Raw genomic sequence first — 57,671 nt, forward strand, 5'->3', positions numbered from 1 at the left:
GCGCGACGGAGCCGTCGTGGTCGAAGGACGCGGCGTACCGGGAGGTGAACCCGGCGTCGTCCAGGATCTCGTCGTCCACGGTGACGGTCACGCGGGCCCCGTCGTAGTACCGCAGCTCGACGTCGAGGCCGTCGCACGTGGCGGTGACGTCGGGGGTGTGGGCGGAGGCCGGTGCCGCGGCGACGAGCAGGCTCCCGAGAGCCAGCGTCGAGGTCGCGATGCTCGCCAGCAGTCGTCTCACGATGATGGTGGTCCCTTCGGCAGGAGGTCGAGCGCGCGCGGTGGCGCGCCCGGTGTGGTGGGGGAACGATGCTCATCCCACCACCGGACCGGCCGAAAAGGAACAAAGATGACAATCCTCTGAGGGTTTTCACCCGCTGCCACCGGTGCGGCGGGCCGCCTCTACGCTGGTCGGGGGACGACGACGAGGAGCAGCCGTGGACGAGCGTGGCCTGGCCCTGCCGTGGGCCGACGATGCCTTCCCGCCGCGCACGCTGAGCGAGCGTCGCGTCGTGTGGGACCACCTGATGGGCCTGGCCCTGCACGAGGCGACCCACGCCCTGGCGACGGACGACGTGCCCGTCGGTGCCGTCGTCGTCTCCCCGGATGGGCGGCTGCTCGGCCTCGGGCACAACCGCCGCGAGCAGACCGGGGACCCCACGGCGCACGCCGAGGTGCTGGCGCTGCGCCAGGCCGCGGCGAGCTGGGGGGAGTGGCGGCTGACCGGCTGCACGCTGGTGGTGACGCTCGAACCGTGCGTGATGTGCGCCGGGGCGCTGGTGGCGGCCCGGGTGCAGCGCCTCGTCCTCGGCGCGTGGGACCCCAAGGCGGGGGCGACCGGCTCGGTGTGGGACATGGTGCGCGACCAGCGGTCCCTGCACGAGGTCGAGGTGATCGCGGGCGTCCGTGCCGAGGAGTGCGGTGCCGTGCTGCGGGAGTTCTTCGAGGCGCGCCGCTGACCGCGCCCGATCGCTGTGGGTATGAAATCTGCAGCTCTGGAGCTCTCGAGGCTGCAGATTTCATGCCCACAGCGGGCCGCGGTGGCCGGCGGGCGGTGGACGGCGAGCCGTGGGGTCGGGACAGCCCGACCATGAGGACGTGGGTCCACCGCATTCCGCGCCGGCACGCGCCTGCCTAGTGTCGAGGACATGACCAGCACACCTGCGGCACCGCGCGACACCGCGCCGGCCGTCACGAGCCTGCCGGGGCTGCTGCGTGCACCCTGGGCGGGGGCCACCTGGCGCGGCCTCGCCCAGCTCGCGCTGGGTTACCTCTGGCTCGTCTCCGTGGGCCTGGTGGTCTTCGACCTCGTGCTCGTGGCGGCCTCCCTCGTGCCCGCGCTCGGGCTCGGCCTCCTCCTGCTGCCGCCGGCCCTGTGGGTGGCCCGGTGGTTCGCCACCGCCGAGCGCGCTCGCCTCGCCGCCCAGACCGGCGTCGTGCTGCGCGACCCGGGACGGCGGCGCCCGACCCGGCCCGGCTGGTGGGGGTGGACGACGGCGGAGCTCGCCGACCGGCGCGGCTGGCTCGCCACCGCGTACACCCTGGCCGGGCTGGTCGTGGCGACCGTGTTCCTCACGCTCGCCGTGGCCGCGGCGAGCGGTGCTGTCGCCGCCGTCGTCCTCGGGGCGCGCCGCGTGAGCGACGCCGATCCCACCGCGCTGTGGGCGGTGCCGATCGCCGTCGTGCTCGCCTGGTTCGCCGCCGTCCTGGCCCAGCTCGGCACCCTGGCCACGACCGCGTTGGCCCAGGCGATGCTCGGCGTCTCCCCGGCGGCCGAGGCACGTACCGCACAGCGCGCCGCCGAGGCCGAGGCGCGCGCTGCCGAGACCGATGCCGCCACGGCCCGGCAGCGTGCCGTCGAGCTCACCGCCACCCGTGCCGCCGCCCTGGAGGCGGCCGACGCCGAACGGCGCCGCATCGAGCGGGACCTGCACGACGGCGCCCAGCAGCGTCTCGTCGCCCTCGGTGTCGCGCTCGGCTCGGCCCGCCGCGCCGCCGACCGGGACCCGTCGGCCGCGGTGGCGGCCGTCGAGCACGCGCACCTCGAGGTCAAGGAGACCCTGGCCGAGCTGCGCGACCTCGTCCGCGGCATCCATCCGGCGGTGCTCGCGGACCGCGGCCTGGACGACGCCCTGTCGGCGCTCGCGGCACGCAGCCCCGTGCCGGTCCGGGTGGAGGCCGGCCCCGGCCTGGACGCCGTGGGCGCCGGGGTGCAGGCCGCCGCGTACTTCGTCGTCGCCGAGGCGCTGACCAACGTCGCCCGGCATGCCGCGGCCACCCGCGCCCACGTGCGTGCCGCCGTCGTCCCCGTCGCCGAGGGCACCGACCGCCTGCTGGTCGAGGTGTCCGACGACGGCCGCGGCGGCGCCGAGGCGCGTCCCGGCTCCGGTCTGGCCGGCCTGCGCGGCCGTGTCGCCGCCCTGGACGGCACGTTCGACCTGACCAGCCCGCCCGGTGCGGGCACCCGTCTGCGAGTGGAGCTGCCGTGCGTGTCGTGATCGCCGAGGACTCCGTCCTGCTGCTGGACGGCCTCACCCGGTTGCTGCAGACCGAGGGGCACGACGTCGTCGGGCACCGCACCGCCGAGGAGATGGTCGCCGCCCTCACCGCGCCGGGCTCGTCGCTGCCGGACCTGCTCGTCACCGACGTGCGGATGCCGCCCTCGCACACCGACGAGGGTCTGCGTGCCGCCGTGCACCTGCGCAGCCTGTACCCGGAGCTGCCCGTGCTCGTGCTCTCGCAGTACGTCGAGCAGCGGTACGCGGCCGAGCTGTTCACGCACGGCACCCGCTCGGTGGGCTACGTCCTCAAGGACCGCGTGGCCGACGTCGACGAGTTCCTCGACGCCGTCGAGCGGGTCGCCGCCGGTGGCACCGTCCTCGATCCCGAGGTCGTGTCGCAGGTGCTCGCCCGATCCCGCCACGACCTGGACGACCTCACCGCCCGGGAGCGCGAGGTCCTCGGGCTCATGGCCGAAGGACTGTCCAACTCCGCGATCGCGGACCGGCTCGTCGTCGGGTCCGCGGCCGTGGAGAAGCACGTGACCAACATCCTCACCAAGCTGGGGCTGCCCGTGGACGCGGACACGCACCGCCGCGTCCTGGCGGTGCTGCGCTGGCTCGACCGGAACGGAGACGCACGATGAGCCAGGACCTGTCCCCCTCGGAGCCGCGCCGCAGCGGCGCGGCCCGGGTACTCCTCACGATCGGCGTCGTCGTCGGCGTGCTGATGGTGGCCTGGGCCGCCCTGCTCCTGGTGGACCGGGCGCTGTCCGAGACGCGCACCGACCTGGAGTCCTACGACCCCGTCGGGCAGGTGGAGCTGGTCGCCGACGGCGACGTGACCGTGCGGGCCGACGACGACGTCACGGACGTGAGCGTCGAGGTCGTCTCCCGCGGCGGACTGGCCACCCCGGAGTACACGGTCGCGACCGGTGACGGGTCGCTGGTGCTGGAGAACATCTGCCCGGACCGGGTGTGGTGGTCGTGGACCTGCGCCGGGGAGCTGCACGCCGTGGTGCCGGCCGACACGGTGGTGATGGTCCACACCGCCAACGGCGAGGTGCGGGCCGAGGGGCCGACGGGCGCCGTCGAGCTGCAGACGTCCAACGGCGACGTGGTCGCGACGGACCTCGGCGGTTCGTTGGAGGCGCGGACCTCGAACGGCGAGATCGACGCGACCCGGGTCGGCGGGGACGTCGACGTGCAGTCCTCGAACGGCCGGATCGGCGTCGTGGACGCCGCCGGCGGGGTCGTCGCCCGGTCCTCCAACGGCGACGTCGAGCTGCGGGACGTCGGCGGCGACGCCGAGGCCCGGACCTCCAACGGCGAGATCGACGTCTCGGGTGCCGCCGGCGACGTCGTGGCCCGGACGAGCAACGGCGACGTCACCGTGGTCGGCGACGGCGAGCCGGTGGCGCTGACCATCGAGACGTCCAACGGGGAGCAGATCATCGAGGCCCCGACCGACCCGGGGGCGTCGCGGACCGTGGAGATCCACAGCTCGAACGGGGACGTGGCCTACCGGGCGCCGTGACGCGGCCGCCTCACAGCGCCGGGATACGGATCCCGAAGACCTCGTACGCGGCCCGGCGTGCGGCGTGCCAGCCGGACATGCCGTGCACGCCGGGCCCCGGGGGCGTCGACGCCGAGCACAGGTAGACGTGCCCCGCCTGCCGGTAGGGGTTCGCCGCGGCGGTGGGTCGCGCGATCATGCGCCACAGGCTGGTCCGTCCGCCCGCGATGTCGCCGTCGACGAGGTTCGGGTTGTGCCCGGCCAGCTCGGCCGCGGGGGTGCACCGGGAGGCGACGACGGCGTCGCGCACCCCGGGGGCGAAGCGCTCCAGCTGGTCGACGACCACGTCCGTGACGTCCCGGGTCGACCCGGCGGGCACGTGCGTGTACGCCCACACCGGCCGCAGGCCGCCGACCTCCCGCGACGGGTCCGCCACCGACGGGTCGCTGACCAGGCACACCGGCGCCGCCGCGTGGTCGCCCGCGGCGACCGCCGCCTCCGCCCACGCCATCTCCGCCCGGGTGCCGCCGACGTGCACCGTGCCCGCCCCCGCGACCTCCGGGTCCGCCCAGGGCACCGGCCCGTCGAGCACCAGGTCGACCTTGGCCGCCGCGTTGCCCGCGGGGAACCGGGAGAGCGCGCGCCGGCAGGTGGGGAACAGGGCGTCGCCGATGACGTCGAGCAGCGTGCTCGCCGGGGTGTCGAACAGGTACACGTGCGCCGAGGGCAGGTCCGTGCACACCCGCACGGGGTGGTCGGTGACGACGGTGCCGCCGTGCGCCTCCAGGTCGGCCACCAGCGCCGCCGCGATCGCGCCGGACCCCCCGCGAGGGATCGGCCAGCCGCCGTCGAACCCTGCCGAGGTCGCGCCGCCCGGGGACGTGCCGTCCGGGGACGTGCCGGCGCCGTCGGGGACGGCGTGCCCCAGCGCCCCGAGCAGCAGCGCGGTGCCCGCCGCCCCGAGCGACGGCATCGGGGCGATCGTGTGCGCCGCGACACCGGTGAGCAGCGCGGCGGCCTCCTCGGTGCGGAACCGGGCGCTCCACGCCCCGGTGCCCTGCTCGAGCATCGCCGCCCCGAACTGTGCGGCACCGAGCAGGCCACCGACGTCGGACACTCCCCGGGGCAGCGACCGCTTGTCGCTCATCCCGACGGCGACCACCGCCTCCCAGCGCGCGGCCAGCGGGCCCAGCAGGGACCGCCAGGCGCCGCCGTCGACCCCGAGCCGGTCGGCCGTGCGCTCCAGGTCGCGGTAGGCGATCCCGGCCCGGCCGTCGGGCAGCGGCTGGGCGTAGGAGATCTCGGGGGTGACCAGCTCGACGCCGTGGGCGGGCAGGTCGAAGGCACGGAAGAACGGTGACGCCCACGCCATGGGGTGCACGGCCGAGCAGACGTCGTACGTCAGCCCGGGTGCCAGGTCGAGGTCCAGCGTGCGGGCACCGCCGCCCGCCGTGGGCAACGCCTCGAGCACCGTCACGGACAGTCCGACCCGGGCGAGCGTGACGGCGGCAGCCAGGCCGTTCGGGCCCGACCCGACGACGACCACGTCCTCCATGCAGGAAGCCTAGGACTCCTGGCGCAGCCCCGCGCGCACGGCCCCCGCGACCTCGGGGGCCAGGGTCCGGGCGAACGTCGTCGTCAGGTGCCCGTGGTCGAAGTACGCCGTGACGCCGCCGACCACCGGGTGGCAGACGTCGTCGCACATGAGGTCCTCGACGCTGGTGACGCTCACCGCGCCGGTGGTGTCGGCGCTCGCGGCCGCGGCCAGGGGGTCCGGCTCCAGCGCCACCTCCGGCGGCGCGCCGCAGGCGTCCGGGTCGTCGCGGTGCTGCGTGAGGCAGTCCGGCACGTTCTCGGGCATGGCCGGGGTGTCGCGCAGCACGACGACGGGCAGCCCGGCGTCGGTGAACGCCGCCAGGGTCTCGACGTAGGCCTCCTGCGCGACGCGTTCCTGGTCCTGCGGTGCCACGTCCGCCAACGGCTGGTGGGTGCGGTTCGACATGATCACCAGGTCGTAGTCGCCGCCGACGATGCTGTCCACGGCCCACCGGTTGGTGTCCCGGCAGGCCTCGGAGACGCCCTCCCCGGGGAGCTCCAGGGGCAGGTCGACGGTGTAGCAGACGGACTGCAGGTAGGTGTCGAGGCGCCAGCCCTCGGTGGCGATCGCGTCCTCGAGCGCGGGCAGCCAGTGCCCGGCGTGGGAGTTGCCCACCAGGGCGATCCGCGCCGTCGGGTCCTCCTCCTCGCCGTAGGTGCAGGTGTTCCGCGTGGTGAAGGGTGAGTTGTTCCAGCAGCCGTCGTCGTACACGGCGGGCTTGTCGTCGGCGGCGGCCTCGGGCGGCCAGACCAGGCCCGGGTCCGCGCAGGAGTCGTCCCGCACCACGGTGGCGCCCACGCACGGGGCGGCCTCGGCGACGGCGGCCCGGGCCTCGGTGATCGCCTCGCGCTCGTCCGCGGTGGCCTGCGCGGTCACGGCCGCGGCGGTGCCGCCGACCACGACGACGGTCCCGGCGAGCAGGACGAACGTGGCGGCGAGCCGCCGGGTCAGCAGCGGCTGCCAGCGCAGGCGCTCCTCCACGTACCGGCGGGAGACCGCGGCCAGCAGCAGCGTCACCGCGAGCACCGCGAGCATGTCGGCGGCGGTCAGCTCGCGCCCGATCGCGAACGGCACGATGACCACGAGCGGCCAGTGCCACAGGTAGGCCGAGTAGGAGGTGTCGCCCAGCCACTGCACCGGCCGCACGCGCAGCAGGGCGCCGGGGCCAGTGCGGGTGTCGTCGGCGTCCGCGGCGATGACCAGCGCGGTGCCCACGGTCGGCAGCAGCGCCGTGTAGCCGGGGAACGCGGTGGCGGAGTCGTAGGTGAGGACGGCCGCGACGATCATCACCAGACCGAGCCAGGCGGTCGCGGCGCGCACCCCGTCGTGGCGCAGCAGCATGCGCGATGTGCCGGCGCGGACGGCGAGCACCGCGGCGAGCAGGCCGCCGAGCCCGAGCTCCCAGAACCGGGTCGTCGACACGAAGTAGGCGGCGGCCGGCTCGACCCGGGTGGCCCACACCGACCAGCCGAGGGACGCCACGACGACCGTGCCGGTCAGCGCGACGGCGAGCACCGCCGTCGGCCGCTCGCCGTCGACGCGGCCGACCGTGCCGGTGCGCCGGGCGAGGCGCACGCCGAGCCAGGCCACGGCGGCGAGGAGCAGGGGCCACAGCAGGTAGAACTGCTCCTCGATGGACAGCGACCAGTAGTGCTGGACGGGGGAGTGGAGCTGGTCCGCCGCCAGGTAGTCTGTCTCGCTCGCGGCCAGCACCCAGTTCTCCACGTACAGCGCCGAGGCGAGCACCTCCCGGCCGACCTGCGCCAGCGCGGTGACGGGCAGCCACACGGCAGCGGCGACCAGGGTGACGAGCAGGACGAGGCTGGCGGCCGGGATCAGGCGGCGGACGCGTCGTCCCCAGAAGTCCAGCAGGTCGCGGCCGCTGCGGATCGGGCGCCGCAGCAGGTGGCTCGTGATGAGGAACCCGGAGACGACGAAGAACACGTCCACGCCGACGTACCCGCCGGTGACCGCGGCCGGCCACAGGTGGAAGCCGAGCACCGCGGCGACGGCGACGGCACGCAGACCCTGGATGTCGGTCCGCGGGGAGGAGGGGGTGGACACGGGTCAGAGCATCTCATCCACGGCTGGGAGCGGCTGCCCGGCGGTCGGTCGCCGGCTCAGAGCAGCTCGGCCAGCGCCGCGAGCGTCTCGCTCGCCCCGGCGTCCACCTTGACGGTGGCCAGCGGGTCGCCCCGGGTCTCGCCGCGGTTGACGATGACGACGGGCTGACCGTTCTTGGCGGCGCGGCGCACGAAGCGCAGGCCGCTCATCACCGTCAGGCTCGTGCCGGCCACGAGCAGGGCGTCGGCCGACTCGACGAGCGCGAAGGCTCGCTCGACCCGCTCGCGCGGCACGTTCTCGCCGAAGTAGACGATCTCGGGCTTGAGCACCCCGCCGCAGAACTCGCAGTCGGCCGGGTTGAAGTGGGAGGTGCGGGCGATGACGGCGTCCGCGTCGGGGGCGACCTCCACGTCGGCGACGGTGGTGCCGCCGTCGAGCACGGACTCGATGAACCCCGGGTTCAGGGCGTCGAGACGCTCGGCCAGATGGGCGCGGGAGATGGTGCGGCCGCAGCTCAGGCAGACGACCGAGTCGTAGCGTCCGTGCAGGTCGATGACGGTGCGTGACCCCGCGTCCTCGTGCAGCAGGTCGACGTTCTGGGTGATGACCCCGCGCACGATGCCGCGGTCCTCGAGGTCGGCCAGCACCCGGTGGCCCTCGTTCGGGTGGGTGCGGTGCACGTGCCGCCACCCGACGTGGTTGCGAGCCCAGTAGTGCCGGCGGAAGTCCGGGTCGCCGACGAACTGCTGGTACGTCATCGGGTTGCGGGGCGGGGAGTCGGGGCTGCGGTAGTCGGGGATCCCCGAGTCGGTGGAGATGCCGGCGCCCGTCAGCGCCGTGAACGTGCCGCCCCGCAGCAGGCGCGCCGCGTCGACGACGTCCCCGTGCTGGATCACCGCGTCGGGCGGCAGCTCCCAGCGACGTTCCTGATACGTCGGCGCGAGCGGTCGGGCGGCGGGTTCCACCCGTCGAGCGTACGACGACCGGACCTCCGGAGCGGTGGCTCGGGTCACGCCCCGGCTGTCGTGCGGGTCACCCGGGCGTCGGTCCGCGGACGGGTATCCCGGGTCGTCACCGCGACGGCCGCCGTCGCGCCGAGGCTCCGACCAGGGGTGAAATCGCCGGCCGCGCCAGCGAGTGACCTGGATCACAGGAAGCGTGGTGTCTTGTACGCAGCGCGGGGGCACTGTCGAGTCCGCCCACCACCGAGGGCGGACCAGGACGCGGGAGCGGGACATGCGCAGACTGCGCGAGTCGGCCGGCATCGGGATCGTCACTGCAGCAGCCGTCACCGCGACGGTGCTCGTCGCACCACCGGCGTACGCCGATCCGGTGGACGACTTCGCCGAGGACGTCGCCGCGTGGGCCCTCGGATTCGCCGAGCAAGAGGTCTGGGCGACCCCCCTGCCGGTGGTCAACGTGTCCCCGGCGCAGGTGCTGGCCGACGCGGACACCGGGTTCGGCAACGACCTGTCCGCCCTGGGGGGCGGCCGCTACCGACTCGAGGTCAGTCAGGACGTCCCGGCCGCTTTCTCGCTCGAACCGGGATTTCCCCTGTCCTCGGGTCCGGGCGAGGTCACGGTGGCGGTGAGCGTGGGGCTCGAGTTCACGGTCGGCTCCGAGGAGATCGGCGGGACGGAGGAGTTCTTCGTCGTCGCCGACGGTCCGGACGCCCCCGAGCTCTTCGCCTCGGTCGACCTCGACGGGTTCGACGGCACCGTCACCACGTCGGTGGGCCTCTTCGGAGGAACGGTCACCAGCGACGACGTCGCGCTGCACGCGACCTACGGCGGGACCCTCGACGACCCCGACGGCGACGGGCGGCTGGCCTTCGCCGGGACGGACGGCACGCCCGGGGACGGGGAGCTGTCCGTCGACGGGTCCGCCGTCGGCCTGAGCACCGTCGAGCTGACGTCGTCTTCCGCGAGCGGGAACCTCACGGTCACCACCGAGGCCGGGTACGTCCCCGCCGTCGCGGGCGGCATCGCCTTCACCTGGACCGACCTGAGCGACGCCGCCACCCTCAGCGTCACGCCGGACGCGGACTTCGACGTCCTCGGCGACTTCCTCAACATGTCCCAGCGGGACGTCGCCGAGGGCCTCGTGCTGCTCAAGTCCACGGTCGTGGCGATGCAGCGGACCCCGGACAACGTCGACCTGCCGTTCATGCGCGGCACGGTCGCGGACGCCGTGCACCTGGCGGAGAACCTCACGACGTTCCTCACCGACCAGATCCCCCAGGAGGGCGACGACGCCGGCATCCCGGCCTGGACCAGCCTCGAGGAGCTCTTCGCCGCGATCAACGCCTCCGGCACCGGCCTCGGCGTCGCCGTCGCGGACTACGACGCCACGAACCACCGGCTGCCCTTCACCCTGACGTTCACCCGCAGCGACGAGGGCCCCGGCGACCTGTTCGTGCCCACGCCCGGCGCCGAGGAGGCCGGCGTCAAGACCGGTCTGGTCGAGCTCGGCAACCTGCTCACGGCGCCCGGGGGCCAGCAGGTCACCGGGGCGAACGAGCCGGAGCAGACCCCGGGTGCCCAGACCACCCGCGACTACAGCGTCGAGATCGAGCTCGCCCTCGACCTGCAGGACCCCGTCGTGTTCGACGAGCCGCAGCCGCAGACCGGCCCCGACGGGGAGGTCGTCGCCCATTACGACGAGGCGCCCATCGGTATCGACCGGATGCTGTTCCGCTCGGCCACGGCCTCGGCCTCCTTCCCGATCACCGCGAGCTTCACCACGGCCGGGCAGATCGGGTTCGTCGGCGTGGAGGTGGACGGCAGCCTCGCCGTCGGGCCGGAGACCGGGGGCGACCCGATGCTCACCCTGGCCCTCGGCGGCACCACGTACCGGACGCTCGGTGAGGTGATGGACGAGATCACCGCGGTGCCGTCGGGCGTGACGGCCGCCGTCGACGTGCACGTCACCGGCACCGGCCAGGTGGACGTGCCGCTCGAGGGGCGCAGCTTCAGCTCCGACGGCGGCGCCGCCACCTTCTCCGTCGACTGCGACGTGACCCAGATCCCGGACTCCTGCACGCCCACGATCGAGTCGGGGCTGACCGACCTGCTCGCCCTCGACGTCGACACCGACGACCCCCTGGCGATGCTCGGCCGGCTGCTGAGCGTCCTGACCCTGTTCGACGCCGGGCTGCGCTCCACCGACCTGCTCGGGGACACCGCGGACGTGTCGCTGCCGCTGGTCGACACGAGCATCGGCGACGTGCTCACCGGCGCCGCGGACGGGCTGGCCACGGCCACCGAGCTCTCCGCCGTGCTGGAGGAGGTCAGCACCACGCCGCCGGAGAACCTGCAGGACCTGCTGGGGCTGCTCGAGGACGCCATCGGCGCCGACCTGCCCGTCGAGCTCACCGAGGTCGACGGCACCCCGGCGCTCGTGCTCGACGTCGCGGTCGCCCGGTCGTACCAGACGTCCGCGCCGCTCTCCTTCGACCTCGGGGACGTGCCGCTGGTCAGCGCGAACGCCGACGCCGAGGTGGACCTGTCCGCCGAGGTCGACGCCAGCGCCGGGCTCGCGGTCTCCCTCGGCACCCCGTTCGAGGACGCCGGGGACGCCGCCACCCTGCGCGTCGTCGACCCGAACGTCACGGCGTCGGCCAGCGGGTCCGTCGACGGGCAGTTCGCCGTGTCCGTGGCGGGCCTGTCCGCCCAGCTCGGCGACGGCGGCACGCTCGGTGCCGTCGGGCTGACCGGCTCCTACGGGGCGTCCGGTGCCGTCGGGCTCGGGGACCTGCTCGGCGGGGACCTGTCCCTGACCGGCACCGACGACTGCTCCGGCGGGCCGCGGCTGCTCTGCGTGGACGCGCCCGTGTCCGTCGTCGGCACCTCGCTCGGCACGCTGTCGGTCACCCAGGACCTGCCCGGTGACGGGACGCTCAGCGGCGGCGAGGCGCTGCCGGCCCCCGACATCGACCTGCCCGACGACCTGGGCGACCTCACGGCGCTGCTGTACGACTCCGAGCTCGACCTGCTCGCGCTGCCGGAGTCGCTCCTGACCTACCTCGGGATCGTCTCCGAGGCGCTGCAGACGCTCAGCGGCGGCGGGAACTTCCCCCTCATCGGCCAGCAGCTCGCCGACGCCGCCACGACGCTGGAGGACGCCCGGACCGAGATCGAGCAGCTCGTCGAGGACACGGACGCGGCGCTGGAGACCGGCTACGCCGACGCCAAGGCCACCCTCGAGTCCGCGCCTGGGGTGACCTTGAGCGAGTACTGCGGCCTGCTGGAGCCCGCTACGGGTCTGTCCGTCTCCGCCGTCGACACGGTCACGGCGGACACGACCTACACGTACGCGATCGTGGCGCACAACGCCGACGGGGACCCCACCGGCTGGTCCGGCACGGACTCCGTCGACAACGACGCGGCCCTCGCCGCGGAGGGCCCGCGCAACGAGCTGACCTGGACGGAGAACCCGCGCGCCACCGGCTACTACGTGGTGCGCAGCACCGACGGCGGCACCACCTGGGAGCAGATCTCCGACGTGGCCGGCGCGAGCTACGTCGACGACGGCACCGGGACCCCGTCCGCGGCGCCCGACGACCCGGCCGAGGCCGACTACCCGCAGGCCGACTGCACCGCGAACGTGCGGGCGATCGACACGATCGTCCTGGAGTGGGCCTACGACCCGGGCAGCGGCGGCGACGCCGGCGCCCCGGAGTTCTCCGAGACCGTGCCGCTCGACCTGGGCATCCCCGGGCTGGCGCTGCGGGCGAGCGCGGCCGACGGCGCCGGCGGCGTCGGGGTCAGCCTCGACTACGGCTTCCGCGTCCGCCTCGCGCTGGACAAGGAGTCCGGCGTCGTGCTGCTCACCGACAACGGCGACGACGACGTGCCCGAGGGCTACGCCGTCGCCACGGCCCGGCTCGAGGACGCCGGGTCGGACCCCGACCTCCAGGCGGAGCTCGCGGTGCTGCAGGTCACGGCCGACAAGAAGGACGCGGCGTCCGACGAGCTGCAGGCCGAGCTCAGCATCGACCTGACCGGTACCCCGGACGCGATCACCATCGACGGCGAGGACCTCGAGGCGCTGCCCGTGGCCGACCTCGTCTCCTCGCCGCGTGACCACGTGGACCTGGCCGCCTCGTTCGACATCGACGTGTTCTGGGCGCTGGCCGCGGCCCCCGAGATGGACGGGCAGACGCTACCCGGCATCGCCACCGACTTCTGCCTGCGCTGGTCGGTGGGCTGGGAGAGCGGCGGGGGCGGCGGCTCCGGGTCCGAGTGCGAGGCACCCGACGACGCCGGGACGTACGCACCGACGTTCGGCAACGCCTCCAACGGCGTCGTGGGGACGCCGTCGATCGCCTTCACGGACATCGGGCTCGACCTCGGGCAGTTCCTCAGCGGGCAGATCAAGCCGGCGATCGACACCATCAACCAGGCGATCGACCCGCTGCGCCCGATCATCGACACCCTCTACGCGCCCATCCCGGTGCTGACGGACCTGTCGCAGGCCGCCGGCGGACCGGAGATCTCGCTCGTGACGCTTGCGGAGCTGTACAGCACGCTGGCGGGCGGCACGGACATCACCGCCGTGAAGACGATCCTGCAGATCGTCGAGACGGCGAACACGGTCGACGAGCTCCTCAGCAGCGCGGCCCCGGAGGACGGCGGCGTCATCCTGCCGATCGGCGACCTGGCGCTCGACGGTGCCGCGGCCAAGACCACGGCGGCGACCCCGGACCAGCTCGAGAAGCTCAAGGCGTCCTACGCCGCCGGGCCGGCGCCGACCGGCGGGGCCGCTCAGGTCGTCGCGGACCTCAGCCCGACCAACATCACGACGGCGGGCTTCGACTCCGAGCGCTACGGGTTCACCTTCACGTTCCTCGAGCAGCCCGAGCAGGTCGCGAACCTGCTCGTCGGCGGCGACGTCGAGATCGTGCGGTTCGATTCCGGGCCCCTGAAGCTCGGCTTCTCGATGAAGCAGTCCTTCGGCCCGGTGTACGCACCGCCGCCGGTGCTCATCACCCTGTCGGGGTCCGCGGGCGTCGAGGCGCGCATCATCGCCGGCCTGGACACCTACGGGCTGCGCAAGGCCGTCGAGGCCTGGCGCGACGGCACCGGCGTCGGCGTGCTGGACGCCCTCGACTCGCTGTACTTCGCCACCACCGACCTCGACGGCAAGCCGGTGCCGGTGCTGACGTTCTACGGCGAGCTGGCCGCGGGCGTCGCGGTGTCGCTGGTGGTCATCGAGGTCAGTCTCACCGGCGGCGTCGGGCTCACGATCTCGTTCTTCTGGAACGACCCGAACGACGACGGCAAGTTCCGCCTGTCCGAGATCGGGGAGCAGGTCAAGCGCAGTCCGATCTGCCTGTTCACGATGAGCGGGCGCGTGTACCTGTTCCTGCGGCTCGGGATCACGCTCGGCGTGAGCATCTTCTCGGTGAGCTTCACCCAGACGATCGCGGACATCACCCTGCTCGACTTCTCCGCGGAACCCGACTGCGAGCCCCCGCCGCCCACGCTGGGCGCCGTGGACGAGGTCGACGGCACCGACTACCTCGTGGTCTACGCGGGCCGGCTCGGCGTGGACGGCAAGCGCGGCGACTCCGCGTGGGACGCGCACGAGGACCCCGAGGACGACGCCGAGGTGTTCACCGTCATCGAGCGCCACGACTACTCCGCGGGGACCGAGCCCGAGGGCGGCTGGCCCGTCGTCGGCTACACCGTGCAGTGGAGCGGGTTCACCTCCAGCTTCGACGGCGAGGTCGACCGGGTGCTGCTCGACGGGCGGGGCCGGACGACGCCGCTGCAGGTCTCGTTCGTCGGGGACAGCGAGGCGCCGCCGCCCGGGGACGACCCGGGTGACGTCGGCGGCGAGGTGGCCGCCGGGTTCCGCACCGCCGTCGTCGTGCGCGGCTCCGAGGCCGACGACGTCATCCGCACCGACATCGGCCCGGCCTGGGTCGACGCCCGGGGCGGCGACGACAAGGTCGTGACCGCCAACCCGGACGGCGTCACCGTGCGGGTCTCCGGCGGCGCGGACGACGACACGATCGGCACCGCGCAGGGCCGCGCGTTCGTCGCGGGGGACACCACGCTCGACGCCACGGTCGCGACCGTCGACGGCGTCGAGGTGGCCGTCGCCCTCGGCGACCCCGGTGAGCAGGACGGCGGCGGTGACGACACCGTCAACGTCGGCCTGAACCGCAACGTGGTCTGGGGCAACGGCGGGGACGACGTCATCGGCGTCGTCGGCGAGCAGGGCGCCGACCGCGGCGGGGCGACGAACCTGCTGGCCGGCGGCCACGGTGCCGACCGGATCACCGCCGGCCCCGGGGACGACGTCGTCTTCACCGGTCAGCGGGCCGACCTGCCGTTCGGCGCGAACGCCGACGTCACGATCCAGGGCGAGCCCTACACGCCCGGGTCCGCACTCAGCGCGGCCCAGCTCGGGGCGCTCGCCGACGGCGACGGACGTCCGGACAGCGTGGACGACCCGGCGCAGGCCAACAACGTCGACACCGGGGCCGGCAACGACCTGGTCATCGGCTCGACGGTCCGCGACGTCGTCCAGGCGGGGTCGCTGGGCAGCCCGCCGCCGCAGCGCGCGTACCTGTTCGGCGGGGCCGACGAGGACATCCTGTCCGGCGGCTTCGGCGGGGACTGGGTGTTCGGCGGCCCGGACGACGACTACGTGCTCGCCGAGCCGCACGAGCTCTCGTTCGGCACCGGCGACGACGGGTTCGGCCCGGACCACGAGGTCACCCGCCTGCCGCTGCCGGAGGACGCCGTGCCGCAGGAGGACGTGCTGGTCGGCGGTGCCGACCGCGACCACGTCGTCGGCGGCGACGGTGGCGCGCAGGCCTGGGGCGACGCCTACCGGCCCGGCGAGCTCTGCGTCGCCGGCGACCCGGTGGCGAGCGACTCCGACATGCCGGACGCGGACGAGCCCGGTGCGCCGAACGCGGCGGACGACGACGACCTGATCATCGGCGGCATCGGTGTCGACGTGGTGCGCGCCGGCGGCGGGGCCGACCGGCTCGAGCTGCGGGACGCGGACGACCGCGGCTGCGGTCAGTCCGGGACCGACACGGTGTTCGCCGGCGCCGGGGCCGACCAGGTCTGGGGCGGCAGCGCGAAGGACGTCGTCCACGGCGAGGGCGGGCCGGACCTGCTCTACGGCAACGCCGGCCCGGACGTGATCTACGGGCACGGCGAGGAGGACGTCGCCGAGGGCAACGCCGGGTCCGACGTCGTGTCCGGTGGTGGCGCCGACGACATGCTGGTCGGCGGCACCCGCGCCGCCGGGCGGGCCGACACCGACGACCGGGTGTTCGGCGACGCCGGGGCGGACGTGATCGCCGGTGACAACATGACGATCACCCCGGCGGCCACCGGTGCGCCGGGTGCCCCGGTGCTGGCCGGCCGGGACACCGCCGACCGCGTGCTCGTCGAGCACGAGACCGGGGCCTCGCCGCCGGCCGGCACCTCCGGGCCCGACCGGCTGTACGGCGGCGCCGACGACGACGCGATCTTCGGCCAGGGCGCCGGCGACACGATCTGGGCCGGTCCCGACGACGACCTGGCCGTCGGCGGGCGCGGCGAGGACACCGCGTTCGGCGAGGCGGGCCGGGACGACGTGGTGGGCGGCAGCGTGACGCCGCTCGGCACCGGGGAGCCCGGCGGCGTCGGCACCGAGGGCCAGCCCGACGCGGGGGACACCCTGCGCGGCGGGTCCGAGGGTGACGTGATGCTCGGCGACAACGGTGTGGTCACCGTCGCCGCGGACGGTGCGGTGACCCCGCTGCTGCTTGGCCGCGACCGCGGGACGACGGAGCCGCGCACGATCCGGCTGCTCGACCTGGGTCTCGCCGCGGACGGCGACGACGCCGGGGACGACTGGCTGCGCGGCGACGGCGACGAGGACGTGCTCCTCGGCCAGGCCGACCCCGACCGGCTCGACGGCGGCGGCGCGGACGACGCCGTCGAGGGCGGACCGGGTGTCGACTGGGTCGAGGGCGGCCCCGGTGACGACGACCTCGTGGGCGGCTCGACCACCCCGGCGGCGACACCGTCGTCCGACGAGCCCGGCACCGGGACGGGGGCGTCCACGGGTCAGGGTGACGACGGCGACCTGCTGTTCGGCGAGACCGGCGACGACGCGATCCTCGGCGACGACGGGACGATCCTGCGCGGCGAGGGGGCCACGACCTCGGTGCTGGTGCGGTCCTCGACCGACGGCTCGCTCGTGCAGCAGCGCTCGGTGGTCCCGTACGACCTGGCCTCGGCGCAGGGTGGTGCCGACCTCGTCTCCGGCGGGAACGGCGTCGACCTGGTCTGGGGACAGGACGGCGGCGACGCCCTGAGCGGCGGGCCGCACGACGACTACGTCGAGGGCAACGGGGCCGCGGACGTGATCCGCGGCGACGCGCCGGTGGTGGAGATCGTCGGCGACGAGGCGGCGGCGCTCGGCCACTCCGTGCCGGTGCCCTCCGGGCTGTGGCGCGGGACGCCGTCGGTGCTGGCCGAGACCGCCGGGGACGGTCAGGACGACCTGATCGGTGGGTCGGCGATCGCCGGGCACCGCGACGCGGGCGACGTGGTCTCCGGCAACGGGGAGCACGACGTCGTCCTCGGCGACAACGGCACGCTGCTGCGCGACCCGGTCGAGGACGAGTCGACCGGGAGCTGGGCCGACCGCGTGGAGCCGGACCGCTACCCGGTGGACACCGGCGACCCCGCCTACCCCGACCGCCTGTTCACGGTGCGGCTGCACGACCCGGACGCGCTGCCGGCCGGGCACGACGGCGTCACCCGGTTCTGCACCGAGGACCAGGACACCTGCGAACCCGCCGGTGCGTTCGGCGACGACACGATCGACGGCGACGACGGCGACGACCGGCTGTGGAGCCAGGACGGCGACGACACCGTGCACGGCGACGCCGGGGCCGACGACGTGATCGGCGGGCTCGGCGACGACGACCTGTTCGGCGACGGGGGCCAGGACACGATCCTCGGCGACCGTGGCGGGATCGTCGGCCAGTGGATCGACACCACCGAGGAGGGCACCTTCACGGTCTCGGTGAAGGGTGTGCCGGACGAGTCGTACACCGGGCTGCGGCCGGGCACGTTCGACCGCCGGGTCGACCTGTTCTCCGACGTCGAGGACCGGGCCTGGGTGGACACGGCCGACGCGCCGATGCCGCACCCGGGCGAGACCGTCGGCGGTGCCGACCGGATCCGTGGCGGGGCCGACCGCGACGTCGTGTTCGGCGCCGCGGGCGACGACCTCGCCAACGGTGACGACGGCGGCGACTCCGTGTTCGGCGGGGCCGGCTCCGACGTCCTCTGGGGCGGCCGCGGGCTGCCCGACGGGTCACCCGACCGGGGTGACGAGGACCAGTACGTCGACCTCGTGTTCGGCGGCGAGTCGGTGCCGGGCTCCGGGACGGACTCCGTGGTCGGCGCGGACATCCTCGACTGGAAGCCGCGCGGATCGGCCTCCGACCCGGGCGTGACCTGCACGCTCGCCGACGCCCCGCAGGGGACGCTCGGCGAGGTCGTGGACCCGTGCGCCTGGTTCGCGATGACCGACACCGACGACGGGGACGTCACGAACGACCAGCACCATCACGGAACGGACTGGATCTACGGCGGCAAGGACCGTGACGTGATGCAGGGCAACGAGTCGGCGAACGGGCCGAGCGACCAGGACGACCGGCTCATCGACTGGAACGGCGCGTTCAACCTGTACTCGCACTGCAACGCGGCGTACGGCGGGTGGAACGACCTGCGCCAGCACAGCCCGTCGATGAAGGCGTTCCTGCAGGGTGTCGCCTACGGTGCCGGCGCCGGCCGGACGCCGGACGAGGCCGCGGACGAGGGCACCTCGGCCTACCTCGAGCTGGCGATCGTCGAGCCGGGGGAGAAGGAGCACGGGTCGGGCAGCGCGTTCCCGACGACGCCGGGGCACTTCGACTCCCCGGCCGCCTGCGACGCGCCGTGACGCCGGTCGGCGCGGGCCGGTGCGTCCGGCCCGCGCCGATCCGCGCGGTCGTGCCGACGGGTGGGACAGGTGGAAGCCCTGTGACCAGCCTGGACGTCGGCGCGACGGTTCTGCGGTCGCTGGAACCCCGTTCCGGACCTAGCGTGGACCGGGCTGTTGCCCTCGGCGACGGCACCTCGACCGACCACGGAGGACGACCATGGCCGACAAGACTGCCTTTCCCCGCCAGCAGCAGGAACCGCCCGGCTGGACCCGGCAGATGGACCCCTTGCCGGACCACGGCGAGGAGTCGTATCAGGGCAGCGGGAAGCTGGCCGGCCGGTCGGCGCTGATCACCGGCGGCGACTCCGGGATCGGGCGGGCCGTGGCGATCGCGTTCGCCCGCGAGGGGGCCGACGTCGCGATCGGCTACCTGCCCGAGGAGCAGGAGGACGCCGAGGAGACGGCGCGCTGGGTGCGCGGGGCCGGCCGCAACGCGGTGCTGCTGCCCGGCGACCTGACCGACGAGGCGACCGCCCGGGCCCTGCCCGGGCAGGCCGCCGACGAGCTCGGCGGGCTGGACGTGCTGGTGAACAACGCCGGCTTCCAGATGGCCCGGCGGGAGTCCTTCGAGGACGTCACCACCGACGAGATCGACCGCGTCCTCAAGACCAACCTGTACGCGATGCTGTGGGTGACGCAGGCGGCGCTGGAGCACCTGAACGAGGGAGCGAGCATCATCAACAACTCGTCCATCCAGGCGTACCAGCCCTCGACGTCGCTGGTGGACTACGCCTCCACCAAGGCGGCGATCAACAACATGACGGTGAACCTCGCCGCCGAGCTCGGACCCCGCGGGGTGCGCGTCAACGCGGTGGCGCCGGGTCCTATCTGGACGCCGCTGCAGCCGGCGACCCAGCCCCCGCACAAGCTCGAGAGCTTCGGCCAGGACACCCCGCTGGGGCGCGCGGGCCAGCCCGCCGAGGTCGCCCCGGCGTTCGTCTACCTCGCGTCGCCGGCGGACTCGAGCTACGTCTCGGCCACCGTGCTGGGAGTAACCGGCGGCAAGCCGGTGTTCTAGACGGCGAATGCCGGTCCGCGGCGCGGGACACCGGGCGGTGACGGACGTCGCACCCGGCGGGATTTCGTGGATGCGGACCTGTTCGGTATCCTCGTATGGCCGGTTCGTCCGGCGAAGGTAGCGTGTCCGAGCGGCCGAAGGTGCAGCACTCGAAATGCTGTGTGGTTCATAGCCACCGTGGGTTCAAATCCCACCGCTACCGCCCTCCGAAGGGCCCCTGACCAGGTGAGACACCGGTCCGGGGCCCTTCGTCGTTCCCCGCACTCCGTTTTCACTCTGTTTTGCCTTCCGGGATGCCCGACGCCGCGGCCTGGGTGACGAGCTGATCGATCACCGTCCGCAGGTCCGGGGCCACGTGGGTCCGCTTCACGTAGTGCCGCACGGTGGTGCCCTCGTCGGCGTGGCCGAGCAGCGCGGTCGCGTTGGCGATGGTGGTCGAGTTGGCGACCTGGGTGGCCACGGTCCGCCGGAAGTCGTGCGGGGTGACGACGACGGCGTTGCCGGCCTGAGCCTCGCGGAGCTGGTCGCGGATCCGGCTGGGGGAGCGCGGTGTGCCCCGCGTCGAGGGAAACACCAGGCCGTCCGGCCCGCCGTCGAGGCCGAGGTCCAGCGACTCGGTGATCGCCGCGACGACGAAGGCCGGCAGGGTGATCGTCCGCCGCGAGGAGTCCGACTTGGGCTTGGTCTGCCGCACGAGCCGGCCCTCGCCCCGGACGACGGTCCCGGTGACGGTGAGCGTGGGGATATCGGCGTCCAGGTCGAGGTCGGCCTCCCGCAGCGCCAAGCACTCACCGATCCGCAGACCGGTGCCGAGCATGGTGTCGACGATCTGCGGCAGCAGCGTGATGTTCCGACGGCCACGAACCCGAGCCGGCCGGTCCTCCCAGGCGCGGACAGCCTTGCGCAGCAGGGCGATGTCCTCGAGCCCGAGGGTGCGGACCTCGGCACGCTGGGGCTTGCGCACCGTGACAGCGTCGCGGACCGGGTTGAACGACGACGCCCCGTAGCGGACGCACATCATCATGACCTGCGACATGACGTTGCGCGCCTGCCGGGCGGTGTCGTACTTCCGCGCCCCGCTGAGGGCCATGAGCACCCGGTTCACGGCAACTGGTGTCACCTCGCGGACTCGCAGGGCAGCGAAGGCCGGCCTGAGGTCACGCTCCAGCACGCCGAGGTACGTCGTCAGCGACTGGGGCGTGATCTGGCCCTCGACGCGCTTCTCGGAGACCCACTGGTCGAACACGACACCCATGCGCGTGTCCGGCGTGATCGTCGCCCCGCCGTCGGCGACGCCCTCCGTGCTCGCACGATGCAGTTTGTCCTCGAGACGCCGCTGAGCCGCCGCGCCCGACGGACCCCGGGACTCGTACTTGTGGAGGACGCCGGCGAAGTCTCGGAACTGGGCCTGAGCCCGCCAGACGCCGGGGGACAGCTCCCTGCGGCTGATGTTCCCCCAGCGGCCCGGCTCGATCGGCTTGCGCGGCACGGATCAGCCCACCACGCGGTTGTCGGTGACCCGGTCCAGCCAGGCCTCGACGTCGTCGGGGCGGTACCGCAGTCGGGCGCCGACCCGCAGCACCGTGGGGCCGCCGCCGCGGCTCGACCACGCATACACGCAGTGCAGGGTCACCCCCAGGTAGTCAGCCAACTCTTCCGGCGTCATCAGGCGCCGGCGGCGGGTGGGGCTGTCGGTCTGGCGGGTGGTGCTCTGGGTGCTCATCGTCTTCCTCCTACGTCGTTGTGGTGCTTCATGCCGTGCTGGTGTGGCTTCTCGCGCAGAAACTCCTGGTACTGCCCTCGGGCAGGCCGGTAGCGTTGGCATCACCCCGCCCAAGGTGCGTCTAACCGGTAACAACGCACCCAGCCCGCAGTCGGAGAGGGTGGCAGCCCGTTCAAGCCGGGCCGGGTCCGAGGAGTCACCCTCCGCTGCGGGCGGTGTGGTGGCTCCGCCCCTCAGGGGCCAGGACCTCTCGCCGCGTGCGCCGCGCCGCCTTCCACTGGGCGTACTCGCGGGCTCGCGCGGCTGCGGCATCGGCCAGGGCCTTGTCGCCTGGGTTGGTCCAGCCGGTGCCCTGGTAGGTCCAGGAGCCGACGACAAGAGTGGTCTCTTCCTCGTCGGCCAAGAGCCGGTTCTCGAGGTCGGCGGTGTCCATGGGCGTGCCGTCGCGGTCGGCGTCGGCCTTGAGCCGCTGGAACCGCATCCGGGCCCGGCGTAGACGGCCGAGCGGGATCGAGTAGCGGCGCGACTTGCTCGAGAAGTGGCCGCGGAAGCCGAGCATGTGCGCCCACTTCGCCAGGAGCCGGTAGGGGCTGTCGGCGCACTGGCCGCAGACGCAGCCCTCATCGTCGTCGGCGTCCGGGCCGGCGAGTCCGCGGCAGGCGGTGCGGGCGCGCTCGGCGAGCCAGCGGCAGGTCCGGATGAGCCGTCGGTGGTGCGGTCGCGGGGCCGACGGGTCGGTGCCGGTGCCCTTGGTCGAGTACTTCGCGAGGTAGCCGGCCACCTGTTCGGGGCGCAGGTCGTCCGAGCCCTCGTCGTTCTCCGGCACGCCAGAGCGCACGCACCGCACGTCGAGCTGCTGACCGAAGCGCAGCACGCGCGGGACGTCCGCACCGTCGACCGGAGGCGCCGTGACGGAGACCGCCCGCGCAGCCTCTCGGACAGCCTCGCCCAGCACCGCGCCGGGAAGCGGAGCGGCCGAGCCGGGGCCGTCGGGTCCGTCGAGGCGTATGAGGGCGTGGAAGTGCACGAGCCCGCGCACCTGGTACTCGGCGACCTTGGCGAACTGCACCGAGGCGACGTCGCGGAGTGCGGACTCCCGCACGCCCAGGGCTTCGGCGACCTGGCGACGCATCGCGATGGTGAACCGCCGCCACAGCTCCGGGGCGTGCCATTGCCACACGACGGCGGACTTCCAGTCGTAGCAGGCGTCGCACAGCGGTCCGCCGACGGCGGGGTCGTGCTCGGAGTGCTGCGCGGTGCAGGAACGCGGGACGCCGTGCGGGCAGGTGCCTCGACCGTGAGGGCGGCAGCGACCGGCACCGCCGTTCCTGGAACGAGAGCCGTGCACGTGCCCGAACGACGGCGCGGTGAGCGTCGCGAAGACGAGCGGGTTGTCCGCGACCTCGGCGGGGACGGTCTTGCCGCCCAGCAGTCCAGCGCGGATCATCTCGAAGGTGTCGCGGGCGTAGACCCGGGAGCAGGCCGGGCACACGGACTCCCGCCGGTTGCCGCACGCCCGGTACAGGACGCCGAGCGGGGCGTCGGAGGAGCTGAACTTGGCCAGGACCTCGCCGGTGGCGGCGTCGATGGTGGTCGACGAGCCCTTGAGCCGGATCGGGTGGGAACAGAAGCCCACCCGGGCAGCGGCCTCAGAGAAGGCGCCGACGGAGCGGTCGCCCAGCCGGGAGGTAATGCCGGCGACTGCGGCGAGGGAGAGGTCCCCGAGGTCGAGCGGGGCGTCCTGCCCGAACCCCGGGAACCCTCCCGCCATGGCGTGCACGTCACTCACCGCGGGCCCCCGAGGCGGCGGGCTGACGAGCGGCACGGGGCTTGCGTGGCTTCCGAGCGCGAGGTGCGGGTTCGTTCCCCACCGGCTGTGCATCGCCGGTGCGGGCCGTCGAAGCGCCGGTCGCGACGTCGACCGGGGCCACGTTCTCCTCGTCCACCGGGGCGGAGTCCGGAGCCTCGTCCACCCGCGACGATGCCGCGTCGAGCTCGTGCCGGTCGGGTGCCGGGTAGGTGTCCGCCACCATCCGGATGAAGGTGTCCTCCCAGAAGTCGGCCCGCACCCGCTCCACGTGACCGTCGTCGGCCACCACATACCCGGTGCCCGGGTGGGCTGGGCTGATCTGGTGGGCCGGTGCGACGTCGGCCATCCCCTCGCCGAGCACCATCGTCGTCTCGGACGCCGACCGCAGCCGCAGCGCGACCGTCTGCGTGAACAGCCCACGCATGCCCACCGTCTCCTTGCGGGGGTCCTGGACGAACGCGGCCACGACCACGCCGAGCGCACGCCCCTGGGTGAGGATGCGCCGCAGCAGGTCCGACGCCTCGACCTGGACCTTCTTGGAGGCGTAGGCCGTCAGCACCGCGAGCTCGTCGATCATCAGCACGTGTACCGGGTCGCCCGGCGTTGGCTCGAAGTCCCGCGTCCGGCCGTACATCTCGCGCTGGCGGCGATCGACGACGGCGAGCAGGTCGCGCAGCGCCTCGATGGCCCGGTCCTCGTCGGTGGCGACCCGGTAGAAGACGCCGTCACCCATGCCGATCTCGATCCCGCCCTTGAGATCGATGCCCCACAGGCGAACCAGCCGGGCTTCCACAGCGGGGGCGAGGTTGCCGGCGATTCCCCAGAACACCGACCCCTTGCCGGACCCGGAGCAGCCGACCACGAGCGTCTGCCGGCCACGCAGCGTGAGGCGCCACCGGGAGCCGCCCTGGTTCCGGCCGAGGTCCACACCGTGCGGGTTGGCGCCCTCTGGGATGGTCGCGTAGACCGGCTGGTCGAGCAGGTCCGCCATCGTCAGCACGATGTCGAGCACGCGGGGCCGGACCCGATGGCTGGTCGAGCTCTCCGCCTCGAGCGAGGTCTCGATGGCCGGCACCGCCTTGCGGAGGTCGTCGAGCGTCTGGCCGGCGCGAGCTCTGATCCGAATCCGGAGCGTGTTGCCGCGAGCCCGGACCCGCACCAGCCGGGGAACGATCCGGTAGTCCTCGATGACGCGACTGGCCAGCCCGCAGGCGCAGGCCAAATCCTTCCAGTGCCGACGGACGTGGCGACGCCAGCCGAGGCGCCGCAGCGGACCGCCGAGCAACGGCTCGTACGACATCGGACTGAACACCGCCCAGAACGCCCGGAACAGGTTCCAAGCCGGTCCGGAGACGAGAGCCGCGACGCTGAGCAGGTCGTGCCGCATGATGCCGAGCACGCCGTAGGCCATCATCGACGCGATGAGCCACCAGTAGCCGCGGGCGGTCCACCGAAGCGCCAGCCACAAGGCTGACAACACCCGGCGGACCGCCTGCCAGAGTCGCGACGTCATCACGCTGCAGCCTTCGCGGTGGACTTCGCACCCTGGTTGGCCTGACCCGGCGTGACCATCTCGGACGCGCGGAACGACCAGGCGACCCGCGGGCGCATGCCGTTGTCGTCGACGTACGGCAGAGCCATCAGGCCGACGAACTCGACGGGCGTCCAGGGGAACCCGGACTTGTTCTCCGGCGGCACCGGCTGGTGCTTGGCCACGAACTTCACCGTGACGCCGATGTCCTTGCGGCCGGCGTCCTCGTCGCCGTCGATGACCACGCACTGCCACATCGGCAGGCCGGTCTCCTTGTCGAGCTGCTGCGGGCGCGAGCCGTCCGGGCCGGCGGCCGCGTTGAAGTCCGCCACGGGCTGGACCTCTCCTCGCAGGAACGCGCCCTTGGGGAACGCCACCGCGTGGTCGATCTGGAACCGCTGCTTCAGTGCCATGTCCTAGCTCCTTCGCTCTCTGCCCGGTTCGACCGGGCCGACCCCTCCGGGATAGAGGTGGTTCTAACGAGAGCGTAGCACTCGACGCGAGATAGAACCACCTCTAACTGCCTGGCGTCGATCAGAGGGCCGCATACCGCTACCGTTAACCAGGGAGGAGGTGGGCCATGACGCACGGCTACAAGGAGTTGGCGACAGTCCTGCGGGACGGCATCCAGCGCGGTGACTACCCGCCGGACACGACACTGCCCAAGCAGGCCGACCTCGCCGCGGAGTACGGGGTCAACATCAAGACGGTGCGCAACGCCGTCGCGCTGCTTGAGTCCGAAGGGCTCGTCACCCCGGTCAGACGTCGAGGCACCGTCGTGCGATCACGCCCACCGATGCGCCGGCTCGGCATCGAGCGGTACGCCAAGAGCAACTGGAAGTACGGCGACCGGGTCGCGTTCGCGGCAGACCGCGAGGCCAACGGGCAGTCGTGGGAGCCGGCGGACCAGACTCAGACGGTCGAGCGCGTCCCAGCGCCGAGCCGCGTAGCCGAGGCACTGAGCATTGAGCCCGATGCTGAGGTGTACGCCCGGGCGAGAACCGTGCGCCAAGACGGCACACCCACCCACACATTGACGAGCTACTACCGCGTGGAGGACGTCGACGGCACACCCCTGGTCGACCCGACGCCAGGGCCGGCCGGTCGTGGAGGCGGATTCGCGGTACTCACGCTGCAAGGGCTGGAGCCTGACCAGATCACCGAGACGCTGACCGCCCGGATGCCGAGGCCCGACGAGGCCGCGATGCTCGAACTGCCCGGCGGCGAGCCTGTCATGGTGCTGCAACGCACCACGCGAACGAAGGAAGGCAGAGTGGTCGAGTACGCCGAGGGCGTGCACGCGGCTTCGCGGTTCGCGTGGACCTACACCTTCGACATGCCCGACTGACGAACGGACACCCATGAGCGTGATGGACGACGCCCAGATCCTCTGGGACTATCACCAGCTGCACCACGAGCCTAGGAACACCGACATCGCGATCGGGCTCGGGAGCCACGACATCGGCGTCGCCGAGCACGCTGCCGAGCTGTGGCACGAGGGTCGGTTCCCGCTGATCGTCTTCACGGGGGCCAATGCGCCAACGACGGTCGACGTCTTCCCCCGAGGGGAGGCGGTGCACTATTCCGAGCGCGCCCAGGAACTCGGTGTCCCGGCCGATGCGATCCTGACCGAAAAGCGGGCCACGAACACGGGCGAGAACTTCACCTTCACGCGCGAGCTGCTCGACGGCCTCGGGCTCCATCCTTCGTCGGCCACGATCATCAGCCGGCCATACCAGCAGCGCCGCGCCTATGCGACAGCCCGCAAGGCCTGGCCCGACCTCGACGTTGTGTGCTCGGCGCGAACGCAGTCACTCGCTGACTACATCGAGTCCATCGGAGACACCGACCGTGTCCTAAATATGCTCGTAGGAGATACCCAGCGTATTTGGAGGTATGCAGAAGCCGGCTTCGCTGAGAGGCAGAAAGTTGGGCAGCGTGTCCTAGGCGCATACGAGCGGCTTGTGCGGGCCGGATTCGATCGACGACTTCTAAGCGACTCGGCGTAGCTGGGCAACTAAGTTGAAAAGGGTGAAAGCATCGTTAGTTCTTCGCTCACGGGTTGCAGACGCCATTTCGCTGCCGGCGTGCCCGAGAGTTATCTAGCAAATGGGCCCGGCTAGTGCGTGCATCGAATGCATCGTCGATCCAGCCGCGAAGTTGCGAGCGGGTTTGCGGATAGACCCAGTACCTCGCATACCCGAGATCCCTCCCGTCTTTGTCGCGAGAGACGTTGTCGTTTAGGCGGTCCGGAAGCTTCCCGCCAGTTTGGGCGGCGCTGGGCAACTGTATTGCGACGAGCCCGTTGACACTGCTGTGTTTACTCGCTCGAAGGGAAGAATAAATCTCCCAGTCCACGTATCTCCGCACGCTGGTGCAAGAGCCGATAAGCACGACGGTTACACTAGAGTCGCCCAGATACTTTGTGCGGATGCGATCCATGATGTAGCCAGTATCGACGCTATCAATGAAGTCGTCTTCGTCGGTAACGCCAATTGTCTTCGCGATGAATTCGGTGCCGAAGTCCTCGAGGAACTGCTTTACTTCCTCGGTGTCTTCGGCGTGGTAGGAGATGAAGCACTTGTGCCGTGTTCGGTCGATTTTCTGCGCAGCAACCCGCTCTGCTACTTCCTGCAGCTGTAATTGGCGGTAGTGACTCACTTGAGAGACCCTCCGGATCGGTGCATAAGTCTTCGGGACACCGTACCGCGCCCCGAGCTGCAACGCGACGGCGAGGGTGCACAATGTGTGGGTGAACCAGACACCTTCGGTCGTCGACGGCGACCTGCCACAGTTGTTCCAAGCGGCGGACGTTGCTTCGCAGGCTGGACAGCGTGCCTACGTGGGCATGACCCGTTGGCGTCTCGTGATGCTGAGCGCGGCCGCGACTGTGAGTGTCGCCTCGTGGCGCGTCGGCTCAGGAGATATCGACGTCCTTGCCGGGGTGGCAGCGTTGCTTTTCGTTGCCGCACTTATGCTAGAGGTTGTTCTTTGGAGAAGTCGGCCGGACAAGGCTTGGTATGATGGTCGAGCGGTGGCTGAGTCCGCGAAGAGCGTTGCATGGAAGTTTGCAGTTGGTGGAAATCCGTTTCCAGTCGATGCCGATTCCGAGGCGATGCGTGCGAAGCTGATTCGCCGCCTCAAATTCATCAGGGAACAGTACCCCGAACTCGAGCTCGAACCAATCTCGGCGCCAGCAATATCCAATTGGATGATCGAACAAAGAGAGCAGGATCTTGACTCTCGGAAATCGGTGTATCTGAATGAAAGGGTGCGGGGCCAGCGTAGTTGGTATGAGAAGAAGGCGCGATACAATCGTCGCAGGCGCAGCCAATGGAGGGTTGCGAGTCTCGCGTTAGAGTTTGCCGGATTCTTGGCGTCCGCTCTTGGTGTGGTCATGGATATGCAAGTTGTGGTTGCGCCGGCAATTGCAGCTATCGCTGGCGGTGTTGTTGCCTGGCTGGAAACGAAGCAGCACGACAACTTGTACCGCGCCTACTCCGCCGCAGTTTCGGACTTGACTAATATCGAGGCTTCTCTGCAGATTGTCCGTGATGAGGATCGATGGGTTCTCGAAGTCGATGATGCAGAAGAAGCTATTAGCCGCGAGCACGTGGGGTGGAGGGCGTCCCGGAGCCGCTGAATGCTAAGTGTGCGGGGGACCCCGGGCATAGGTCTGTGTGAGGAGTTTCCTTACTGATTCAAGGCGCGGCTTCGCCGCGCTGGCGTCGGTCAGGCGGGGCCTGCGTCGCGGGGCCCCGCGCTCCGCTCGCACGCTCGCTACGCGCACCCCACGGCGCACCGATCTGACCTACCGCCTGCCCTACGACGAAGGCTGCCCCGGTGAGTTCCGGCACCGCCGGGTAGTCCTGCGCTGACTTTCTGGTTGGCCGTCAGACTCCGCTCATGGCCGAGCTCCTGTCCCCAGCCGACCGCCCGAGAGCGAGCTTCGCCCTGACGGACAAGCACCCGTGGTCGCTTCCGATACGCTTCGCGCACGCGACGCCGGTTCGCCAAAGGGAGCACAGTCATGGATGACGAGGACTACGTCGAGACGCAGTACAGCGAAGCCGCGAAGGATGAGTATCGGCGCCGCGCTGACGAGTTTGTGGCAGCTCTGCGCGAACACGTCGAGCTCGTGCTGACGCGCAAGGGTCGCGAGCGCGAGATTCCCGAGTACTTCGGCTCCACAACAAACCTTGAGAACGCGGCGGAAGCCTTCAACGACGCGGAGTTCGAGTGGTGTGGCTCGTTCCCGCTCGCCCTCGCATCGACGGAAGACGATGACGACGACCTGGACGAGGAGGAAGAGCCGGAACGCCCACTCAACCCGGTGGTGACGATGGTCGGCCGCTGGGACTTCCGCGTCACGGACGAGGATGCACTCATCGAGTCCGGCCGCGCTGCCTATCTCGACGCGTGGCCCGATGAGGATCGAGAGGATGCCGAAGCCCGGGTTCGGTCCCTCGTCGCTGCAGCAGCCGAAGTGTCCCACCGCGGCGGGCCCGGGGCGCTGGAGATGGCCGATGGACTGGAGCCTGAGCGTGCAACTTTTGAGTTCGTTCTCCACGAAGGTGGGGATGACGACGAGTTCGACGACGACCCCTTCGCGATCGTCCACCGCTCTTGATCGCCCCCGGCCGGCGTGCCGCTGTGGAGATCTAGCCTCTCTCGCCACGCTGCCGTAGACATGAGTGCGGTCACGGCCCCGCACCGATCGCCGAGCATCCGGCCGGCTACAGCCCGCGTCAAGGGCGCCTGCGGCGTCGCTGCGCGATGGCCTGCGGCCACCCTTGACCCGGACCTCCGCCGACCTCTGGTGCTCCGCTAACGGCACGGCGCCTCCGAGTGTTCGCGCGGAACGCCTTGGGCGCGTAGTCGGGACGTCCGACGGGCCTGGGTGGGCCCCTTGTATGGTCTCAACGTGGTGACTGCTCAGGAGCGCTTCCGCGTCGTCGTCCGGGAGCGGGTCGCTCCTGCGCTGCGTTCGATGGGGATGCGCGGGTCGGGTCAGACCTTCACGCTTCCGTCCGAGACCTGCTGGGCGCAGCTCGGCATCCAGCGCAGCGCGTTCAGCGACCGTGAGCAGATCCTGTTCACGGCCAACTTGAGTGTCGTCAACCGAGTGGTGTGGGCGCGGTCCGTTGCGGAGCGCCCGAACCTTGGCGCGAAGCCGACGCCGAACACCTTCTCGATGTCGCCAGAGCGGTTCCAAGAGCGAATCGGCCGCACGGCCGGTGGCGGTGACTATTGGTGGCGCCTGTCCGCTGATGGTCACGACGAGGATGCGACGTGCGACCACTTTCTGACGACGATCGAGGCCTACGGCGTACCTGCGCTGAAGCGTGAAGTCCGCTCCCGTAGCTGAGTCGACCACGGCGAGAACCGGCCGGAGGTCTCCGGATTGCCGCCGCTTTCGTCGGCGGAGCGGTCCCGACGGGTGCAAGGACGTCCACCGGCCAGAGCCGCGAAAGACCAGGTCAGGTGCTAAAACGACCCAGCCAAGCAGGGTCAGCAAACTCGCCGCTCTCAAGCCCACCGCTACCGCCCTCCGAAGGGCCCCACCCGCAGCGGTGGGGCCCTTCGTCGTTCCCCGTACTCCGTGTTGCCCGCTGGCCAGGGCGGGGCCGGGGCCGGTGCCGGCCGCTACTCTTGTGTGGGGCGGGTCACTCAGCGGCTCGTCGATGCTTCCTCGTAGAAGTCGACGAGTTCTGAGAGCGGTACCTCCACGCCGCGCTGCCATGTGCTCCAACGGAGATCTAGCCCAATGCTCCGGCGATGACCGCTTCCACAAACGCCGAGTCTCCACCGCGAGGTGCGTTCCATTGCAGTGTGTCAAGGCCGAAGTAGCAGACCTTCCTGGGCGCCACGCCCAGTCCGCCAAAGTCGATCGCGAAGCGGCCGCCCAGTGCGTCTTACCCGACGAGGAGGTGTGACGGCGGCTGCGAGTTCGCGTCGGAGTCCAGCTGGTTGACAGCGGCGAGGTCCGGGAGGCCGTTTCCGCCACCACCCAGAAGGCGAATCCACCCGTGGTCGGCGACGACGCCTCCGCAGTGGAGAGCAAGGGCACCGAGAGCGGAACGCGCGGTGACTATTGGCACACGTGAGAACTGTGTAGCGCATGGAATTACAGATTCGGCGGTGAAAGGACGTGCTCTAAGGAGTCGCTGACCTCAAGGGAAAATTCGTCTCGGCCACGGCCAGCACGTCGTCAAGATCGCCCAAGAGTTCTACGATCTCCAGTATGCGGGACTTGACATCCGGCGGGTGCTGAAAGCGTCTCGTGCGAGGCGTCGTATGTACGGCCGGGTCGCGCTCCTGGCTGAGACTCTGGAGTTTGTCAGGTAGGCCGGCCGGCACATCGTCTGTTCGAATGCCGATTGGGTAAACAAGCCTATAGAAGTCTTTCGCATTGATGCCGTGGTTGTCGTTCACGGACTTCAGGTACGAATCAAGAAATACTCCATACTGATCGTAGTATTCTGCCACGTCTTCCGGATGAATTGGGACCTGGCGGACACCATTCTTAGAAGCGCCCCAAGTCACCAGCGAAGTCCCGCTGGCAGACGGCAAAGAGCGCTTCAGTCGCCCAATCCCGGAGCGCGCAACTGCGCGACACCGGTCCTCGATGTACTGTTCAATCGCCCCGCTAGAGAGAATCAGAAATGCAACCGCGCGGATCGAGTCCTCATCGGAGGCCAGGTCGGCATCGTCATTGATCAGAGCCTTGGATAGTTCGAGAATTTTGCCCTCGAGTGATACCCAGTTCGAGGAAGGCATTTAGTTGTCCGACGTCAGTGCTTCGACGTCCGCTGTGATTCGAAGGTCGACACCTGCAATCTCCTCAACGGCCCGAGCCCAAGTGAGGAAGCGTTCCGAAACGGCGGTCACGGACTTCGTGGTCGCCGTGATGCTCTTTCGAAAATCCTCGTCCTCCGCGCAGAGTTCCTCGAACTTGGCGCGGATTGCGTCGCGGTTAGCACTTACGGCCTCGTCGGATAGGTTTGTGTCGCCCAAAGCGACAGCCATGAGGTCGAATACGGCGATATTGAACCTGCGGTTGTACTTTTCTCCGTCGTACCTAAGAAACGCGTCGTCACCGAATATCTCGAATGTTCTATCGATTCCCGTTTCGCACGTCGAAGCGATCTTCTCGAAATGATCCGCACCCTGTGACTCCCACGCGGACCCGCCTTCTTCGCAGGTGTCGTCGAGGAACTGGCGGAGATTGCCGCGGTATACTTTGAAACGAGTCACCCATGCGACGTACCGCAAGAGCATTTCGGCGTCGCGCATTCGGAAGTCTGCCGTTGAGGTCCTGCGCGCACGATGCAGAGGCTCGCTCTCTGATGAGCGATCATTGATCCAGCGAGTAAAGGCGTTCGGGTAGAGAGCCTGTCGTAGTTCTTGTGGTGAGAGTGGAAGGCTGTTCTGGTTCAGTCTTATGAATACCTCGTAGAGAACTGCCGGCTTCCCCCAGTTTCGCACAACTACGGTCCGGATGGGCTGGGAAAGAAAGCTGTCTGCGAACTCGCCACCGGTCAGGGACGTTTGCATCTGCTCGAAGGTAAGTCCTTCGAGTTCGCTAGCGAATCGCATCCCGCGCAACTTGAACGTGGGGAAGTTATCGTCGGGGGCCGCGAACTGCTTGAGGGTAACGAGACGCTGCTTCCCGTCCAGAACAATAAACCTGCCGCGACGCCTGTCTTCCGCGACTACAATCTGTGGCACTGGTAGTCCGAGCATCAGACTCTCGATGAAGGCGCTCTTCTTCGAGATGGTCCACGCGTCCCGCCTTTGGAAGGTCGGGTTAATGTTGAAACTGTCCCCAATCCTTTCTAGGATTGACTGAACGCTCCAATCAACTGTGTAGAGAACAACTTGGTCCAGGTCTTCGGTCGTGAGTGCATCGTCGGGCGGTGAGGCCTCGTCGATTGCCTCCTCGGGTAAGTCGGTTCCGGATAAATCCTCAAGGGCCATGAAGTTCAGGGTATGCCTGCACGGTTGGCACGGCCAGCAGCGACACGTGGGGATGTCGCAGAAGGCGCATGCGTCCTCGCGTGCAACGGGCGACGTTGCCAGCTCGCAAAGCTGATACTGGTTGTGGCTTCCCGTGCCGCGTCGAAGCCTCGATGCGATTGCCACCCTGCTCGGTTACTCCCTGGTCACGGCGGTCAACCGGGCCGGCGCGGATCTGGTGCATTTTCTCTGGTGCTGCACTCGATCAGCCGCCCCGACGCCCTCGCGCTGGTGTGTGAGGCGGGGCGGACGCTCGCCCCTGGCGGGCGCGTGCTCGTCACGGACTTCAGCACCGACGGCCTCCGGTTCCCGCGGGGATGGACCACGCGTGCGTTCGCCGCCGTGGCCGAGATCCTCGCCGGACCTCGCCACGCGGGGAACGCGCTCGCCTACCTCCGCCACGGCGGGTTGCGGTCGCTGGTCGAGGAGGCCGGGCTAACCGTCTCGGCGCAGCGTCCGTCGGCCGGCGGGAACATCACGCTCGCCGTCCTGACCGCCTGACCGGCATGGACGGGCGCACCGTCACGTGGCCAGGAGCTTCCACGTCCCCTCGGAGACCACCTCGACGGCGCCGTCGGCCACGACGATCGCGGTGTCGTCGTCGATCGCGTAGGCGGGGCCGTCGAGCTGGGTCGCCCACGTCTCGGCCGCGGCCAGAGTGTTGGTCGGCAGGGCCGGGTGGTCCAGGTGCGGGAAGATCGAGAAGTCGACGATTCCCAGCGTGCTGTCGTCGCCCCCGCCCGGCGGCCGCCACCCGACGAACTCCTCCCCGATGCGCGGCGTCGTCACCATGCTGCCGGCGCTCATGCCGAGCCAGACGGTGTCCGTCAGCTCGGGCAGGAGGTCGGCGAACCCGGACTCGCGCACCCAGTGGCTCAGGTACACGGCGTCGCCGCCGCTGAACAGCAGCACGTCGGCGTCCCGGACCACCGGCTGCCAGCGCTCGGCGGGGAGGCTGGGCAGCGCCGTGAGCTCCAGCAGGCCGACCGACCGCCAGCCGAGCCCGACCATGGGGTTGCCCTCCTCCTGCCCGGCGACGAACTCCCAGGCCTTGACGCCGGGCCCCACCCAGGGGTGCCCGTACATGCCCGTGGGGATGCACAGTGCCGTGCACTGGTCGACGGGCTTGCCGAGCAGGCCGTCCAGGGCGCTGCGGATGCTCGGGTTCGTGACGCCGCCCGAGGTGAGCAGGAACTTCATGTGCGCCTCCCGTGACGCGGTGGGACCAAGAGGTCACGCACAGAGACTGTGGACAGCCGCGGAACTCATCGCCGGGCCTGCCAGGGTCGTCAGGGGACCGGCGTGCCCTGGTGGGAGACCTGCTGCCATCTGCCCGCCCGCTCGCACCAGATCGACGTCCGGCGCGCGCGTCGTCCGGCCTGGTCGGACTCCCAGAAGACCTGGACGACGCCGGGCGCGAGCACCCGCCCGGTCAGACTGGTGAGCCTGATGACGGCGGCGTCGCCCTCGGCGCTCTCGTCGTGCAGCATGGTCAGGATGCTGTCGAGGTCCCACCGGCGACCGGATGCCCCGATCTCCACGAAGTCGGCGGCGAGGAGCTCCCGGAGTCGGGTCTCGTCGGCCCGGCAGGCCGGCGTCTGCAGCTCGCGCTCCAGGTCGAGGACGTGATCGAGGGGCTGGGGCGAGTCGTGCGACGTCATGCTGTGGAGTGTGCCCGACGGGGGACGCCGCGTCATGCCCCCGCCCGGACTCCCACGGCCTCCTCGTAGTGCTCCACCAGCTCGTGGCAGACCTTCGCCCAGGTGCGCCCGAGCGCCCGCTCCCGCGCGGCCGCCCCGAAGGCGCGGCGCTTGCGGTGGTCGCCGAGCAGGTCGTCGACGTGGGCCCGCAGGGCCCGGTGGTCGCCCGGCGGGTACAGCCAGCCGGTGTGCGAGTGCGCGACGACGTCGATCGGGCCGCCCGCGGCGGGCGCGACGACGGGCACCCCGGAGGCGTGCGCCTCCTGCAGGGTCTGGCCGAAGGTCTCCAGCTCGCCGGGGTGGACGAAGACGTCCAGGCTCGCCATCGCGCGGGCCAGCTCCTCGCCGCGCAGCAGGCCGGTGAAGCGGGCGTCCGGCAGCAGCGTCTCCAGCAGCGGTCGTTCAGGGCCCTCGCCGACGACGACGAGCCGCACGTCGTCCCGGTCGTGCAGCACCCGCAGCGCCTCGACCTGCTTCTCCGCGGCGAGCCGCCCGACGTACCCGACGAGCAGCGGCCGCCCGGCCCCGACCTCTCGCCGCCAGGCGGCGTCGCGGGCGCCGGGGCGGAACAGCTCGGTGTCCACACCCCGTCCCCAGCGGTGCACGCGCGGGATGCCCCGCGCCCGCAGGTGGTCGATGGTGGGCGTCGACGGCGCGAGCGTGACGGTGGCGCGGTCGTGCAGGGAGCGCACCCGCCACCACAGCAGCGGTTCGAGGTGCCGTACCCCGTACCGGGCCGCATAGCTGGGGACCTCGGTCTGGTAAACGGCGACGGTCGGCACCCCGAGGGCCTCGGCGACCTGCATCCCGCGCCAGCCGAGCATGAACGGCGAGGCGAGGTGCACGACGTCGGGCGCGAACGCCGCGAGGGTCCGTTCGATCCGGGCACGCTGGCCGACGACGACCCGCACGTCCGGGTAGCCCGGCAGGCCGACCGACGGCACCTCCACGACGGGGGCGCCGTGCACGAACGGCGGCAGGTCGCCGTCGTCGGTGTCGGGAGCCAGGACCAGCGCGTCGTGCCCGGTGCGCTGCAGGTGCTCGAGGACCCGCAGGACGGAGTTCGTGACTCCGTTGACCTGCGGGAGGAAGGACTCGGCCACGATCGCTACCCTCACGCTCCGCACACTGGCGGGCCCGGGTGACCAACGGGGGAGCGGCCGGCGACGGGTCGGGGTCGACCCGCGGAACGGGTGGGAAACGTTCGGTGCCGGCTACGCGGACCGGGCGTCGTCGTCCGTCGTCGTCACGTGGCGTCCGCCCGGCTCCGCGGTGCCCAGCCGCACGAGCTGCCACACGGCACCGACCATGAGCACCACGAGCGCGGCGTTGCGCAGCGCCTCGATGACCACGATCCAGGCGTCGCCGGCGAGGAACGGACCGTAGCCCACCGGGTAGACGAGGTAGGTGGCGTAGGCGACGAGGACCATGCCCAGGGCGGGCGGCCACCAGGCGCGCAACGCACGGCCCTCGGGCAGCGACGCCAGCGCGACGGCGACGACGGGTCCGATCCAGGCGATGAACTGCGGCGAGCCGACCTTGTTGAAGACAATGAGCGCGACGAGCTGCGCCGCGGCCGACAGCAGCACGATCTCGTAGGTCCGCTCGGGGTGTCGCCGCGCCACCCACCAGGTGAGGGCGGCGACGGCCACGACGGCGAGGATCAGCAGCCAGTCCAGGGTGTCGGCCACGGTCCGGGCGGCGTCCCCGAGCACCTCGAAGGTGTAGATCTCGTCGTTGTACTCGATCCGTACCGACGGGTCCCACCAGCGGGCCACGGAGAACCAGGTGGCGGCCACGGACTCGGCCTGCAGGGTGCGGCTGCCCTGCTGGCCGAACACGCTCAGGGCCCGGACACCGGCCCCGCCGGCGAGCGCGAGCCCCACGACGACGGCGCTGACGACGGCCCCGGGCACGAGGACGGTGCGCAGCAGGTCGCGCAGGCTGCGGCGGGTGGCGGCGATCGCGACGACGACGGCGCCGGGGGAGATCTTCACCCAGGCGCCGGCGGTGGCCACGGCGACGGCGATGCGCGGGTGGCGGCGGGCCAGGACGAGGGCGACGAGGATCATCGGGGCGACGACGCCGTCGATCCGGCCGAGGAAGATCGGCCCGAGCGCGAGCAGGAACAGCAGCCACCACCACGCGCCGAGCACACCCCGCGGCGTCATGCGGACCAGGACGACGGTCGCCACGGCGTCGAGCAGGACGATCATCGCCGTCCAGACGATCTCGTACCCGAGCACGTCGACGCTGAGGACCCCGGGCAGCCCCACGGGCACCAGGGCCCCCGCCGGGTACACCCACGTGTAGTCCAGGACGGGCCATTCGCCGCCCGACAGGCCCTGCCGCGCCCACCACTCGTACAGCGTGACGTCGCCGAAGATCGTGTTCTGCCAGGAGATCGCCTCGTGGACGAGGCGTGCGTGCACCACGACGAAGGCGAGGGCCAGCAGCCAGGGGGACGCGAGCAGCCGCCCTCCGCTGCCGGCCGCCGGAGCGGATGTCGCGGTGGGCGGGTTCTCCGGTGAGCGGTCCTGCGCGGCGTCGGGCACCGCCACATCGTGCCAGAACGCCACCCCCGGCGCTCCGACGGCGGCAGGTGGCCGCGTCTCGAGGGTGCTGTCTACGATCGCGACGACCCGAAGTTCCCCGGCCTCGAGATCGAGGAGGCCCCGTGAGGCCGCGAGCCGCATCGTCCCGGAGTGCCCTGCGCCGGCTGCGTGCCCTGTCCCTGCTCGGCCCCGCCTTCGTCGCCGCGATCGCCTACGTGGACCCGGGCAACGTGGCCGCCAACCTCACCGCCGGTGCCGAGTTCGGCTACCTGCTCGTGTGGGTGCTGGTCATGGCCAACGCGATGGCGGTGCTCGTGCAGTACCTGTCGGCCAAGCTCGGCGTCGTCACGGGGCGCTCGCTGCCCGAGGTCCTGGCGGATCGCATGTCCCGGCGGGGGCGGATCGCCTACTGGCTGCAGGCCGAGGCGGTCGCGATGGCCACGGACCTGGCCGAGGTCATCGGCGGCGCCCTCGCCCTGCGCCTGCTGTTCGACGTGCCCCTGGTGCTCGGCGGGCTCATCACCGGCGTGGTCTCGATGCTGGTGCTCTCGATCCAGCAGCGCCGGGGCCAGCGGGTGTTCGAGACGGTCGTGCTCACGATGCTCGGGGTCGTCGTCGTCGGGTTCTGCGCGGGGCTGGTCGTCGCCCCGCCGGACCCGGGTGCCGTCGTCGAGGGGCTCGTCCCGCGGTTCGCCGGGACCGACTCGGTGCTGCTGGCGGCCTCGATGCTGGGTGCGACGGTGATGCCGCACGCGATCTACCTGCACAGCTCGCTGGCCCGCGACCGGGTGCGCCACGACCTCGCGGTGCGCGAGGTGCTCACCGAGCTCCGCGGGGCGGACGGACCACCCACGGAGGTCGACGCCCCGTCGGTGCCGGACCCCGGCCTGGTGGAGCGCCTGCTGCGCGTCACACGGATCGACGTCGTCGCCGCGCTCGTCATCGCCGGCGGGGTCAACATCGCGATGCTGCTGCTCGCGGCGGCCAACCTGCCGGGTCGTGCCGACACCGACACCATCGAGGGGGCGCACGCAGCCATCGCCGACGCGCTCGGCCCGGCGGTCGCGGTGCTGTTCGGCGTCGGGCTGCTCGCCTCGGGGCTGGCGTCCACGGCGGTGGGCGCCTACGCGGGCTCGGAGATCATGGCCGGGCTGCTGCACCTGCGGGTCCCGCTGGTCGTGCGGCGGGTCGTCACGCTGGTGCCGGCGCTGCTGCTGCTCTCGACGGACGTCTCGCCGACCTATCTGCTGGTGCTGAGCCAGGTGGTGCTGAGCTTCGGCATCCCGTTCGCGATGATCCCGCTGGTGCGCGTCACCGCGGACGCGGGGCTGCTGGGTCGGTTCCGCAACGCTCGCGGCACCCAGGCGGTGGCGTGGCTGGTGGCGGGGATCATCGTGGGGCTCAACGTGGCGCTGCTCTGGCTCACCGTCGCGGGCTGACCGGCGAACGGCCACCGTCTGATACTGCGTATCGCTTGACGTGAGACTCGGTTGCAGAGCATGATAGGAGCAGGCCGACGCCGTCGTCACCAGCCTCTGCGGCGGCGCGGCCGCCCCCGTAGAGAGTGAGAGAACCTCATGAGCCGCAACGCCCCCACCCAGATCGGCGTCACCGCACCCGACTACGACCTCACCGCCGCCTCGGACGTCGACTACGCCGGCGCCTTCGCCGGGATCGCCCCCGAGGTGCGCGAGCACCAGCTCGCCGTCCGCCAGTTCGTCCAGGACGAGGTGCTGCCGGTCATCGACGGGTACTGGGAGCGCGCCGAGGTCCCGTTCGACCTGGTCAAGGGTCTGGCCGAGCGCGACTTCCTGCGCGACGGCGTCGACGTGCCCGGCCGGCCGACGGTATCGCTGATGGCCGAGGGCCTGGCCAGCATGGAGATGTCCCGCGGCGACGGCTCGGTCGCGACGGTCTGCGGCGTCCAGGGCGGCCTGGCGCTGCGCTCCATCGTCATGCACGGCTCGCCCGAGCAGATCGAGCAGTACGCCGAGCCCATGGCCCGCGGCGAGATCCTCGGCGCCTTCGCGCTCACCGAGCCCACCCACGGCTCGGACTCGGTCTCGCTGGAGACGACGGCGGAGCGCACGGTCCGCGACGGCGTCGAGGGCTACGTGATCAACGGCGAGAAGAAGTGGATCGGGTTCGGCTCCTGCGGCCACATCACCGTGGTCTGGGCCCGCCTCGTCGGTGACGACGGCGACAACCAGGTGCACGGCTTCATCGTCCCGCAGGACGCGCCCGGGTACACGGGCACCACGATCGAGGGCAAGATGTCGCTGCGTGCCATCTGGCAGGCGCACATCGTCCTCGACGACGTGTTCGTCCCGGCCGACGCCGCGCTGCCCGGCGCCACGTCGTTCAAGGCGACGTCCGAGGTCCTCTTCGCCACGCGTCTGAGCGTCGCCTGGGCCGCCGTCGGGCACGCCATCGCCTGCTACGAGTCCGCCCTGGCCTACTCCACGCAGCGCGTCCAGTTCGGCAAGCCGCTGGCCGCCCGCCAGATGGTCCAGGAGCGCCTGACCCGGATGCTCTCCACCGTCACCCAGCTCCAGCTCCTGGTGGCGCGCCTGACCGAGCTCGCCGAGAAGGGCGAGCTCACCGGTGAGCAGGCGTCGCTGGCCAAGTACACCTGCACCCGTGGCGCCCGCGAGGTGGCCTCGATCGCCCGCGACATGCTCGGCGGCAACGGCATCCTGCTGGCCAACCGCGTCGCCCGGCACTTCGCCGACATCGAGGCCCTGCACACCTACGAGGGCACCGAGTCCATGAACGCGCTGATCATCGGCCGCGACATCACGGGAGTGTCCGCGTTCGCCTGAGCCGCAGCGAGGGTGAGGGCCGCAGCGCAGCAAGGCACTCGCCCGCAACGAAGGCGACGGCGAATGCGGGGCTGATCCTGTTCGCCTGATCGCCCCCCACAGACCCCGGCGTGGATCGACGCCGGCCCGTGCACCTGCTGGTCCGATCACCAGCCGGCGAGGCGGTGCACAACGGACGAGCGCCGCCCCACCACGTGGGGCGGCGCTTCGTCGTCCCTGGGGCCGGGAGGTGCCGCACGCGAGGACTCCGTTCGGCAGTTCCTGCCTGGATCGGCACCTTGAGCTGCCGATCCAGGCAGGAACTGCCGACCGCGTGGCGGACGGGCGGACGGGAGGGCGACCGCGTGGCGGACCCGGGTCAGAGCGGCTTGCTCAGCCGGCGCCGACGGCCATCTGCTCGCGACGGTGCACCCGCCACCAGACGAAGAACCCGACCAGGGTGAAGACGCCGTAGAAGACGTACATCAGCGACGTGGCGAAGTAGCCCGCGGACCACAGCAGCGGCACCCCCACGAGGTCGACGGCGACCCAGACCAACCAGAACTCGACCCACCCCCGGGCCATCCCGTAGGTGGCCAGCAGCGAGCCCATGAAGATCCAGGCGTCGGCCCAGACGGGTTCGTACGAGCCCAGCGCCCGGAACAACGGGGTCAGCACGGCGGTGCCGACCAGCAGGGCACCGACGAGGAACGCCCGCTGGGGCCACGTCGCCCAGTTCGGGTGCACGCCCTCGGCGCCCGACGTCGGCACCTTGCCGTCCGCCCGCAGCTCGAGGTCCTGACGCCGGGTCTCGCGCCAGCGCATCCAGCCGTAGACCGACACGGCGATGAACATCACCTGGCGGCCCGCCTGGCCGAGCATGTCCGCCCGGCTCGCGTCGCCGAACACCGAGCCGAGGAACACCGTCAGCAGCAGCACGTTGCCGACGATGCCGACGGGCCACGCCCACACCCGGCGGCGCATCCCGCCGAGGGCGGAGGCGAGGCCGAAGGCGTTGCCGATCACCTCTCGCCACAGGATCTGCTCGTCACCGATCGCGAAGGTCGCGTCGAAGAGCCACTCGATCATCGTGGTCCTCAGGCCAGCACGTCACGGACGGCACGGGCGACGTCGTCGGGCCCCGCGCCCTCCTCGAGCACGGCGACCACGACCCGCTTGCTGCCCGGCCCGCGGCCGTCGGGTTCGGCCGGAGCCGCTCCGGCCCGGGCGCTGTCCGGTGCGGGGCCGTCCGTCGGGGCGGTCGCGACCTTGCGCAGGTCGGCGAAGGCCTCCTCCAGGTCGGGGCGCAGGTCCAGGTAGGGGTTGCGCAGCCACCGGCGCAGCACCGCGTTGTGCACGGCGACCACCGACGCCGCGAACGCGATCGACATCGTCGACGACGACCGCTCGGTCGGCAGGGTGTCGCGCAGGTAGGCGGTGAACGCCCGCTCGTAGCGGTGGGTGGTGACCAGCTCGCGGTCGCGCAGCGCCGGGACCTGCTGGAGCAGCCGGTGCCGGGCCAGGGAGGTCTCGCGCTGGCCCACGTGGTGGTCGAACACCAACCGGGCGGCGCGGCAGACCTCCAGGTACGGGTCGACCGCCGGGTCCCAGGCGGCGTCGTGGTTGCTGGCCTCCTCGCTGGCCCGCGCCTCGGGGCGGGTCGCGGCGAGCATCACCACGACCTCCTCCAGCAGCAGCTCGTGGTCGGCGAAGACCACGTCCTCCTTGGAGCGGAAGCGCCGGAAGAAGGTGGCGCGGCTGACCCGGGCGGCGTCGGCGATCTCCTCGACGGTCGTGCGCTCGTAGCCCTGGCGGGAGAAGAGGTCGATCGCGGCGTCGACGGCCTGCGCGTGGGCTTTCGTCCGTGCGGCTGTCATGGGCAGGAGGCTACTCGCCGTGCGGGGGCCATGCGTCCGCCGCGTCAGTCGCGCTCGGCCCGCCGGTCCGGGGCGTCGAACCCGACGTGCCCGCGTCGGGACCGCTGCAGGTACCGGAGCTCGCGCACCAGCACGGCCGCGCACAGCGTGAACGGCAGCCATGCCCACACACGGCCCCGCAGCGCGGCGAAGAGCGCCACGGCGGAGAAGGCGCCGGCGAGGACGATCGTCAGGATGCTCGCCCAGGGGATCTTGCGCACGATCGAGAGCACGACGCCGAGCCTACCGACCTGCCCGCGGCGCACGCCGGGCCGTGAGATGCCGCACGATCCCCGCGAGCCGCTCCGGACGCCGGAGTATCGTGCCCACGATGACTTCCACCGACACCACGCCCACCGTCGACGTCTACATCGACCCCACCTGCCCCTTCGCCTGGGTGACCTCGCGCTGGGCCCTGGAGGTGGCGGAGCACCGCGACGTCGACCTCACGTTCAAGCTGATGAGCCTGTACCTGCTGAACAAGGACAAGGACATCCCGGCCGAGTACCGGCAGATGATCGAGGACGGCCGCGCCCAGGGGCGCGTCGCCGCCGCCGTGCAGACCGACCACGGTCACGAGGCCCTGTCGGCGTACTACACGTCCTTCGGCACCCGCTGGCACGACCAGGACGTCAAGGACGTCGACGTCGTCATCCGTGAGTCCCTCGCCGAGGCCGGCCTGCCCGCCGAGCTCGCCGAGGCCGCGACGTCCGACGCGTACGACGAGGCCCTGGCCGCCTCCCACCACGCCGGCATGGACCCAGTCGGCCAGGAGGTCGGCACCCCGACGCTGCACGTGGACGGCGTGGCGTTCTTCGGTCCGGTCCTCACGCGCGTCCCGCGCGGCGAGGAGGCGACCCGCCTGTTCGACGCCGCGGTCACGATGGCCGGCAACCCGCACTTCTTCGAGCTCAAGCGGTCCCGCGACGAGCACCCGGTCCACAGCTGAGGAGCACCATGCCGCTCGACCTGCGCATCTTCACCGAGCCCCAGCAGGGCGCCTCCTACGACACCCAGCTCGCCGTCGCGCAGGCGACCGAGCAGCTCGGCTTCAGCGCCTTCTTCCGGTCCGACCACTACCTGGCCATGGGCGGGGACGGGCTGCCCGGCCCCACCGACTCGTGGACCACGCTCGCCGGCATCGCCCGCGAGACGTCCACGGTGCGCCTCGGCACGCTCGTGTCCTCCGCGACGTTCCGCCTGCCCGGCCCGCTGGCGATCCAGGTCGCCCAGGTGGACCAGATGTCGGGCGGCCGCGTCGAGCTCGGGCTCGGCACCGGCTGGTTCGCCGCCGAGCACGCCGCCTACGGCATCCCCTTCCCGGACAAGCGGTTCGGGATCCTCGAGGAGCAGCTCGAGATCCTCACCGGGCTGTGGGGAACACCGGTCGGGGAGACCTTCGACTTCACCGGGAAGCACTACACGCTCGAGGGCTCCCCGGCACTGCCCAAGCCCGTCCAGGACCGGATCCCGGTCATCGTCGGTGGTGGCGGGCCGAAGCGGACGCCGCGGATCGCGGCGCGGTTCGCGACCGAGTACAACCAGGCGTTCCCCGAGCTCGACACCATCGGGCCGCGGATCGCGGTCATGGAGCAGGCGCTCGCCGACGCCGGACGTGCGCCCGGGTCGCTGACCCAGTCGGTCGCCCTCGTGCTGGCCGTGGGCAAGGACGAGGCCGAGTTCACCCGCCGTGCCGAGGCCATCGGCCGGGAGCCCGCCGAGCTGCGCGAGCACGGCATCGCGGGCACGGTGACGGAGGCCGTGGACCGGCTGGCGTCCCTGCGCGAGCAGGGCGTGGAGCGGGTCTACCTGCAGGTGCTCGACCAGCAGGACCTCGACCACCTGGAGCTCGTGGCGCGGGAGGTCGCCCCGCACCTCTGACGGTCCCGCGGTGTTACCGGCCAGTTGCCGCGGAGTGAAGATGTTCACCACACGGCCCATCCCGCGCGACAGGGTCCGGGCACCGACCTACGGTGGAACGAGACGACGAGGTGGGCCCCCGAACGAGGGGGCCCGCCTCTCGTCGTTCCGGGCGGCGTTCTGATCGTCCGGCCTCCGTGAAGGGACGCCCCCGTGACCACCTTGGACCCTCGCGCGCCGGAGCACCTGTCTCCTGCCGGGACCACCGCCGCCCCGCCGCCGACCATCCCGGGCGATCCGACGTCGGCCGCGCGTCGTCGTGACGCGAACGCTGCCGCCCAGTCGCCGTCGCTCATGCTCATCATGCTGCTGGCGACCCTGGGCGCGGTCGCCTACGCGGTCTTCCTGCTGAACCCGGACAACCGGGGTGACCTCCTGCCCTACGGGCTGGTCCTCGTGGCCGAGTGCGTGCTGCTGGCGCTGGCCCTGCTGGCCATGTGGACGGTGCTCTCCTCCGGCCACGACCCCCGCGACTTCGCCTACCACCAGGCCCGCGAACGCCTCTTCGACACGCCCGAGATCCTGCGGGACCGTGCCACCGACGACCCCACCCGGTGGCGGCTCTACCTCGACGACCGACCCGTGACCGTCGACATCTTCATCACGACGTGCGGCGAGGACCTCGACACCATCGCCCGGACGGTCCGCGCCGCCGTGGCGGTGCACGGCGAGCACCGCACCTGGGTGCTCGACGACGGACGGGACGACGAGGTGCGCGACCTCGCGGCCACGCTCGGGGCCCGGTACATCCAGCGTCTGTCCAGCGGGGGCCAGAAGGCCGGGAACATCAACCACGCGCTGAGCATCGTCAAGGGCGACTACTTCGTCATCCTCGACGCCGACTTCGTCCCCCGCCCCGAGCTGCTGACCGAGACGGTGCCGTTCTTCGTGCGCGACGAGGTCGCGTTCGTCCAGTCCCCGCAGACCTACGGCAACATGAACTCGCTGATCTCCCGGGGCGCCGGCTACATGCAGGCGGTCTTCTACCGGTTCGTCCAGCCGGGCCGCAACCGGTTCAACGCCGCCTTCTGCGTCGGGACCAACGTCGTGTTCCGTCGCGATGCGATCGACGACATCGGCGGGATGTACACCGACTCCAAGTCCGAGGACGTGTGGACGTCCATCCACCTGCACGAGCGTGGGTGGCGCTCCGTCTACATCCCGCAGACGCTCGCCGTCGGCGACACCCCCGAGACGATCGTCGCCTACGCCAAGCAGCAGCTGCGATGGGCCACCGGCGGGTTCGAGATCCTGCTGCAGCACAACCCGCTGTCCCCGCGACGCAAGCTGACCGTCGACCAGCGGCTGCAGTACTTCGTGACCTCGACCCACTACCTGTCGGGGATCGCGCCGCTGCTGCTCCTGCTGGTGCCGCCGCTGACGATCTACCTCGACCTGACGCCCATGCAGCTCGACGTGTCGGTGGGCACCTGGGCCCTGTACTACCTGGGCTTCTACGGGCTGCAGATCGCCCTGGCCTTCTTCACCCTCGGCTCGTTCCGCTGGGAGGTGCTGCTGCTGGCGGCCGTCTCGTGGCCCATCTACGTCAAGGCGTTCTGGAACGCGCTGACGGGCAAGCAGCAGGCCTGGTCGGTCACGGGCAGCTCCGGCGGCTCGGCGTCACCGTTCGACGTGATCGTCCCGCAGACCCTGTGCTTCGTGTTCCTGGCGGTGACCTCGGCGGTCGGGTTCTGGAAGCACTGGGGCGACCCGGTCCCGAACCTGTCGCTCGCCTGGAACCTCACCAACACCCTCATCCTCGGCGGCTTCCTCGTCACGGCCGTCAAGGAGCACCGACAGGCGGTGAGGTCCCAGCGCGCGGCCCGCCGCGTCCGCAAGCGGGCCGACCGCCGGGCCCGCCTCGACCGTTCGTCCTCCCCGACCGTCACCGCCGGAGGTGCCGCATGACCTGGGCCACACGATTCAAGCTGCTCCTCGGGTTCGTCCTCGTCCTCGCGCTCTGCGCGACCCTCACGCTGGTGCTCAACCGGCGGGAGAGCCAGGCCACCTCCGCCCAGGCCATGATCGTGGCCGAGGAGGTCGCCGTCGGCACCGACTACCCCGGCACGGTCGTCGAGTCGTTCGTCGACCCCGGCGACACCGTCGCCGAGGGCGACCCGATCTACCGGATGCGGAGCCTCGTGCTCGCGCACGACCTCTCGTCCGGGACCGTGTCCCGCGAGACGGCCTCCTACGAGGTCACGGACGACGGGGAGATGACCGTCGTCGCGCCCTCGGACGGCACGATCGCGGACATCACCACCACGCGCGGAGGGTTCGTCCAGGCCGGCGACGTCGTCGCGACGCTGCACCGCGAGGGTTCCACGGCCGTGGACGCGAAGCTGCTGCTCGATCCCGCGGACTTCGCACGGATCAAGCCCGGCGCCCCCGTCAGCATCACCCTGCCCGACCAGCGAGAGGTCACCGGCCAGGTCGACTCCATCGCGGTCGACAACGCCCGCAACCGTGCCGAGGCCACGCTCCTGATCGACAGCGAGTCGCTCACCGAGCAGGCCGGCGAGGGTCTCGTCCTGCCCGGCACGCCCGTGGTCGCGAGCGTCCAGCTGCACGACGAGGGCCCGATGGCCGACGTCGACCTGGCGTTCCAGCGGTTCCTGCAGAGGATCGGCCTGTGACGCGGCGGCCGGTCGCTGTGCTGCTCGCCGTCGTCCTGGCCGCCGCCGGGTGCACGACGACGGAACCGGGGGGCGACGAGGCCGCGGGCCCGGCACCCACCGATCGTTCCCTGGCGGGCGCGCAGGCGCCGGCCGTGGATCCCACCGCGCTGCCCACCGTCGAGCGGGAGCCGGGGCCGATGCGGCTCGCCGACGGCCTGCCGCCACCGACGAACCGCTGGTTCTCCGGCCTGGTCTTCGGCGACGAGCCGCAGCCGGTGTTCCCGCTGCCGCTCGCCGTCGGGCTCACGTCCACCGGGTTCGGCTACGGGCTGCCCGACGTCCGGGCCGACGGCACGCTGATCGCCGGCGGCTACGCCCCGCAGGTTCAGGTGGACGTGGGCGAGAGCGTCACCGGCGTCGTGTCGCGCTACGACGCCGCGACGGTCGACGTCGACCTGGTGGCGGAGGACGACCAGGTGCGCGGCACCGTGCACCTGACCCGCGGGTCGCCGGTCGTGCGGTACACCGCGCGGACCGCGCAGAGCCTCGGGCTGGACCGGTCCTTCGACGACGCCGACGCCGGGCTGCCGGACGGCGTCGCGACCGCGGAGGTGGACGCACGGACCCACGCCCTGGTCGGGGTGGACGGTCTCGACGCCGCCGGCGCGCTCGACGGCTCGGGCAGCACCCTCGAGCTGGGGGAGGGCGAGTCGGTGGCGTGGCTGGTCGCCCCGGACGACCCCGCCGAGGGCTCCGCGGCGCTGCCCGAGCTGGTCCGGGCGGCCGGAGAGGCGGTCGAGGCGTCCACCGTCTCGTACGCGACCGGGACCGACGACGTCACCACCACCGTGGGGTACGAGACGACCTCCGGCGGGCCGGCCGTCGCCGTGCGCTTCCCGCACCAGCGCGACGCCGTCGACGACGCCACGTGCGGGCTCGGCTCCTACGCCACGGTGCTCGGCACGGTCGACGTCTGCCGGGCCACCGAGCTGTCGTGGCGCTCGCCGGCACGGGAGCCGGTCGTCGGTCTCGAACTGTCGGACCTGGGGGAGTCGGCGCGCGACGAGCTCGTCGAACAGGTGCGCGCCGACGCGGACCGGGTGCTCGCCGAGACACGACCGGCCGACACGTACTTCGGCGGCAAGGCGCTCGCGCGGGACGCCGAGCTGTGGACGCTGGCGCGCGACCTCGGGATGGACGACGTCGCCGCGGACCTGCGCGAGAGCCTGCTGACGGACCTGCGGCTGTGGACCGACCCGGACGGCTGCGAGGAGCGCCCCGAACGGTGCTTCACGTGGGAGCCCACCCTGGGGACGGTCGTGGGCCAGGCCACCGCGTTCGGCTCCGAGGAGGGCAACGACCACCACTTCCACTACGGCTACTTCCTGTACGCGGCCGGCCTGCTGGCCGCCGAGGACGCCGAGCTGGCCGAGGAGGTCGCGCCCGTCGTCGACCTGCTGGCCGCCGACGTGGCCGCGGCCGCCGACGTGCCCGCCGGGGACGGGGCGCCGATGCCGGCCCTGCGGACTCTCGACGTCGTCATGGGGCACTCGTGGGCCTCCGGGCCGTCACCGTTCGGGGACGGCAACAACCAGGAGTCGGCCTCCGAGGCCGTCGCCGCCTGGCACGGGCTGGCCCTCTGGGCCGACGCGCGGGCGGCGGCCGGGCTCCCGGACGAGGGCCTGACCTCCCAGGCCCGGTGGATGCTCTCGCTGGAGGCCGCCTCGGCCCGGGCCTACTGGACCGACTTCGACCGGTCCGACCCGGTCGCCGACGGGCTGCAGGCGGACGTGACCTCGCTCGTGTGGGACGGCAAGCGTGAACGTGCGACGTGGTTCTCCGCCGAGCCGAGCGCCGCGCTGGGCATCGTCGTGCTGCCGGTGACCGGGGTCTCGACGTACCTGGGCGAGGACCCGGCGCGCGTGCACGACAACCTCGCCGAGGCGCTGGGGACCACGGACCTCTGGGCGGACGACGCCACGTGGGACGTGATGTTCGGCGACCAGCTGCTGATGTACGCCGGCCTGATGGGGCCTGAGGAGGCGACGGCGGCCCTCGAAGTCGCGCGCGAGCTCCCCGAGGACCGGATCGACGACGGGTCGACACGCTCCTGGTTGATGGCCTGGCTGCACGGCCGCGCGGAATGAGCCCGAGGACCCGCCCCCGACCCGGCGACCCGGCCGGGCCGTCCGCAGGTCGGCGGACGCAGCTCCCGTGCGCCGATAGGGTGTGCGGGTCTTCACAGGGCTGACGGACGGAGCGACATGCAGCTGGGCTGGACGAAGCACGGTGACGGCGCGCACGTGGCGCCGGGAGAGGTCGTCGCCCCGGGTGAACGTCTCACCTGGCCCCGCACGATCGGGATCGGCCTGCAGCACGTCGTGGCGATGTTCGGTGCGACGTTCCTCGTCCCGCTGATCACCGGCTTCCCGCCGTCGACGACGCTGTTCTTCTCGGCGATCGGCACCATCGGGTTCCTGCTCATCACGGGCAACCGGCTGCCGAGCTACCTGGGGTCGAGCTTCGCGTTCATCGCCCCGATCGGCGCGGCCACGGCCTCGGACGGGCAGTCCGCCGCCATCGGCGGCATCTTCGTCACGGGTGTGCTCCTGGCGGTCGTCGGCCTGGTCGTGCACCTCGCGGGCGCCCGCTGGATCGACGTCGTCATGCCGCCGGTCGTGACGGGCGTGATCGTCGCCCTCATCGGGCTCAACCTCGCGCCCGCGGCCTGGGGCAACTTCCAGGTGGCGCCGGTGACGGCCGTGGTGACCCTGGTGGCCGTGGTGCTGGTGTCGGTGCTGTTCCGCGGGATCCTCGGCCGCCTGGCGATCCTCGTCGGGGTGCTCGTCGGGTACGCCTTCGCGGTCGTGCGCGGCGAGGTGGACTTCGCCGCGGTGGGGGAGGCGGCCTGGTTCGGCGCCCCGACGTTCACCGCACCCAGCTTCGAACCCGGCGTGCTCGGGCTGTTCCTGCCCGTGGTCTTCGTCCTCGTCGCCGAGAACGTCGGCCACGTGAAGTCGGTCGCCGCGATGACCGGCCAGGACCTCGACGACCGGATGGGACGCGCGCTGCTGGCCGACGGCGTCGCGACGACGCTGGCCGGGACGGGTGGCGGCTCCGGCACGACGACCTACGCCGAGAACATCGGGGTCATGGCCGCGACGCGCGTGTACTCGACCGCCGCCTACTGGGTGGCCGGGGCCGGCGCGCTGGTGCTGTCGTTCTCGCCCAAGTTCGGCGAGGTCGTCAACACGGTCCCGGCCGGTGTGCTCGGCGGTGTCACCACGATCCTGTACGGCATGATCGGCGTGCTCGGGTTCCGCATCTGGGTGCAGAACCGCGTCGACTTCGGCGACCCGGTGAACCTCACGACGGCCGCTGTGCCGCTCGTCGTGGCCATCGCGAACTACACGTGGACCGCCGGTGACCTGACCTTCGAGGGCATCGCCCTCGGGACGGCGTCCGCGCTCGTGCTGTACCACGGCATGCGGTGGATCGGTCGGTGGCGGGGGACCACGCCCGACCTGGCGTCACCGGCCTCCGTCGCCCCGCCGACGAGCGGCGGGTCGGCGAACGGCGATCAGGAGACCGACCCGGCGGACTGATCAGGGCTGCGGACCGCGTCCCCCGGGGTCGGACCTCGTCAGGCCTCGTCGGCGTTCTCGCCCGCGTTCGGGCCCCGCTCGTACCCGTACTCGCGCTCCACCGGGTCGAGGTCCTCGGGCGGCACGCACCCCGGCAGGTTGGTCATGGGTTCGCCGGTCTCCAGCGGGACCTCCTCGACCGACAGCGGCTCCTGCCACTCCTGCCCGACGATCAGGTCGACGAACGATCCGGAGCGGTCGTCCATGACGAGGCGGACGTTCTCGTACTGCGCGGCCAGCGTGTACGCCTGCCGCACGCCCTTGATCCCGTAGCGGATCTCCGAGGGGCCCTCGATCTGGTACGTGAAGTCGCCCGTGTCGCGGACGTCGAAGCCGCGCTCCGTGAGCGCGTCGGCGTTCGCGCTGGCGAGGTTGAACGTGTAGTCGGCGGCGTTGTAGATCCGCACCTTCACCTTGGAGTACTCCATCGGCGGTGTGCCGTCCGGCCACTTCTCCGCGACGGGCAGGCAGGCGGGCTCGATGCTCGCCGAGGCGGGTTCCGGCGTGACGATCGGCTCGCTGATCGGGGAGTCGATGGTCTCGGTGTAGACGGCGAGGGCGCCGAGACCCAGGATCACCATGAGGGCGATCAGGAGCCCGAAGACCACAGCCTGGCGCTCGTGCTTGCGACGTCGTCGAGCGACGCGGGCCGGGTCCTGGGCTGGTGAAGTCACGCGAAGAAAATACCCGAGATTCCTCGCGACGGCGGGTCAGCCCACCGTCAGGACGCGGGCGTGCAGGATCGGGCGCTGCTGGAGCGCCGCGCGCACCGCGCGGTGCAGACCGTCCTCGAGGTAGAGGACACCTCGGTACTCGACGACGTGGGCGAAGAGATCGCCGAAGAACGTCGAGTCCTCCGCGAGCAGGGCGTCGAGGTCCAGCGTGCGCTTGGTGGTCACGAGCTCGTCGAGACGCACCTGACGCGGGGGGACGTCGGACCAGTCCATGGATCCCTCGCGTCCGTGGTCGGGGTAGGGGCGCCCGTCGCCCACGGCCTTGAAAATCATGGACGTCATCGTAGAGCCCGGGGGTGACGCCCGACGAGGACGACTTGTCAGGATTCGTCACCTCGAGGTCACGATCGCACCACGATCTCGTCGGCCCGGCCCGTCGGCAGCGGGCAGGGGAGGTGCGATCGCGCCCCTCGCCTCACCGATCCGTGACTCGTCGTTGACTCGTGCGGTGTCGTGCTCGGCTGGTCTCCCTCGTCCGTGACGTGCAGTGCTCGTTCGGGCGCCGTGCGGTCCCCGCAGGAGCCCGGGAACGACGAAGGGCCCGCACCTCGAGGTGCGGGCCCTTCGTGCCGGCGGAGGATGGGGGATTCGAACCCCCGAGGGCGTGAACCCAACACGCTTTCCAAGCGTGCGCCATAGGCCGCTAGGCGAATCCTCCTCGGACGTGACCGACGCTCAGGGCGCCGGGCAACCCCAGCAGAATAGCGGACGGAGGCCCGAGTCTCCGAATCGGCCCGGTGTGAGGTGCGCGACCCTCGACCGGGACGGTTTCGAGGTGGCGCCCACTCTCGGTTAGGCTGTGGGCAGACCCCTCGTGCGGCGTCATCTCGCTGAACTCCCCCAGGGCCGGAAGGCAGCAAGGGTAGGTGAGCTCTGGCGGGTGCGCGAGGGGTCCTTTGTGTCTTCGGCCGGATGTGTGATCGAGGCGTCAACGGCGACGTCCCGGCGCTGACCAGCGACTTCTCGATATGCGATACATGGGACGTTCGTATCGCGAGATTTGGCCCCCACGGAGTTGGTGCGCCGGTGCGGCGGATGGTCTGCTCCTCGCATGCACCGCATCGCCCCCGCCGCACACCGCACCGCGCAGACCTCCCTGCGCGGCCTGATGTGCACCGCGGCGATGCCGGCCCCGCGAATGTGCGGTCGCTGACCGCCCAGCTCCCCGCCGTCGTCCACCGCTGACGACGACCAGGCCCGTCGCGCGCTGATGGCCGCGGCCTGCCGCTCTCCCCCTGTGCTTCTCCCCACCGTCGTCGCGCCACGGCGAGGTCTGTCGTCGTGCGCCCCTGTCCGGAAGGACCCCTGTCATGACCCTGCGCTCCACCCTGCTCGCCGCCGGTGCGGCCGCCTCCGTCCTGGCGCTGGCCGCCTGCTCCGGCGAGGCCGCTGCCACCTCGGCCGGGACCTCCGACGACCCGATCCGCGTCGGTGTCGTCTCCGCCGGCGAGGACTACTGGGACACGTTCGCCGAGGCCGCCGCGGCCGAGGGGATCGAGGTCGAGATCGTGAACTTCTCCGACTACCAGCTGCCCAACCAGGGGCTGTCGGACGGCGACCTGGACCTCAACCAGTTCCAGCACCTGCAGTTCCTCGCCGGCTACAACGCCGCCCGCGGCGAGGACCTCACGCCGATCGGGGCGACCGCCGTCTACCCGCTGGGGCTCTACTCGACCGCCCACGCGAGCCTCGAGGAGATCCCCGCGGGCGGCCAGGTCGCCATCCCCAACGACGAGACCAACCAGGCCCGCGCGCTGCTCGTGCTGCAGGACGCCGGTCTGGTCACCCTGCGCGACGGCGGGAGCTCGTTCTCCACCCCGGCGGACGTCATCGCGGAGGAGTCCCGGGTGACCGTCACGCCGGTCGACGCCGCGCAGACCGCGATCGCGCTGCAGGACGTCGACGCCTCGATCATCAACAACGACTTCGTGGGCGACGCGGGTCTGACCGAGGACGACGCGATCTTCACCGACGACCCGGACTCCGCCGCGGCCGCGCCGTACATCAACGTCTGGGTGGCGCGCTCCGCCGACGCCGAGGACGAGACGCTGCAGCAGCTCGTGGACATCTACCACTCGCCCGAGGTCGAGGCCGGGGTGCTGGAGGCCTCCGGCGGGACCGGCGTCGTCAAGGACAACGACGCCGCCGACCTGCAGGCGATCCTCGACGGCATCGAGACCGACCTCGCCGGCCGCTGACATGAGCCACCCCCTCCTCAGCTTCCACGACGTGGTCAAGGAGTTCCCCGCCCGCGGCCGGGGACGCCGCCGCGACGCACCGGTCCGTGCCGTGGACGGCGTCACCCTCGACATCGACGCCGGCGAGATCTTCGGCGTCATCGGCTACTCCGGGGCCGGCAAGTCCACCCTCGTGCGGCTCGTCAACGCCCTGGAGACGACGACGGCGGGATCCGTCGTCGTCGACGGCACCGACCTGACAGGTCTGTCGGAGGCGCAGCTGCGGCCGGTCCGGGCCGGGATCGGCATGATCTTCCAGCAGTTCAACCTGCTGGCCTCCCGGACCGTCGCCGGGAACGTCGCCTACCCCCTGGAGGTCGCCGGGTGGCCGCGCGCCGACCGGGACGCGCGGGTGCGCGAGCTGCTCGACTTCGTGGGCATCGGCGACAAGGCCGACGTCCACCCGGCGCGGCTGTCCGGCGGGCAGAAGCAGCGCGTCGGCATCGCGCGGGCGCTGGCCACCAGCCCCCGGCTCCTGCTCGCCGACGAGGCCACCAGCGCGCTCGACCCGGAGACGACGGCGGACGTGCTCGCCCTGCTGCAGCGCGTCAACCGCGAGCTCGGCATCACGGTCGTGGTCATCACCCACGAGATGGAGGTCGTGCGCTCGATCTGCCACCGGGTCGCCGTCATGGAGGCCGGTCGCGTGGTCGAGCTGGGCGACGCCTACCGGGTGTTCAGCGCACCGCAGCACCCGGTCACGCGGCGGTTCGTCGCCTCGGCCCTGCGGGACGTGCCGTCACCGGCCGTGCTGGACCGGCTGCGGGAACGGCACCCGGGACGGGTCGTCACCGTCCGGATCGACGAGGTGGCAGGGGCGTCCGCGCAGGTCACCCGCGTCCTGGCCGAGCACGGCGTGGACGGCACGGTCGTCTACGGCGGCATCACCGAGGTCGCCGAGCGTCCCTACGGCTCGCTCACGCTCGAGCTCGTCGGCCACGACACCGCGGTGCACGCCGCGCTGGACGGGCTGCGTGCCGCTACGACCGTCGTCGACCACGGCACCGCCGCCCGACCCGCGGCCGAGGGGAGCGACCGATGAGCCCGGACCTCGTGCCCCTGCTGGGGCAGGCGTTCGGCGAGACCGTCTTCATGGTGCTGATCACCCTGGCCGTGGGCGGCGTCTGCGGCCTGGCGCTCGGCCTGGGGCTGTACCTGACCCGCCCCGGCAACCTGTTGGAGCACCGCGGCCTGTTCGCCGTGCTGAACGTCGCCGTCAACGTCGTGCGACCGATCCCGTTCATCATCTTCCTCGTGGCGCTCGGCCCCGTGACCCGCGCCGTGGTCGGGACGACGATCGGGACCGGGGCGTTCACCTTCGCGATGTGCGTCATGGCGTCGTTCGTGTTCGCCCGGCTCGTGGAGCAGAACCTCGTCTCGATCGACCCCGGCGTCATCGAGGCGGCCCGGGCCATGGGCGCCTCGCCGCTGCGGATCGTGCGCACCGTCGTCGTGCCCGAGGCGCTGTCCCCGCTGATCCTCGGCTACACCTTCCTGTTCGTCGGGGTGCTCGACATGTCGGCCATCGCCGGCTACCTCGGCGCGGGCGGGCTGGGCGACTTCGCCATCGTGTACGGCTACCGGCAGTACGACTGGGCGCTGACGGCCCTGGTCGTGGTGATCATCATCGTCATCGTCCAGCTCGTGCAGTGGCTGGGGAACTCCCTGGCGCGGCGCGCGCTGCGGCGCTGAGGCGGGTCGAGGTGCGCCCCGGGGCGGCGCCGGACGGACGGGTGCCGGGCGGGATGTTCGTGTCGCCCCCGACGTCTACAGTGGCTGGCGTGACGACCGCTCTGTACCGCCGCTACCGGCCCGAGACCTTTGCCGAGGTCATCGGCCAGGACCACGTCACCGCGCCCCTGCGGCAGGCGCTGCGGACCGGTCGTGCCAACCACGCCTACCTGTTCTCGGGACCGCGCGGCTGCGGCAAGACGACGTCGGCCCGTATCCTCGCGCGCACGCTCAACTGCCACCGGAACACCCCCGAGAAGCCGCTGGACACCCCGTGCGGCGAGTGCCCCTCGTGCGTCGAGCTGGCCCGTGGCGGTCCCGGCTCGCTGGACGTCGTCGAGATCGACGCCGCCAGCCACAACGGCGTCGACGACGCCCGCGACCTGCGCGAGCGCGCCACCTTCGCCCCGGCCCGCGACCGGTACAAGATCTTCGTGCTGGACGAGGCGCACATGGTGACCTCGCACGGCTTCAACGCGCTGCTCAAGATCGTCGAGGAGCCGCCGGAGCACATCAAGTTCGTCTTCGCGACGACGGAGCCGGACAAGGTCATCGGCACGATCCGCTCGCGCACCCACCACTACCCGTTCCGGCTGGTCCCGCCGGACGTGCTCGGTCCCTACCTCGAGCAGCTCTGCGCCGCCGAGGGGATCGAGCTCGGTGCCGGTGTGGTCCCGCTGGTCACCCGCGCCGGCGGAGGATCGGTGCGTGACACGCTTTCCGTGCTGGACCAGCTCATCGCCGGCTCGTCCGGCACCGTGGAGTACGACCTCGCGGTCAGCCTGCTCGGGTTCACCCACGGCACCCTGCTCGACGACGTCGTCGACGCCATCGCCGCCCGCGACGGGGCCTCGATCTTCCGCGTCATCGACCACGTCATCGCCACCGGTCACGAGCCCCGCCGCTTCGTGGAGGACGTCCTCGAACGCCTGCGCGACCTCATCGTCATCGCGGTCTCCGGCGAGGCCGCCGACGCCGTGCTGCGCGACCTGCCCGCCGACCAGCTCGAGCGGATGCGCCACCAGGCCGCCAACCTCGGCTTCTCGGAGCTCTCCCGCGCCGCCGACCTCGTCAACACCGCCCTGACCGAGATGACCGGGGCGACCTCGCCCCGGCTGCACCTCGAGCTGCTGTGCGCCCGTCTGCTCCTGCCGGGCGCCGACGACGGTACGGAGGGGCTCGCGGCTCGTCTGGACCGTCTCGAGCGGGGTGCGGTGGCCGCGGGACCGGTCGGTGCGGTGCCCGGCACGACGACGCCACCGGCCGTGGCGGCCGAGCCGGCGGAGGAGCCGACCGCGCCTGCGGGGCTGTCCGGTGCAGCCGCCGCCCGCGCCGCGCTGGCCCGGAGCCGCCGCACCGTGGCGGAGGTCAGCGCCCCCGAGCCCGTCCCGGAACCGACCGAGCCGTCGCCGCGGGAGGCGGCGCCTGCTCAGGTTCCCGCACCGGCGCCGGTCGAGGCGACGCCCGGGGCGGACGACGCGCCCACGGAGGCGCGCGAGACCACCGAGCCGGTGGCGACCGAGCCGCCCGCACCGGCCGAGCCGGTCGGTACGGAGCCGTCCGAGCCCGGATCCACCACGGAGCCCGAAGCCCCGGTGACGGACCCGGTGGACGCGGCGGAGCCGCCCGTCGGGGTCTCCGCCACCGAGGAGCGCGCGACCACCGCACCGCCCGCCGCCCGCCCGCAGGAACAGCCCGCCGCGCCGGCACCGTCCGCGGAGCCGACGGGGACGACGGCCGAGGACCTGCGGCGCCGGTGGGAGGAGATCGTCGCCAACCTCGCCAGCCCGGTGACCCGGGCGCTGGTCGAGCAGAACGCGCAGATCGGCTCGCTGGCGGGTGACCGGCTCCGGCTCAGCTTCCAGACCGAGGGACTGGCCCGGAACTTCTCCCAGCCGCGGCACCTGGAGGCGTTCGCCGAAGCCGTCTACCAGACCCTGGGGCTGCGTGCGCAGATCGACGTCACCGTCGGGGCGCCCGGCCCCGCGTCGGCGCCGGGCGAACAGCCCGCGGTGGAGTCCGGACCGTCGGGGCTGCAAGAGGCCCCGGAGGCGGACGGGCCCTCCCCCCAGGGAGCCGACGGCGGTGCGCCGTCGGCCCCGTCCCAGGTCTCGGCGGCCACGACGGGCCGCACCGGGGTCGCCGTCGCCGAACGGGTGGCCCATCCTGTCGACAGCGCGCCGCACCCCGACGGACCCGCGCACGACCGCGCCGACGACGCGGCGGCGGACGCCGCCCGGGCCGCGGACGACGCCTGGCTCGCCGGAGCGTCCGCCGCGACGTCGCAGAGCGCGGCGTCGGCCGCGTCGGCCGCGCCGTCCGGCGGTGCGCCGGCCCGGCCGGATCCGGACGAGGCCGTCGCCGCAGCCCCGACGGTGTCGTGGTCGCGCGACACCTCGGCGTCCACCGGGACGCCGGCACCGGCCGGACCGCCGGCGGACCCGTGGCCGCACCGGATGCGCTCCGCCGCCGCGACGGCCGCCCCGGCACCCGAGCGGTCCCCGGCGACGCCGACCACGGCACCGGACGAGGACGACACCTCCGACACGGACGCCGAGCTGGTCTCCTCCGGTCTCGTCGGCGTGCCGCTCGTCGTCAAGATGCTGGACGGCAAGATCATCGACGAGACGGCGGACGAGGCGTGACCGCGGCGGCCACCACCCTGCACATCGTGGCGGCCGTCATCGTCCGCCACGGCCGGTGGCTCCTCGTGCGCAAGCAGCGCACCGGGACGTTCATCCAGGTGGGCGGCAAGATCGAGGCCGGCGAGTCCCCGCGCGACGCGCTCCTGCGCGAGTGCGCCGAGGAGATCGGCCTGGACGCCGCCCCGCCGCGCGTGCGAGCCCTCGGGCAGCACCATGCCACGGCCGCGAACGAGCCCGACCACGTCGTCGACGCGCACGTCTTCGAGGTCGAGCTGCCGACGGGTTTCGAGCCCCGGGCGCTCGCGGAGCTCGCCGAGCTGCGCTGGGTCGACCCGCACGACCCCGTCACCCCGTTCCCCGTCGCCCCGCTGTCGCAGGAGC

46 protein-coding genes, 2 tRNA genes, 1 other RNA gene and 1 pseudogene (2 of these 50 cut by a window edge) are annotated in these 57,671 nt (G+C 71.8%); 27 read left to right on the top strand and 23 right to left on the bottom strand.

All coding sequences use genetic code 11. From position 1 onward, the window contains the following. Positions 1-241 carry the start of an LPXTG cell wall anchor domain-containing protein gene (locus Q6347_RS11795; RefSeq protein WP_304607443.1) on the bottom strand. Its footprint begins 1,340 nt before the window's first position, so only the first 241 of its 1,581 coding nucleotides appear in the window; the start codon lies at positions 239-241; the stop codon falls past the left edge of the window. 286 nt (positions 242-527) lie between these two features. Between Q6347_RS11795 and tadA the strand changes: the two genes are divergently transcribed. The 4 genes from tadA (at position 528) to Q6347_RS11815 (ending at position 4,035) form a co-directional block, all read left to right on the top strand. Then, positions 528-959, top strand: coding sequence for a tRNA adenosine(34) deaminase TadA (tadA, locus tag Q6347_RS11800; RefSeq protein ID WP_304604626.1), 432 nt, complete (start codon positions 528-530; stop codon positions 957-959). 189 nt (positions 960-1,148) lie between these two features. After that, positions 1,149-2,498 (top strand): sensor histidine kinase, encoded by a 1,350-nt coding sequence (locus Q6347_RS11805; RefSeq protein WP_304607444.1) that lies wholly within the window; start codon positions 1,149-1,151, stop codon positions 2,496-2,498. Beyond that, positions 2,486-3,145, top strand: coding sequence for a response regulator transcription factor (locus tag Q6347_RS11810; protein ID WP_171245977.1), 660 nt, complete (start codon positions 2,486-2,488; stop codon positions 3,143-3,145). Before Q6347_RS11805 ends, Q6347_RS11810 begins: the two co-directional genes overlap by 13 nt. Continuing rightward, positions 3,142-4,035, top strand: a complete 894-nt coding sequence (locus Q6347_RS11815) for a DUF4097 family beta strand repeat-containing protein (RefSeq protein ID WP_304607445.1) — start codon at positions 3,142-3,144, stop codon at positions 4,033-4,035. The genes Q6347_RS11810 and Q6347_RS11815 overlap by 4 nt, the downstream gene beginning before the upstream one ends. 10 nt (positions 4,036-4,045) lie before the next feature. On the opposite strand, the gene Q6347_RS11820 is transcribed toward Q6347_RS11815, so the two are convergent. The 3 genes from Q6347_RS11820 to Q6347_RS11830 are packed head-to-tail and all read right to left on the bottom strand — an operon-like array spanning position 4,046 to position 8,640. Beyond that, positions 4,046-5,569 carry an NAD(P)/FAD-dependent oxidoreductase gene (locus tag Q6347_RS11820; protein WP_304607446.1) on the bottom strand — a complete coding sequence of 508 codons (1,524 nt, stop codon included), beginning with the start codon at positions 5,567-5,569 and terminating at the stop codon, positions 4,046-4,048. 9 nt (positions 5,570-5,578) lie between these two features. Then, complete coding sequence (locus tag Q6347_RS11825) at positions 5,579-7,675, bottom strand: acyltransferase family protein (RefSeq protein WP_304607447.1); 2,097 nt, start codon at positions 7,673-7,675, stop codon at positions 5,579-5,581. Between the two features lie 56 nt (positions 7,676-7,731). Next, on the bottom strand, positions 7,732-8,640 hold the full coding sequence (locus Q6347_RS11830) for a Sir2 family NAD-dependent protein deacetylase (protein WP_171245981.1): 909 nt from the start codon (positions 8,638-8,640) through the stop codon (positions 7,732-7,734). Positions 8,641-8,911: 271 nt separating this feature from the next. Here Q6347_RS11830 and Q6347_RS11835 point away from each other — a divergent pair, with 271 nt between their 5' ends. The 3 genes from Q6347_RS11835 to Q6347_RS11845 all read left to right on the top strand — a co-directional run bounded on the left by Q6347_RS11835 (position 8,912) and on the right by Q6347_RS11845 (position 19,908). Then, the gene (locus tag Q6347_RS11835; RefSeq protein ID WP_304607448.1) at positions 8,912-18,646 is read left to right on the top strand and encodes a calcium-binding protein; all 9,735 of its coding nucleotides are present in this window, start codon (positions 8,912-8,914) and stop codon (positions 18,644-18,646) included. Between the two features lie 199 nt (positions 18,647-18,845). Then, complete coding sequence (locus tag Q6347_RS11840; protein WP_304607449.1) at positions 18,846-19,706, top strand: SDR family oxidoreductase; 861 nt, start codon at positions 18,846-18,848, stop codon at positions 19,704-19,706. Between the two features lie 116 nt (positions 19,707-19,822). Then, positions 19,823-19,908, top strand: a tRNA-Ser gene (locus Q6347_RS11845). A 69-nt stretch (positions 19,909-19,977) separates the two neighbouring features. Here Q6347_RS11845 and Q6347_RS11850 read toward each other — a convergent pair. The 5 genes from Q6347_RS11850 to Q6347_RS11870 form a co-directional block, all read right to left on the bottom strand. Next, a complete protein-coding gene (locus Q6347_RS11850) occupies positions 19,978-21,195 on the bottom strand; it encodes a site-specific integrase (protein WP_304607450.1) in 1,218 nt (405 codons plus the stop codon). A 3-nt stretch (positions 21,196-21,198) separates the two neighbouring features. Continuing rightward, on the bottom strand, positions 21,199-21,429 hold the full coding sequence (locus Q6347_RS11855) for a helix-turn-helix domain-containing protein (RefSeq protein WP_304607451.1): 231 nt from the start codon (positions 21,427-21,429) through the stop codon (positions 21,199-21,201). A 196-nt stretch (positions 21,430-21,625) separates the two neighbouring features. Next, on the bottom strand, positions 21,626-23,218 hold the full coding sequence (locus Q6347_RS11860) for a replication initiator (RefSeq protein ID WP_304607452.1): 1,593 nt from the start codon (positions 23,216-23,218) through the stop codon (positions 21,626-21,628). After that, complete coding sequence (locus Q6347_RS11865; protein ID WP_304607453.1) at positions 23,211-24,752, bottom strand: FtsK/SpoIIIE domain-containing protein; 1,542 nt, start codon at positions 24,750-24,752, stop codon at positions 23,211-23,213. The genes Q6347_RS11860 and Q6347_RS11865 overlap by 8 nt, the downstream gene beginning before the upstream one ends. Further along, positions 24,752-25,183, bottom strand: a complete 432-nt coding sequence (locus Q6347_RS11870) for a plasmid replication, integration and excision activator (protein ID WP_304604574.1) — start codon at positions 25,181-25,183, stop codon at positions 24,752-24,754. Before Q6347_RS11870 ends, Q6347_RS11865 begins: the two co-directional genes overlap by 1 nt. Positions 25,184-25,350: 167 nt before the next feature. Here Q6347_RS11870 and Q6347_RS11875 point away from each other — a divergent pair, with 167 nt between their 5' ends. Both Q6347_RS11875 and Q6347_RS11880 read left to right on the top strand, forming a co-directional pair. Next, on the top strand, positions 25,351-26,118 hold the full coding sequence (locus Q6347_RS11875; RefSeq protein ID WP_304604573.1) for a GntR family transcriptional regulator: 768 nt from the start codon (positions 25,351-25,353) through the stop codon (positions 26,116-26,118). Positions 26,119-26,131: 13 nt separating this feature from the next. Next, the gene (locus Q6347_RS11880) at positions 26,132-26,779 is read left to right on the top strand and encodes a YdcF family protein (protein WP_304604572.1); all 648 of its coding nucleotides are present in this window, start codon (positions 26,132-26,134) and stop codon (positions 26,777-26,779) included. Between the two features lie 46 nt (positions 26,780-26,825). Here the strand turns inward: Q6347_RS11880 and Q6347_RS11885 are convergent, their stop codons facing one another. Continuing rightward, positions 26,826-27,431, bottom strand: a complete 606-nt coding sequence (locus Q6347_RS11885; RefSeq protein WP_304604571.1) for a TIR domain-containing protein — start codon at positions 27,429-27,431, stop codon at positions 26,826-26,828. Positions 27,432-27,522: 91 nt separating this feature from the next. Between Q6347_RS11885 and Q6347_RS11890 the strand changes: the two genes are divergently transcribed. From Q6347_RS11890 to Q6347_RS11900, 3 genes are all read left to right on the top strand, one after another. Continuing rightward, entirely contained in the window at positions 27,523-28,413 is an 891-nt protein-coding gene (locus Q6347_RS11890) for a DUF4231 domain-containing protein (protein ID WP_304604570.1), read from the top strand. Positions 28,414-28,800: 387 nt separating this feature from the next. Beyond that, a complete protein-coding gene (locus tag Q6347_RS11895) occupies positions 28,801-29,400 on the top strand; it encodes a hypothetical protein (protein ID WP_304604569.1) in 600 nt (199 codons plus the stop codon). Between the two features lie 294 nt (positions 29,401-29,694). Next, positions 29,695-30,138, top strand: coding sequence for a DUF4304 domain-containing protein (locus Q6347_RS11900; protein WP_304604568.1), 444 nt, complete (start codon positions 29,695-29,697; stop codon positions 30,136-30,138). 391 nt (positions 30,139-30,529) lie between these two features. Here the strand turns inward: Q6347_RS11900 and Q6347_RS15070 are convergent. The 3 genes and pseudogenes from Q6347_RS15070 to Q6347_RS11910 form a co-directional block, all read right to left on the bottom strand. Then, a pseudogene (locus Q6347_RS15070) lies at positions 30,530-30,871 on the bottom strand (DUF2625 family protein). Between the two features lie 55 nt (positions 30,872-30,926). After that, positions 30,927-31,550, bottom strand: a complete 624-nt coding sequence (locus Q6347_RS11905) for a hypothetical protein (protein WP_304607454.1) — start codon at positions 31,548-31,550, stop codon at positions 30,927-30,929. After that, the gene (locus Q6347_RS11910; RefSeq protein ID WP_304607455.1) at positions 31,551-32,750 is read right to left on the bottom strand and encodes a DUF262 domain-containing protein; all 1,200 of its coding nucleotides are present in this window, start codon (positions 32,748-32,750) and stop codon (positions 31,551-31,553) included. 231 nt (positions 32,751-32,981) lie between these two features. Here Q6347_RS11910 and Q6347_RS11915 point away from each other — a divergent pair, with 231 nt between their 5' ends. Continuing rightward, positions 32,982-33,290 (top strand): hypothetical protein, encoded by a 309-nt coding sequence (locus Q6347_RS11915; protein ID WP_304607456.1) that lies wholly within the window; start codon positions 32,982-32,984, stop codon positions 33,288-33,290. A gap of 21 nt (positions 33,291-33,311) precedes the next feature. On the opposite strand, the gene Q6347_RS11920 is transcribed toward Q6347_RS11915, so the two are convergent. The 4 genes from Q6347_RS11920 to Q6347_RS11935 form a co-directional block, all read right to left on the bottom strand. Further along, positions 33,312-33,989, bottom strand: a complete 678-nt coding sequence (locus Q6347_RS11920; protein WP_304607457.1) for a Type 1 glutamine amidotransferase-like domain-containing protein — start codon at positions 33,987-33,989, stop codon at positions 33,312-33,314. Between the two features lie 89 nt (positions 33,990-34,078). Then, complete coding sequence (locus Q6347_RS11925) at positions 34,079-34,450, bottom strand: nuclear transport factor 2 family protein (RefSeq protein ID WP_304607459.1); 372 nt, start codon at positions 34,448-34,450, stop codon at positions 34,079-34,081. A 32-nt stretch (positions 34,451-34,482) separates the two neighbouring features. Then, positions 34,483-35,607 (bottom strand): glycosyltransferase family 1 protein, encoded by a 1,125-nt coding sequence (locus tag Q6347_RS11930; protein WP_304607461.1) that lies wholly within the window; start codon positions 35,605-35,607, stop codon positions 34,483-34,485. 96 nt (positions 35,608-35,703) lie between these two features. Further along, positions 35,704-37,044: a glycosyltransferase 87 family protein gene (locus tag Q6347_RS11935; protein ID WP_304607462.1), complete on the bottom strand. Its 1,341-nt coding sequence runs from the start codon at positions 37,042-37,044 to the stop codon at positions 35,704-35,706. A gap of 122 nt (positions 37,045-37,166) precedes the next feature. Here Q6347_RS11935 and Q6347_RS11940 point away from each other — a divergent pair, with 122 nt between their 5' ends. Together Q6347_RS11940 and Q6347_RS11945 are read left to right on the top strand one after the other, a co-directional pair. Continuing rightward, complete coding sequence (locus Q6347_RS11940) at positions 37,167-38,483, top strand: Nramp family divalent metal transporter (RefSeq protein ID WP_304607463.1); 1,317 nt, start codon at positions 37,167-37,169, stop codon at positions 38,481-38,483. Positions 38,484-38,621: 138 nt separating this feature from the next. After that, complete coding sequence (locus tag Q6347_RS11945; protein ID WP_171245666.1) at positions 38,622-39,866, top strand: acyl-CoA dehydrogenase family protein; 1,245 nt, start codon at positions 38,622-38,624, stop codon at positions 39,864-39,866. A 372-nt stretch (positions 39,867-40,238) separates the two neighbouring features. Here the strand turns inward: Q6347_RS11945 and pnuC are convergent, their stop codons facing one another. Genes pnuC through Q6347_RS11960 form a run of 3 tightly spaced genes read right to left on the bottom strand, consistent with a single transcriptional unit; the run spans position 40,239 to position 41,994 of the window. Continuing rightward, positions 40,239-40,934 (bottom strand): nicotinamide riboside transporter PnuC, encoded by a 696-nt coding sequence (pnuC, locus tag Q6347_RS11950; protein ID WP_304607464.1) that lies wholly within the window; start codon positions 40,932-40,934, stop codon positions 40,239-40,241. An 8-nt stretch (positions 40,935-40,942) separates the two neighbouring features. After that, entirely contained in the window at positions 40,943-41,722 is a 780-nt protein-coding gene (locus Q6347_RS11955) for a TetR/AcrR family transcriptional regulator (protein ID WP_171245664.1), read from the bottom strand. Positions 41,723-41,766: 44 nt separating this feature from the next. Next, positions 41,767-41,994, bottom strand: coding sequence for a hypothetical protein (locus Q6347_RS11960; protein WP_246246253.1), 228 nt, complete (start codon positions 41,992-41,994; stop codon positions 41,767-41,769). A gap of 98 nt (positions 41,995-42,092) precedes the next feature. Between Q6347_RS11960 and Q6347_RS11965 the strand changes: the two genes are divergently transcribed. From Q6347_RS11965 to Q6347_RS11990, 6 genes are all read left to right on the top strand, one after another. Continuing rightward, positions 42,093-42,710: a DsbA family protein gene (locus Q6347_RS11965; RefSeq protein ID WP_304604544.1), complete on the top strand. Its 618-nt coding sequence runs from the start codon at positions 42,093-42,095 to the stop codon at positions 42,708-42,710. Between the two features lie 8 nt (positions 42,711-42,718). Next, positions 42,719-43,642 (top strand): LLM class F420-dependent oxidoreductase, encoded by a 924-nt coding sequence (locus Q6347_RS11970; RefSeq protein WP_304604543.1) that lies wholly within the window; start codon positions 42,719-42,721, stop codon positions 43,640-43,642. Between the two features lie 192 nt (positions 43,643-43,834). Next, a complete protein-coding gene (locus Q6347_RS11975; RefSeq protein WP_304607465.1) occupies positions 43,835-45,589 on the top strand; it encodes a cellulose synthase catalytic subunit in 1,755 nt (584 codons plus the stop codon). Then, entirely contained in the window at positions 45,586-46,317 is a 732-nt protein-coding gene (locus tag Q6347_RS11980) for an HlyD family efflux transporter periplasmic adaptor subunit (RefSeq protein WP_171245660.1), read from the top strand. Before Q6347_RS11975 ends, Q6347_RS11980 begins: the two co-directional genes overlap by 4 nt. Continuing rightward, entirely contained in the window at positions 46,314-48,446 is a 2,133-nt protein-coding gene (locus tag Q6347_RS11985; protein ID WP_304607466.1) for a glycosyl hydrolase, read from the top strand. Before Q6347_RS11980 ends, Q6347_RS11985 begins: the two co-directional genes overlap by 4 nt. 117 nt (positions 48,447-48,563) lie before the next feature. After that, a complete protein-coding gene (locus tag Q6347_RS11990) occupies positions 48,564-49,904 on the top strand; it encodes a uracil-xanthine permease family protein (RefSeq protein WP_304607467.1) in 1,341 nt (446 codons plus the stop codon). Between the two features lie 38 nt (positions 49,905-49,942). On the opposite strand, the gene Q6347_RS11995 is transcribed toward Q6347_RS11990, so the two are convergent. From Q6347_RS11995 to Q6347_RS12005, 3 genes are all read right to left on the bottom strand, one after another. Further along, complete coding sequence (locus tag Q6347_RS11995) at positions 49,943-50,617, bottom strand: LytR C-terminal domain-containing protein (RefSeq protein ID WP_304604539.1); 675 nt, start codon at positions 50,615-50,617, stop codon at positions 49,943-49,945. A gap of 36 nt (positions 50,618-50,653) precedes the next feature. After that, the gene (locus Q6347_RS12000) at positions 50,654-50,950 is read right to left on the bottom strand and encodes a type II toxin-antitoxin system VapB family antitoxin (protein ID WP_171245656.1); all 297 of its coding nucleotides are present in this window, start codon (positions 50,948-50,950) and stop codon (positions 50,654-50,656) included. A gap of 300 nt (positions 50,951-51,250) precedes the next feature. Further along, positions 51,251-51,335 (bottom strand) — tRNA-Ser (locus tag Q6347_RS12005). Positions 51,336-51,480: 145 nt separating this feature from the next. On the opposite strand from Q6347_RS12005, the gene ffs reads away from it, so the two are divergent. The 6 genes from ffs to Q6347_RS12035 form a co-directional block, all read left to right on the top strand. Further along, an RNA gene (gene ffs, locus Q6347_RS12010) (signal recognition particle sRNA small type) lies at positions 51,481-51,577 on the top strand. 410 nt (positions 51,578-51,987) lie between these two features. After that, a complete protein-coding gene (locus Q6347_RS12015) occupies positions 51,988-52,875 on the top strand; it encodes a MetQ/NlpA family ABC transporter substrate-binding protein (RefSeq protein WP_304607468.1) in 888 nt (295 codons plus the stop codon). A 1-nt stretch (position 52,876) separates the two neighbouring features. Further along, positions 52,877-53,956: a methionine ABC transporter ATP-binding protein gene (locus Q6347_RS12020; RefSeq protein ID WP_304607469.1), complete on the top strand. Its 1,080-nt coding sequence runs from the start codon at positions 52,877-52,879 to the stop codon at positions 53,954-53,956. Then, positions 53,953-54,606, top strand: coding sequence for a methionine ABC transporter permease (locus Q6347_RS12025; protein WP_304607470.1), 654 nt, complete (start codon positions 53,953-53,955; stop codon positions 54,604-54,606). The genes Q6347_RS12020 and Q6347_RS12025 overlap by 4 nt, the downstream gene beginning before the upstream one ends. Before the next feature lie 89 nt (positions 54,607-54,695). Then, on the top strand, positions 54,696-57,290 hold the full coding sequence (locus Q6347_RS12030) for a DNA polymerase III subunit gamma and tau (protein ID WP_304607471.1): 2,595 nt from the start codon (positions 54,696-54,698) through the stop codon (positions 57,288-57,290). Further along, a protein-coding gene (locus tag Q6347_RS12035) for an NUDIX domain-containing protein (RefSeq protein ID WP_304604534.1) crosses the window boundary here: on the top strand, positions 57,287-57,671 show its 5' portion. Its footprint extends 47 nt past the window's final position; 385 of the gene's 432 nt are visible here — the first part of the coding sequence; the start codon lies at positions 57,287-57,289; its stop codon lies beyond the right edge, outside the window. Before Q6347_RS12030 ends, Q6347_RS12035 begins: the two co-directional genes overlap by 4 nt.

Origin of the sequence: Isoptericola sp. b408 (assembly GCF_030588085.1) — a bacterium.
GTDB classification, from domain to species: Bacteria; Actinomycetota; Actinomycetes; order Actinomycetales; family Cellulomonadaceae; genus Isoptericola; species Isoptericola sediminis.

Coding starts and splice junctions, on each gene's coding strand:
- tadA (WP_304604626.1), top strand. CDS start 528: ATGGGCCTGGCCCTGCACGAGGCGACCCACGCCCTGGCGACGGACGAC.
- Q6347_RS11805 (WP_304607444.1), top strand. CDS start 1,149: ATGACCAGCACACCTGCGGCACCGCGCGACACCGCGCCGGCCGTCACG.
- Q6347_RS11815 (WP_304607445.1), top strand. CDS start 3,142: ATGAGCCAGGACCTGTCCCCCTCGGAGCCGCGCCGCAGCGGCGCGGCC.
- Q6347_RS11820 (WP_304607446.1), bottom strand. CDS start 5,569: ATGGAGGACGTGGTCGTCGTCGGGTCGGGCCCGAACGGCCTGGCTGCC.
- Q6347_RS11835 (WP_304607448.1), top strand. CDS start 8,912: ATGCGCAGACTGCGCGAGTCGGCCGGCATCGGGATCGTCACTGCAGCA.
- Q6347_RS11840 (WP_304607449.1), top strand. CDS start 18,846: ATGGCCGACAAGACTGCCTTTCCCCGCCAGCAGCAGGAACCGCCCGGC.
- Q6347_RS11855 (WP_304607451.1), bottom strand. CDS start 21,429: ATGAGCACCCAGAGCACCACCCGCCAGACCGACAGCCCCACCCGCCGC.
- Q6347_RS11865 (WP_304607453.1), bottom strand. CDS start 24,752: ATGACGTCGCGACTCTGGCAGGCGGTCCGCCGGGTGTTGTCAGCCTTG.
- Q6347_RS11870 (WP_304604574.1), bottom strand. CDS start 25,183: ATGGCACTGAAGCAGCGGTTCCAGATCGACCACGCGGTGGCGTTCCCC.
- Q6347_RS11875 (WP_304604573.1), top strand. CDS start 25,351: ATGACGCACGGCTACAAGGAGTTGGCGACAGTCCTGCGGGACGGCATC.
- Q6347_RS11880 (WP_304604572.1), top strand. CDS start 26,132: ATGAGCGTGATGGACGACGCCCAGATCCTCTGGGACTATCACCAGCTG.
- Q6347_RS11895 (WP_304604569.1), top strand. CDS start 28,801: ATGGATGACGAGGACTACGTCGAGACGCAGTACAGCGAAGCCGCGAAG.
- Q6347_RS11905 (WP_304607454.1), bottom strand. CDS start 31,550: ATGCCTTCCTCGAACTGGGTATCACTCGAGGGCAAAATTCTCGAACTA.
- Q6347_RS11910 (WP_304607455.1), bottom strand. CDS start 32,750: ATGGCCCTTGAGGATTTATCCGGAACCGACTTACCCGAGGAGGCAATC.
- Q6347_RS11920 (WP_304607457.1), bottom strand. CDS start 33,989: ATGAAGTTCCTGCTCACCTCGGGCGGCGTCACGAACCCGAGCATCCGC.
- Q6347_RS11925 (WP_304607459.1), bottom strand. CDS start 34,450: ATGACGTCGCACGACTCGCCCCAGCCCCTCGATCACGTCCTCGACCTG.
- Q6347_RS11945 (WP_171245666.1), top strand. CDS start 38,622: ATGAGCCGCAACGCCCCCACCCAGATCGGCGTCACCGCACCCGACTAC.
- pnuC (WP_304607464.1), bottom strand. CDS start 40,934: ATGATCGAGTGGCTCTTCGACGCGACCTTCGCGATCGGTGACGAGCAG.
- Q6347_RS11955 (WP_171245664.1), bottom strand. CDS start 41,722: ATGACAGCCGCACGGACGAAAGCCCACGCGCAGGCCGTCGACGCCGCG.
- Q6347_RS11965 (WP_304604544.1), top strand. CDS start 42,093: ATGACTTCCACCGACACCACGCCCACCGTCGACGTCTACATCGACCCC.
- Q6347_RS11970 (WP_304604543.1), top strand. CDS start 42,719: ATGCCGCTCGACCTGCGCATCTTCACCGAGCCCCAGCAGGGCGCCTCC.
- Q6347_RS11980 (WP_171245660.1), top strand. CDS start 45,586: ATGACCTGGGCCACACGATTCAAGCTGCTCCTCGGGTTCGTCCTCGTC.
- Q6347_RS11990 (WP_304607467.1), top strand. CDS start 48,564: ATGCAGCTGGGCTGGACGAAGCACGGTGACGGCGCGCACGTGGCGCCG.
- Q6347_RS12000 (WP_171245656.1), bottom strand. CDS start 50,950: ATGATTTTCAAGGCCGTGGGCGACGGGCGCCCCTACCCCGACCACGGA.
- Q6347_RS12015 (WP_304607468.1), top strand. CDS start 51,988: ATGACCCTGCGCTCCACCCTGCTCGCCGCCGGTGCGGCCGCCTCCGTC.
- Q6347_RS12020 (WP_304607469.1), top strand. CDS start 52,877: ATGAGCCACCCCCTCCTCAGCTTCCACGACGTGGTCAAGGAGTTCCCC.
- Q6347_RS12025 (WP_304607470.1), top strand. CDS start 53,953: ATGAGCCCGGACCTCGTGCCCCTGCTGGGGCAGGCGTTCGGCGAGACC.